Origin of the sequence: Acinetobacter sp. YH12235 (assembly GCF_013417705.1) — a bacterium.
Classification (GTDB): domain Bacteria; phylum Pseudomonadota; class Gammaproteobacteria; order Pseudomonadales; family Moraxellaceae; genus Acinetobacter.
In genome coordinates, this window is the sequence record NZ_VPDL01000027.1 from 1 (window position 1) to 44,888 (window position 44,888).

42 protein-coding genes and 1 pseudogene are annotated in these 44,888 nt (G+C 42.0%); 14 read left to right on the forward strand and 29 right to left on the reverse strand.

The features are described 5' to 3' along the window. Positions 1 to 96 precede the first annotated feature (96 nt). The 7 genes from FTV13_RS12835 to FTV13_RS12865 all read right to left on the reverse strand — a co-directional run bounded on the left by FTV13_RS12835 (position 97) and on the right by FTV13_RS12865 (position 6,692). Complete coding sequence (locus FTV13_RS12835) at positions 97 to 369, reverse strand: autotransporter outer membrane beta-barrel domain-containing protein (protein ID WP_180012229.1); 273 nt, start codon at positions 367 to 369, stop codon at positions 97 to 99. After that, positions 339 to 719 (reverse strand): hypothetical protein, encoded by a 381-nt coding sequence (locus tag FTV13_RS12840; protein WP_125278366.1) that lies wholly within the window; start codon positions 717 to 719, stop codon positions 339 to 341. The genes FTV13_RS12835 and FTV13_RS12840 overlap by 31 nt, the downstream gene beginning before the upstream one ends. Positions 720 to 962: 243 nt before the next feature. After that, the gene (locus tag FTV13_RS12845) at positions 963 to 1,814 is read right to left on the reverse strand and encodes an IclR family transcriptional regulator (RefSeq protein WP_004786244.1); all 852 of its coding nucleotides are present in this window, start codon (positions 1,812 to 1,814) and stop codon (positions 963 to 965) included. Between the two features lie 130 nt (positions 1,815 to 1,944). Continuing rightward, positions 1,945 to 3,162, reverse strand: coding sequence for a CaiB/BaiF CoA-transferase family protein (locus FTV13_RS12850; protein ID WP_179993439.1), 1,218 nt, complete (start codon positions 3,160 to 3,162; stop codon positions 1,945 to 1,947). Positions 3,163 to 3,176: 14 nt separating this feature from the next. Next, positions 3,177 to 4,379: a 3-oxoadipyl-CoA thiolase gene (locus tag FTV13_RS12855; RefSeq protein WP_179993440.1), complete on the reverse strand. Its 1,203-nt coding sequence runs from the start codon at positions 4,377 to 4,379 to the stop codon at positions 3,177 to 3,179. Between the two features lie 12 nt (positions 4,380 to 4,391). Then, a complete protein-coding gene (locus tag FTV13_RS12860; RefSeq protein ID WP_179993441.1) occupies positions 4,392 to 5,909 on the reverse strand; it encodes a 3-hydroxyacyl-CoA dehydrogenase in 1,518 nt (505 codons plus the stop codon). A gap of 3 nt (positions 5,910 to 5,912) precedes the next feature. Continuing rightward, positions 5,913 to 6,692, reverse strand: coding sequence for an enoyl-CoA hydratase (locus tag FTV13_RS12865; protein ID WP_004786253.1), 780 nt, complete (start codon positions 6,690 to 6,692; stop codon positions 5,913 to 5,915). A 307-nt stretch (positions 6,693 to 6,999) separates the two neighbouring features. On the opposite strand from FTV13_RS12865, the gene FTV13_RS12870 reads away from it, so the two are divergent. The 5 genes from FTV13_RS12870 (at position 7,000) to FTV13_RS12890 (ending at position 13,522) form a co-directional block, all read left to right on the forward strand. Continuing rightward, complete coding sequence (locus tag FTV13_RS12870) at positions 7,000 to 8,154, forward strand: acyl-CoA dehydrogenase family protein (protein ID WP_166135179.1); 1,155 nt, start codon at positions 7,000 to 7,002, stop codon at positions 8,152 to 8,154. A 57-nt stretch (positions 8,155 to 8,211) separates the two neighbouring features. Next, positions 8,212 to 9,453, forward strand: coding sequence for an MFS transporter (locus FTV13_RS12875; RefSeq protein WP_004786258.1), 1,242 nt, complete (start codon positions 8,212 to 8,214; stop codon positions 9,451 to 9,453). A gap of 114 nt (positions 9,454 to 9,567) precedes the next feature. After that, a complete protein-coding gene (locus FTV13_RS12880; protein ID WP_180012231.1) occupies positions 9,568 to 11,280 on the forward strand; it encodes an electron transfer flavoprotein-ubiquinone oxidoreductase in 1,713 nt (570 codons plus the stop codon). Positions 11,281 to 11,661: 381 nt separating this feature from the next. Next, positions 11,662 to 12,450 carry a PaaX family transcriptional regulator C-terminal domain-containing protein gene (locus FTV13_RS12885; RefSeq protein WP_005235191.1) on the forward strand — a complete coding sequence of 263 codons (789 nt, stop codon included), beginning with the start codon at positions 11,662 to 11,664 and terminating at the stop codon, positions 12,448 to 12,450. A gap of 94 nt (positions 12,451 to 12,544) precedes the next feature. Continuing rightward, a complete protein-coding gene (locus tag FTV13_RS12890; protein ID WP_180012233.1) occupies positions 12,545 to 13,522 on the forward strand; it encodes a fatty acid desaturase family protein in 978 nt (325 codons plus the stop codon). A gap of 50 nt (positions 13,523 to 13,572) precedes the next feature. On the opposite strand, the gene FTV13_RS12895 is transcribed toward FTV13_RS12890, so the two are convergent. Both FTV13_RS12895 and yfcF read right to left on the reverse strand, forming a co-directional pair. Next, a complete protein-coding gene (locus FTV13_RS12895; protein ID WP_180012235.1) occupies positions 13,573 to 14,529 on the reverse strand; it encodes a cation diffusion facilitator family transporter in 957 nt (318 codons plus the stop codon). A gap of 197 nt (positions 14,530 to 14,726) precedes the next feature. After that, entirely contained in the window at positions 14,727 to 15,374 is a 648-nt protein-coding gene (gene yfcF / locus FTV13_RS12900; protein ID WP_179993381.1) for a glutathione transferase, read from the reverse strand. 225 nt (positions 15,375 to 15,599) lie between these two features. Between yfcF and FTV13_RS12905 the strand changes: the two genes are divergently transcribed. After that, entirely contained in the window at positions 15,600 to 16,319 is a 720-nt protein-coding gene (locus FTV13_RS12905) for a glutamine amidotransferase (protein WP_179993380.1), read from the forward strand. Between the two features lie 179 nt (positions 16,320 to 16,498). Here the strand turns inward: FTV13_RS12905 and FTV13_RS12910 are convergent, their stop codons facing one another. The 5 genes from FTV13_RS12910 to FTV13_RS12930 form a co-directional block, all read right to left on the reverse strand. Beyond that, on the reverse strand, positions 16,499 to 17,092 hold the full coding sequence (locus FTV13_RS12910) for a YceI family protein (protein ID WP_179993379.1): 594 nt from the start codon (positions 17,090 to 17,092) through the stop codon (positions 16,499 to 16,501). 127 nt (positions 17,093 to 17,219) lie between these two features. Further along, complete coding sequence (locus FTV13_RS12915; RefSeq protein WP_179993378.1) at positions 17,220 to 17,675, reverse strand: GNAT family N-acetyltransferase; 456 nt, start codon at positions 17,673 to 17,675, stop codon at positions 17,220 to 17,222. A gap of 182 nt (positions 17,676 to 17,857) precedes the next feature. Beyond that, positions 17,858 to 18,073 (reverse strand): hypothetical protein, encoded by a 216-nt coding sequence (locus FTV13_RS12920; protein WP_004786275.1) that lies wholly within the window; start codon positions 18,071 to 18,073, stop codon positions 17,858 to 17,860. Positions 18,074 to 18,208: 135 nt separating this feature from the next. Then, positions 18,209 to 20,197 carry a transketolase gene (gene tkt / locus FTV13_RS12925; RefSeq protein ID WP_179993377.1) on the reverse strand — a complete coding sequence of 663 codons (1,989 nt, stop codon included), beginning with the start codon at positions 20,195 to 20,197 and terminating at the stop codon, positions 18,209 to 18,211. A 442-nt stretch (positions 20,198 to 20,639) separates the two neighbouring features. Next, positions 20,640 to 21,023, reverse strand: a complete 384-nt coding sequence (locus FTV13_RS12930) for a prepilin-type N-terminal cleavage/methylation domain-containing protein (protein ID WP_179993376.1) — start codon at positions 21,021 to 21,023, stop codon at positions 20,640 to 20,642. 472 nt (positions 21,024 to 21,495) lie between these two features. Between FTV13_RS12930 and metK the strand changes: the two genes are divergently transcribed. The 3 genes from metK to FTV13_RS12945 all read left to right on the forward strand — a co-directional run bounded on the left by metK (position 21,496) and on the right by FTV13_RS12945 (position 24,805). Then, complete coding sequence (metK, locus tag FTV13_RS12935) at positions 21,496 to 22,662, forward strand: methionine adenosyltransferase (protein WP_004786281.1); 1,167 nt, start codon at positions 21,496 to 21,498, stop codon at positions 22,660 to 22,662. 335 nt (positions 22,663 to 22,997) lie between these two features. After that, positions 22,998 to 23,342, forward strand: coding sequence for a hypothetical protein (locus FTV13_RS12940; RefSeq protein ID WP_004786283.1), 345 nt, complete (start codon positions 22,998 to 23,000; stop codon positions 23,340 to 23,342). A gap of 251 nt (positions 23,343 to 23,593) precedes the next feature. Next, positions 23,594 to 24,805, forward strand: a complete 1,212-nt coding sequence (locus tag FTV13_RS12945) for a YeeE/YedE family protein (protein ID WP_034169960.1) — start codon at positions 23,594 to 23,596, stop codon at positions 24,803 to 24,805. Between the two features lie 45 nt (positions 24,806 to 24,850). Here FTV13_RS12945 and FTV13_RS12950 read toward each other — a convergent pair whose 3' ends face one another. The 3 genes from FTV13_RS12950 to FTV13_RS12960 all read right to left on the reverse strand — a co-directional run bounded on the left by FTV13_RS12950 (position 24,851) and on the right by FTV13_RS12960 (position 27,461). Next, entirely contained in the window at positions 24,851 to 25,360 is a 510-nt protein-coding gene (locus FTV13_RS12950; RefSeq protein WP_179993375.1) for a hypothetical protein, read from the reverse strand. A gap of 62 nt (positions 25,361 to 25,422) precedes the next feature. Further along, complete coding sequence (locus FTV13_RS12955) at positions 25,423 to 26,202, reverse strand: TIGR03915 family putative DNA repair protein (RefSeq protein ID WP_179993374.1); 780 nt, start codon at positions 26,200 to 26,202, stop codon at positions 25,423 to 25,425. Then, positions 26,202 to 27,461 carry a putative DNA modification/repair radical SAM protein gene (locus tag FTV13_RS12960; protein ID WP_179993373.1) on the reverse strand — a complete coding sequence of 420 codons (1,260 nt, stop codon included), beginning with the start codon at positions 27,459 to 27,461 and terminating at the stop codon, positions 26,202 to 26,204. The genes FTV13_RS12955 and FTV13_RS12960 overlap by 1 nt, the downstream gene beginning before the upstream one ends. 208 nt (positions 27,462 to 27,669) lie before the next feature. Here FTV13_RS12960 and FTV13_RS12965 point away from each other — a divergent pair, with 208 nt between their 5' ends. After that, on the forward strand, positions 27,670 to 28,713 hold the full coding sequence (locus FTV13_RS12965; RefSeq protein WP_180012237.1) for a nitronate monooxygenase family protein: 1,044 nt from the start codon (positions 27,670 to 27,672) through the stop codon (positions 28,711 to 28,713). Positions 28,714 to 28,778: 65 nt separating this feature from the next. Here the strand turns inward: FTV13_RS12965 and FTV13_RS12970 are convergent, their stop codons facing one another. Together FTV13_RS12970 and dusB are read right to left on the reverse strand one after the other, a co-directional pair. Further along, on the reverse strand, positions 28,779 to 29,456 hold the full coding sequence (locus FTV13_RS12970; RefSeq protein ID WP_125279326.1) for a hypothetical protein: 678 nt from the start codon (positions 29,454 to 29,456) through the stop codon (positions 28,779 to 28,781). Between the two features lie 245 nt (positions 29,457 to 29,701). After that, a complete protein-coding gene (gene dusB, locus FTV13_RS12975; protein WP_179993370.1) occupies positions 29,702 to 30,748 on the reverse strand; it encodes a tRNA dihydrouridine synthase DusB in 1,047 nt (348 codons plus the stop codon). Positions 30,749 to 30,850: 102 nt separating this feature from the next. Between dusB and FTV13_RS15845 the strand changes: the two are divergent. Beyond that, positions 30,851 to 31,195, forward strand: a pseudogene (locus tag FTV13_RS15845) (site-specific integrase); the annotation flags it as partial. 176 nt (positions 31,196 to 31,371) lie between these two features. On the opposite strand, the gene FTV13_RS12980 reads toward FTV13_RS15845, so the two are convergent. From FTV13_RS12980 to FTV13_RS12990, 3 genes are all read right to left on the reverse strand, one after another. Then, a complete protein-coding gene (locus tag FTV13_RS12980) occupies positions 31,372 to 31,842 on the reverse strand; it encodes a transposase family protein (RefSeq protein WP_180012239.1) in 471 nt (156 codons plus the stop codon). Beyond that, positions 31,790 to 32,185, reverse strand: a complete 396-nt coding sequence (locus tag FTV13_RS12985; RefSeq protein ID WP_071851480.1) for a transposase family protein — start codon at positions 32,183 to 32,185, stop codon at positions 31,790 to 31,792. Before FTV13_RS12985 ends, FTV13_RS12980 begins: the two co-directional genes overlap by 53 nt. A 551-nt stretch (positions 32,186 to 32,736) precedes the next feature. Then, a complete protein-coding gene (locus FTV13_RS12990) occupies positions 32,737 to 33,699 on the reverse strand; it encodes an IS30 family transposase (RefSeq protein ID WP_180012242.1) in 963 nt (320 codons plus the stop codon). A 285-nt stretch (positions 33,700 to 33,984) separates the two neighbouring features. Between FTV13_RS12990 and FTV13_RS12995 the strand changes: the two genes are divergently transcribed. Further along, positions 33,985 to 35,190 (forward strand): DUF1615 domain-containing protein, encoded by a 1,206-nt coding sequence (locus tag FTV13_RS12995; protein ID WP_179993428.1) that lies wholly within the window; start codon positions 33,985 to 33,987, stop codon positions 35,188 to 35,190. Further along, positions 35,157 to 35,822, forward strand: a complete 666-nt coding sequence (locus FTV13_RS13000; protein WP_179993427.1) for an HAD-IB family phosphatase — start codon at positions 35,157 to 35,159, stop codon at positions 35,820 to 35,822. Before FTV13_RS12995 ends, FTV13_RS13000 begins: the two co-directional genes overlap by 34 nt. A gap of 53 nt (positions 35,823 to 35,875) precedes the next feature. Here the strand turns inward: FTV13_RS13000 and FTV13_RS13005 are convergent, their stop codons facing one another. Then, on the reverse strand, positions 35,876 to 36,970 hold the full coding sequence (locus FTV13_RS13005; RefSeq protein WP_004786314.1) for an acyl-CoA desaturase: 1,095 nt from the start codon (positions 36,968 to 36,970) through the stop codon (positions 35,876 to 35,878). A gap of 14 nt (positions 36,971 to 36,984) precedes the next feature. After that, positions 36,985 to 38,049: a ferredoxin reductase gene (locus tag FTV13_RS13010; protein ID WP_179993426.1), complete on the reverse strand. Its 1,065-nt coding sequence runs from the start codon at positions 38,047 to 38,049 to the stop codon at positions 36,985 to 36,987. A gap of 153 nt (positions 38,050 to 38,202) precedes the next feature. Between FTV13_RS13010 and fabR the strand changes: the two genes are divergently transcribed. Further along, the gene (fabR, locus tag FTV13_RS13015) at positions 38,203 to 38,880 is read left to right on the forward strand and encodes an HTH-type transcriptional repressor FabR (protein ID WP_004786319.1); all 678 of its coding nucleotides are present in this window, start codon (positions 38,203 to 38,205) and stop codon (positions 38,878 to 38,880) included. A 47-nt stretch (positions 38,881 to 38,927) separates the two neighbouring features. Here fabR and FTV13_RS13020 read toward each other — a convergent pair whose 3' ends face one another. The 5 genes from FTV13_RS13020 to FTV13_RS13040 form a co-directional block, all read right to left on the reverse strand. After that, a complete protein-coding gene (locus tag FTV13_RS13020) occupies positions 38,928 to 39,728 on the reverse strand; it encodes an alpha/beta fold hydrolase (protein ID WP_034702914.1) in 801 nt (266 codons plus the stop codon). A gap of 128 nt (positions 39,729 to 39,856) precedes the next feature. Beyond that, positions 39,857 to 40,123 carry a PAAR domain-containing protein gene (locus FTV13_RS13025; RefSeq protein WP_004786323.1) on the reverse strand — a complete coding sequence of 89 codons (267 nt, stop codon included), beginning with the start codon at positions 40,121 to 40,123 and terminating at the stop codon, positions 39,857 to 39,859. A gap of 146 nt (positions 40,124 to 40,269) precedes the next feature. Further along, positions 40,270 to 43,107, reverse strand: coding sequence for an RNA polymerase-associated protein RapA (rapA, locus tag FTV13_RS13030; protein ID WP_159123766.1), 2,838 nt, complete (start codon positions 43,105 to 43,107; stop codon positions 40,270 to 40,272). A 143-nt stretch (positions 43,108 to 43,250) separates the two neighbouring features. Further along, complete coding sequence (locus FTV13_RS13035) at positions 43,251 to 43,847, reverse strand: RluA family pseudouridine synthase (RefSeq protein ID WP_302700667.1); 597 nt, start codon at positions 43,845 to 43,847, stop codon at positions 43,251 to 43,253. A 178-nt stretch (positions 43,848 to 44,025) separates the two neighbouring features. After that, positions 44,026 to 44,736: a phosphopantetheine-binding protein gene (locus FTV13_RS13040; RefSeq protein ID WP_179993423.1), complete on the reverse strand. Its 711-nt coding sequence runs from the start codon at positions 44,734 to 44,736 to the stop codon at positions 44,026 to 44,028. Between the last annotated feature and the right edge of the window lie 152 nt (positions 44,737 to 44,888).

Genomic DNA, 44,888 nt, shown 5'->3' on the forward strand with positions numbered 1-44,888 from the left:
TCTGCCTGTTTCAAGATGGACATGATCTGACTGTCAGTAAATTTAGATGTTTTCATGCAGAATCTCCTGCTCGTATCTTAAGAGAAAATTCTACTTTTAGATCCTATTATTTTTAGGGGGGATTACCGGTGAAACAGTCAGACGGTCAGCGAAGAAGTCATAACCCAGTTCAGCATAAGCACCGTATTTAAACAGATCAGCTTTATTGGATTCTTTCACCGAATCAAGCCCATCAGTCACAGTACGGTTAAACTCAACATCACCGAAACCAAGCTGCACATTACCTGAAACATATACACCCTTGTCAGATTGCCATTTTGCATAAGCGCCCAGACCAGTTACATCAGTTTCAGTTGAAGCATCAGCCAAAATGTTGGTGACGGATCTTGAATTGCGATCCCCGCATTGGTCAGGTCTTCAGCCGTGATCGTACCATTCTGATAATCCTGAATGTATTTAAATATCTTTTGGACAGAATGTTGCAGATATGCATTCTTTTGAACATCAAGATCAGCAATCTCGATCCTTACCTGTTTAGTAGGCGCAGCGTTATCCACAACATTAAATTTAGCTTTGTCATAGGTATAAGCAAGCGTAGTCGGTGTAGTACCGCCATTAGTCGGGGGTGTATTCACTGTTGTAGAGGATTTTGCACCACCACATGCAGTCACCATTATAACAACTACCGCCAAAGAAAGAGCTGTTGTAATTGTCTTCATCTTAGTTTTCATACCCCTTATCATCTTTAGTTATCAAGCTATTTTTAATTTAAATTAAGGTCTTATGAGTGATAAAAACACTCATGAATTACCATAGAGGAATTAATTAAGTATTTGTAAAATAATGATAAATTATTATCAGGTAAAAGAATTATTATTTTCAATGAATTTTATAGATATTTTATAGCAGGTATTTAATTGAAATACCTACTATTTTCTAAAATTAATCAATTGAGAAATGTATTATCCCAACTCATTTCTAATATTATTCACCATATGTAATAAACGTGGTGCAATATCATTTTTGATTTTCTCTTCATTGAGGAGGAAACTTGGACCGCCGCAGTTAAACACCAGTAGACCATGCTGTTCATGGACAAAAGGAACTGCAACCGAATTGACATCCTTATGCCATTCACCGATTGAAAAGCAGAAACCATATTCCTGATAGTCTTTAAATGACTTCTCCAGATCTTTTTGGATCTGTGGCCATTCTTTAGCATGTTTACGGCGAATCGCATCAAGTAGAAAATCACGCTCATCTTCTGGCATTGCAGCCAGACAGGCACGCCCCATTGAACTTAAATGAATCGGCAAATGGGTTCCTACCTGACGACGCATGGTGACATTGCCTTTGCCCTGCACCACATCCAGATAAATCATATTCAGACGGTCACGGGTTGCCATCGCAACAGCTGCCTCAGCATAGTCCGCCAGATTTTTCATTAATGGATGTGCAACTGAACGTAAGGATAAATTCGACAGCATCGAATAACCAAAAGACAGTACGCCGACTGAGAGCTGAAACTTGCTCGAATTCGGAACCTGCTTTAAATATCCTAAACGGGATAAGGTATGGGTTAAACGGGTAATCGTCGGTTTAGGTAGACCTGTCATCTGTGACAGTTCCTGATTGCCCAGATGCTGATGTTTTGGACTAAAGCAGCGCAGTAACTCCAGACCACGTGCTAAAGCTGTAATAAATTGACGGTCATTTTCATCCTGCATATCTTCGATCGGATGCAATAACTCATGGCGCAAAGGCGCAATTAATTTTTCTTCCGACTGATCGGTTTCAGGTACATCATCAGACATGTCTTCACCGTCCTTCAAATTCATAATAAGTGTTTCGCATTGCGAAATTATAAATAATTATCTTGTATATAGCAAAGAAGCAACTTTGATTAAGTTGCTTCTTTATTGGACTTATGGGTTTTCTTTTTGATTAACCAACAATACCTTGAGCTTTTAGGGCCTCTAGTTTTTCCTCATCCACGACACGTGAAAGAATTTCATTCGTATGCTCACCTAACATTGGTGGTGCTTTACGATATTCCACTGGTGTACGCGATAATTTAATTGGTGAACCAATCACCGTTAATTTTTCTTTTAACGGATGGGGGATCTCAACCAGCATATTACGCGCTTGCACTTGTGGTTCCTGGAAAGCTTGTTCAAGGTTATTAATCAGGCCTACCGGAACTTTCACTGCATGAATTGCTTCTACCCAATGCTTCGCAGTATTGCTTAAGAAATGTTTGGCTAGCAGCTCTGTGATTTCTGCACGATGCTGAATACGCAGTGCATTGGTCACAAAACGTGGATCTTGCGGTAAATCTGGCAAACCAATTGCAGCGCTCAAGGCTATAAACTGTTTGTCATTACCACAGGCGATGATGAAATCCTGATCCGCAGCACGGAATACTTGGTAAGGGACAATATTGGCATGTGCATTACCATAACGACCCGGGATTTTTCCCGAAGCCAGGTAATTCATACCCTGGTTTGCGAGTAACGCCACTTGTACATCCAGCAATGCCATATCAATATGCTGACCGAGACCAGTCACATGGCGGTTTAACAAAGCCGCCTGAATGGCAATGGTCGAGTACAAACCCGTGGTCAAATCCGCAAAAGCCACACCGACTTTTTGTGGTCCGCCCCCCGGTAAGTCATCTTTCTCACCAGTGACAGACATTAAACCGCCCATCCCCTGGATAATGAAGTCATAACCTGGTTCAGGTGCACGAGGGCCAGTTTGACCAAAGCCAGTAATTGAGCAATACACCAGTTTCGGATTAATCGCGCTCAGGCTTTCATAATCCAGACCGTATTTTTTCAAAGAACCCGCTTTGTAATTTTCAATGACCACGTCAGAATCTACAGCCAGTGCTTTGACCAGTTCCTGACCTTCAGGCGTTGAAATATCAATCGCAACTGACATTTTATTACGGTTGGCTGACTGGTAGTACGCCGCTTCACGTGTATTTTCACCATGGTCATTTTTCATCCAAGGTGGTCCCCACATACGGGTATCATCACCCGTTTTAGGACGTTCAACTTTAATCACTTCAGCGCCTAAATCCGCGAGGATTTGACCACACCAAGGACCTGCAAGTACGCGACTTAAATCCAGTACGCGAATACCCTCTAATGCACCCATGTGTTTTTCCTTTGTTATACGCGTTCGATGACCAGTGCCAGGCCTTGACCTACACCGATACACAGACTAATCACAGCATATTTTTTGCCGCTACGCTGCAATTCACGAGCAGTGCTGAGCACTAAACGAGCACCTGATGCACCTAATGGATGACCAACTGCAATTGCACCACCATTTGGATTGACACGTGCATCGTCAAATGCCACATCTAAACCTTTTAGACATGCTAAAACTTGAGATGCAAATGCTTCATTGATTTCAATGATATCCATGTCATCCAAAGTCAGGTTGGCACGTTTTAATGCTAGTTTGATCGCATCAACCGGACCGGCGCCCATAATACGTGGTTCAATACCCGCAGCCGCTGAAGCGATGATTTTCGCCATTGGCTGGATGCCCAGTTTTTCCTGAGCGGCTTCAGAACCAATGATTAGCGCTGCTGCACCATCATTGACACCAGAAGCATTACCCGCAGTCACTACACCGCCTTCAAACAGTGGACGTAGTTTCTGTAGCGCTTCCAAGTTAGAAGATGGACGTGGATGTTCGTCTTGATCGACCAGTTTTGGGGGCAATTTACGGCCTTGTGGCACTTCAACACCCACGATCTCGTCAGCAAAGAAACCTGCCTGTTTAGCTGCTTCATATTTGGCTTGTGATGCTGCAGCAAACTGGTCTGCATCTTCACGGGTTACACCGTATTCTACTGCTACATTATCGCCAGTTTGCGGCATGGTGTCATTGCCGAACTGTTTTTCAATGGCAGGGTTCGGAAAACGTGCGCCGATGGTTGAATCGAATACTTTAAAATCACGGCTAAATGGTGTTTCAGATTTGGCAAAGACAAACGGTGCACGAGACATCGACTCGACACCACCTGCAAGGAAGATATCCCCTTCATTACAAGTAATTGCACGAGCAGCATCAATCACCGCAGCCAAGCCAGAAGCACATAGACGGTTCACAGTTTGTGCTGGCGTTTTCACATCCAGACCCGCTAATAACGTTGCATGACGTGCAATGTTACGACTGTCTTCACCCGCCTGATTGGTATTACCCAGAATTACATCATCAAAAATATCAGCAGCTAAATTATGCTTCTCTACCAGTGCCTTAATCACATGTGCAGCAAGATCATCTGGACGAACCTTTGCCAGGCTACCTGCATGACGACCAAATGGCGTACGTAATCCATCATAAATATATGCATTTAACATGAGTTTGATTCCTTAAACTGCTGCAGTGTGAAGAAGAGAAAGTTTTAAACGGGCACGGCGTTGTACCCATGGACTTGGACGGTAACGCTGGTCACCGGTATTTGTCAGGATACGTTCCAGGATCAACAGGATACGTTCTGCGCCCAAAACATCACCCCATGAAATTGGTCCATGTGGGTAGCCCAGACCAAGTTTTACTGCTTTATCGATATCGGCTGCAGTTGCGATTTGTTGTTGGGCAATATCACAAGCCAGATTCACGACCATTGCCAATACGCGCTGTGCGACAAAGCCAATACTTTCAGCAATTACCGATACGCCATGACCATTTTTAGCAAACAATGCATGTGCCTGGTCGATATAGGCTTTTTGAGTTGCAATCGAAGGCATGATGGTACGGTGCTTGGCAAAATCAGTCAGCATATCGATGCTGATTGCACGAGTCGCATCGACATCAAAACGAAGCGCTGCAGTCGTGGTGTCTTCACCATAAGTGGCCAATAGAATCAGACTGTCAGCTGCCGGAGTTTCTGCACTGTCGATAACCAGACCTTGCTCACGGATATAGTCACGCAAGATACTGGCATCCTGTTCAAGATCTGCTTTGATCCAGACCGGGCTGAATTCAGTTACTTCAGGCGCAATCTGAGCCGGAGCTTCATTGGTCTTTTGACCATCCTGATACTTATAGAAACCTTCACCGACTTTACGACCGACTTTTTTACCAGCCAGCATTTGACGGGTTAAAGCGCTTGGACGATAACGATCTTCCTGATAATACTGGTTGAAAATCGATTCCATCACTGGATGAGAAACATCCAGTGCAGTCAGGTCAAACAATTCCAGTGGTCCCATACGGAAACCGGCACCTTCACGCAGAATACGGTCGATTTCAGAAACAGAAGCTACACCTTCACCCAGGATTTTTAGTGCTTCAGTACCATAAGCACGGCCGGCATGGTTAACAATAAACCCAGGCGTGTCTTTGGTACGCACACCGAAGTGCCCCATACGTTGTGCCAGTTCGAGTAGATCTGCAACGACCTGTTCATCTGTTGCTAGGCCAGCAATCACTTCGACAATTTTCATCAAGGGCACTGGATTAAAGAAATGGAATCCAGCCATGCGACCTTGATGCTCAAGGTTGGATGCAATAGCAGTCACTGAAAGTGATGAGGTATTGGTTGCCAGAATGGTTTCTGGAGATACGATACTTTCCAGCTGTTTAAATAAACCTTGCTTGATGTCCAGATTTTCGATGATGGCTTCAACCACCAGATCAACACCAGCCACTTCTTCAATGCTATTCAGGATTTTGAAACGTGCCAGAGTTGCATTCAGAACTTCTTCAGTAAATTTACCTTTGGCTTGCAGCTTTTCAAGCGTAGCTTTAAGTTTAGCCAAACCTGCTTCTGCCGCACCTGCTTTGGCATCGAATAAGCGCACTTCCAGACCTGCCTGGGCTGCGATTTGCGCGATACCCATGCCCATTACACCAGTACCAATGAGCGCCATAGATTGAATGGTCATGTCTTATTCTCCAGTGTATTGTGCAGGACGTTTTTCAAAGAACGCATTCACGCCTTCTTTCTGATCTTTGGTATCAAATAAAATCTGGAAAGCTTTACGTTCCAATGCCAAAGCACCTTGTAAAGATTGATCTTGGCCAAGATTGGTCACTTCTTTAATTTGCTGCACTGCAATTGGAGAGAAAGATGCAATGGTTTGAGCAATTTCAATGGCATGCGTAATAGTGTTTTCATCTTCCACGACTTCAGAAACCAAGCCCATACGCTCAGCTTCAGCAGCTTTCACCAGTTTACCGGTGAGTACCCAAAGCATGGTTTGATATTTACCAATCGCACGCAGTAAACGTTGTGTTCCACCTGCACCCGGCATCAAGCCCAGTTTTACTTCAGGCTGACCAAATTTGGCATTTTCACCGGCAATGATGATGTCGGCATGCATGGCCAGTTCACAGCCACCACCGAGTGCATAACCATTCACAGCCGCAATAATCGGTTTCGGACAGTCAGTAATACTTTGCCAGTACTGTTCAGTATGGCGTAAATACATTTGTGCTGTGGTTGCAGTAGTGAAATCTTTAATGTCTGCTCCCGCAGCAAAAACCTTTTCACCGCCGGTCAAAACAATGGCTTTTACAGCATCTAATTTTGAAAGGTATTGAAATGCTTCAGAGAGTTGCTGACGTAATTCCAGGTTCAAGGCATTACGTGCTTCCGGGCGATGGATTTGAACAATCGCGACGCCATCTTCCTGTACAGTCAATTTTAAAATTTCAGTGCTTTCCATAATCTTCTCATTTCGCACAGCGGTATTTAATTAACAATATACATAAATTTCGTTCAAAGTAAACTATTCAAATTTGAACAAAAAATATTTTATAACGCCTTAAAAATAGCATTAATCAAACTAAATCAATTATTTAAATCTAATTTTAAAGCAAAACATATATATCGCACAGCGAAATATACTTTCGTATATATTGATCCTTGTTTTAATTTTAATTAGTATCCGCATAAATTTAGCTTAGTGATGAGTTTTTATTCACATTGGACAAGATGTGGACAGAACGAAATCCTAGATACGGAGTTAGGACATGATTCGTGATCAGGAAACCTTAGACCAGTTGGTAGATATGATTCGCCAATTTGTAGAAGGCGTATTAATCCCAAATGAAGAAATTGTTGCAGAAACGGATGAAATTCCTGCAGAAATCGTGCAACAAATGAAAGAGTTGGGCTTATTTGGTTTAACCATTCCTGAAGAATATGACGGTCTTGGCCTGACCATGGAAGAAGAAGTCTATATCGCTTTTGAACTGGGCCGTACTTCCCCTGCTTTCCGCTCATTGATTGGTACGAATAACGGTATCGGCGCATCTGGCCTGATCATCGACGGTACTGAAGAGCAAAAACAGCACTTCCTGCCAAAACTGGCTAGCGGTGAAATCATTGGCTCGTTCTGTTTGACTGAACCGGATTCAGGTTCTGATGCAGCATCTTTGAAAACCACTGCTGTGAAAGATGGCGATGAGTACATCCTGAATGGTACCAAGCGCTTTATTACCAATGCCCCACATGCGGGTGTGTTCACGGTAATGGCTCGTACCAACCCAGAATTGAAAGGCGCTGCTGCCATTTCAGCGTTCATCGTTGATAGCAAATTACCAGGTATTTCACTGGGTAAACGTGACAAGAAAATGGGCCAAAAAGGCGCACATACCTGTGACGTGATCTTTGAAAACTGCCGTATCCCTGCATCAGCTTTGATTGGCGGTGTAGAAGGCGTTGGCTTTAAAACTGCGATGAAGGTTCTGGATAAAGGCCGTATCCACATTGCCGCACTAAGCGTGGGTGCTGCAACCCGTATGCTGGAAGATTCATTGCAATATGCCGTTGAACGTAAGCAGTTCGGTCAGGCGATTGCCAACTTCCAGTTGATCCAAGGCATGCTGGCAGATTCTAAAGCTGAAATTTATGCAGCGAAATGTATGGTGCTTGATGCAGCGCGTCGTCGTGATGCCGGCCAGAACGTAAGTACTGAAGCATCTTGCGCAAAAATGTTTGCAACAGAAATGTGTGGCCGTGTCGCTGACCGTGGTGTGCAAATCCATGGTGGCGCGGGCTACATCAGTGAATATGCAATTGAGCGCTTCTACCGCGATGTGCGTTTATTCCGTCTTTATGAAGGAACCACGCAGATCCAGCAAGTCATTATTGCTCGCAATATGATTCGCGAGGCGACTCAGTAACAAGTTTGGCCTGATCAACTCTCCTTGCGATCAGGCCTTTTTTATAGGTAATGGATGATGGCTATAACGAATACAATTTCAAAAATTGGCCCAAATACCTGGAAAATCGCATTTATCTTTGCATTCCTCGCCCTGCTGGTCGATGGTGCGGATTTAATGCTGCTTTCCTACAGCTTAAACAGTATTAAAGCTGAATTTGGCCTAACCTCTGTGGAAGCTGGGATGCTCGGAAGCTTTACCCTTGCAGGTATGGCAGTTGGAGGTATATTCGGAGGGTGGGCTTGTGATAAATTCGGTCGTGTACGTACCGTCGTTGTCTCAATCCTTTTATTTTCGGCATTGACTTGTGGTCTTGGTTTTACCCAAAGCTTTGCTCAATTTGGTGCATTACGTTTCTTCGCTTCTCTTGGATTGGGTTCTTTGTATATTGCATCGAATACTTTAATGGCTGAGTACGTACCAACTAAATATCGTACAACTGTTTTAGGTACATTACAGGCTGGCTGGACAGTTGGCTATATCGTTGCGACCTTGCTTGCGGGCTGGTTAATTCCAGATCACGGCTGGCGCATGCTGTTCTATGTGGCTGCAATTCCAATCGTAATGGCGATCCTGATGCACATCATGGTTCCAGAACCAGCTGCATGGCAAGAAAACCGCTTCAAAAAAGTTGAAGTGACTGACAAACCTGCTGAGTCGACCTGGAAGCTGATTTTCCAGGATAAGAAAAACCGCAACATGTTTATCTTATGGGCTTTAACTGCTGGTTTCCTTCAGTTTGGTTACTATGGCGTTAATAACTGGATGCCGACATACCTTGAAAGTGAACTCGGTATGAAGTTCAAGGAAATGACTGCCTACATGGTCGGTACTTATACCGCGATGATTCTCGGTAAAATCCTTGCAGGCTTAATGGCAGATAAATTCGGACGTCGTTTTACTTATGCCTTCGGTGCAATTGGTACAGCGATCTTCCTGCCATTGATCGTATTCTATAATTCACCAGACAACATTCTATACTTATTGGTGATCTTCGGTTTCCTATATGGTATTCCATATGGTGTGAATGCAACATATATGACTGAAAGCTTCCCAACCAATGTACGTGGTACAGCAATTGGTGGTGCATATAACGTCGGTCGCTTGGGTGCAGCGATTGCGCCAGCTACGATTGGTTATCTGGCAACTGGCGGTTCGATCGGTTTAGGCTTCCTGGTCATGGGTGCAGCATACTTTATCTGTGGTCTGCTCCCTGCACTGTTCATCAAAGAAAAACTCTACGATCCTCAAAAATCTTAATCCGTTTTAGAAAAAGCCTCCTAGGAGGCTTTTTTCATAATCAATTCCCAACTTTCTATTTAAAAACTTTTTCACTGTGGTAAAATACCGCTAAGCGAAACAGGATTTCTTATTATGGAAGATATTTCTAGAGAATCGATGGAGTTTGACGTTGTGATCGTAGGTGCGGGTCCTGCCGGCCTGTCTGCTGCAATCAAGATCCGTCAACTTGCAATTGAAAACAATTTAAATGATCTGTCCGTTTGTGTCGTAGAAAAAGGCTCCGAAGTCGGTGCACATATTCTTTCGGGTGCTGTGCTTGAACCACGTGCCATGAACGAACTATTCCCGAACTGGAAAGAAGAAGGTGCACCTTTAAATGTACCAGTGACAGAAGACAAAACTTTCTTCCTTCTTTCAGATGAAAAATCACAAGAAGCACCGCACTGGATGGTGCCTAAAACTATGCATAACGATGGTAACTACGTGATCTCACTGGGTAACGTGGTGCGCTGGTTAGGCCAGAAAGCCGAAGAGCTGGAAGTATCGATCTTCCCGGGCTTTGCTGCTTCTGAAATTCTGTATCATGAAGATGGTACGGTGAAAGGTATCCAAACCGGTGACATGGGTATTGGTAAAGATGGCGAACCGACGCATAACTTTGCGCCGGGTTATGAGCTGCATGCCAAATACACCATCTTTGCTGAAGGCTGCCGCGGTCATTTAGGTAAACGCCTGATCCAAAAATTCAATCTGGATAAAGATGCTGATCCACAGCACTACGGGATCGGCATTAAAGAACTTTGGGAAATTGATCCTGCCAAGCATAAACCAGGTCTGGTAATGCATGGTGCAGGCTGGCCTTTATCTGAAACCGGTTCTTCAGGTGGCTGGTGGTTATACCATGCTGAAAATAACCAGGTGACATTAGGCATGATCGTGGATCTTTCTTATGAAAATCCACACATGTATCCATTCATGGAAATGCAGCGCTGGAAAACCCATCCACTGATCAAACAGTATCTGGAAGGCGGTAAACGTATTTCTTATGGTGCGCGTGCCGTAACCAAAGGTGGTTTTAACTCCCTGCCGAAATTCACCTTCCCGGGTGGTTCTTTAATCGGTGATGATGCCGGCTTCCTGAACTTTGCCAAGATCAAAGGCTCACACACTGCCATGAAATCCGGCATGTTGTGTGGTGAAGCGGTATTTGAAGCGATTGCTGCCGGTGTAAAAAAAGGCGGTGACCTTGCCGTTGCACGTGTAACTGAAGGCGAAGACTTCTTCGTAAAAGAGCTAACTGCTTATACAGACAAGTTCAACAACAGCTGGTTAAAAGAAGAGCTGTACAGCGCGCGTAACTTTGGCCCGGCAATGCACAAGTTTGGTCAATGGATGGGTGGTGCATTCAACTTCATCGACCAGAACGTATTCAAAGTGCCATTCACCCTGCATGACCTGGTTCCTGACTTCAGCACGCTAAAAACGGTTGATGCAGTGAACTTCAAGCCGAACTATCCAAAACCGGATGGTAAGCTGACGTTTGACCGTCTGTCTTCTGTGTTTGTATCGAACACGGTGCATGAAGAAAACCAGCCTGCGCATTTAAAACTGACCGATGCTTCGATTCCAGTAGATGTCAACTTACCAAAATGGGATGAGCCTGCACAGCGCTACTGCCCGGCGGGTGTTTACGAAATCATGGAAAATGATGACGGTTCAAAACGCTTCCAGATCAATGCAGCGAACTGTGTACACTGCAAGACCTGTGACATCAAAGATCCATCTCAGAATATCACCTGGGTAACACCGGAAGGTGGCGGTGGTCCGAATTACCCGAATATGTAGGGTAATTTGTGTGAGTAAGAAATCTTTTTCTTGTTCATATACCCAATTTTGAAGCAGTTATAACTAACACTTCACTTTAATTTTTTAGGTAATCCCAGTTCCCTAGGGAGCTGGGATTAAAAATAATCAAGAATAAAAACAGATTCACGTCTTTTTCGCTGACTTGCTGCTTAGACCAGCTTATTGACTGTGAAATACTGTGCCTCAGTAGAAAACCAACACCTTATCTAGTCATTTTTATCCATATACGTTGTCTTTAATTAAAATTAATTGCCTGAATATACAAACACTTTAGTCGTATTCCTCTTTGGTTCTTCCTATTCAAAATGCTATTGTACAAAAAGTTTCCAATTTCTCATTTTCTAATCACGATCTAGTTTCATGACTTATAAACTGAATGCCCGACATCTGGTGCTAGACCTGCTCTATGCCTCACATAACTCTACTGTTAGCATCAAACAGATGTTATGTGCAGCAGATTTATTAGGAATCTCTGACAACAGCTTGCGGGTTGCAGTCGCACGACTCAATCAGGATCAGATCATTCAGTCAGTAGAACGCGGCATTTATCAGTTAATTGAAAAAAAATTTGATACTTCTTTTATCAGCCTGAACAAACATCCCAATATGCAGACCGCTACGGCTTGGGATGGTAAGTACATTCTGGTTTATACCGGTGCTTTGGGGCGAGTAGATCGTACGGCCTTATCTAAACGGGAAAAAGCCCTGCGTTATTATGGATTTCAGGAACTGGAACAGAATGTGTTTATCCGCCCGGATAATTTACAACTTGGTTTGAATGAGCTTAAATCAGCAGCCGTCAAGTTTGGTCTGGATCAAGGCGCACGATTTTTTCAGGTCAGCGAGATCGATCAGCACACTCATGTATCTGCACTTTGGGATATTCATGGCCTGCATCAAACTTATTTGAATATCAGTCAGGAAATTGAACAATGGTTTGAAAACCATCAACAGTTATCCTTGGCTGAATCAGCTAAAACTGCCTTTTATCTGGCAAAATCTGCTGTATTTAGTCTGCGTGCAGATCCGCTATTGCCTGAAGAATGGCTAGACGCTCCAGCCCGACAAAAGTTTGAACTGGCTGTACGGCGTATGGAAGAACAAGGCCAGCAGTTATGGCAGCAATATTTTCAGCAGCAAGGCGTATAATTTATTTCCTATACAATAACAAAAATAAATTGACTGTAATATTTTAATTCAAATATAGTGACAAGAAATACAAGAACTAGATCAAGGCAGAATAATGAACAGTAAAGTGAGTGTCACAGAGCTATTTAGCCGTGAAGAAATCAAAGAGCTGACCACCCCATCCGACTTACAGGGGGCTCTGGCAGTAGGCTCAACTTGGGCTGTGATTGTTTTGACCTTTGGCACAGTCGCTTATAGCTGGGAATATTTACCAGTCTGGGGAAAAATATTGATATGTGCCTTGGCATTAGCCATTCTGGCAGGTCGTCAGCTGGCTATGGCCATTTTAATGCACGATGCCTCACACCACAGTCTGTTTAAAACCAAGTGGCTAAACACACACTTCACTGACTGGTTGTGCGCCCGTCCGATCTGGAATGAGGTCGGTAAATATCGTCCTTATCATTTGAAACATCATGCCCGCACCTCTCAACCTGATGATCCAGATTTAGGTTTGGTGAAAAACTTTCCAATTACTAAACAATCATTATTTAGAAAATTCTTTAGAGATTTAAATGGTCAATCCGGCCTAAAATTTCTGGCTGGCCGAGTCTTGATGGATTTAGAACTTCTGGAATGGAGTGTTTCCAATGATCCGAAACCAATTCCTCGTGGTAATCGCAGTAACTTGGAACTGGCAAAGAATCTGTTAAAAAATAGCTCGGGCATGCTGATTTCTAATGCTGCCCTATTTTCTGCACTTTGGGCCAGCGGTCATCCGAAACTTTATTTATTGTGGCCGTTAGCTTATATCACTCCTTTCCCACTCTTTATTCGTATCCGGGCAATGGCTGAGCATGCTGGTCTGGAAACTAGCCATTCTGCTTTAACTAATACCCGTACCACCCGTGCAGGATGGCTAGCGCGTGCTTTCGTTGCACCGATTCATGTAAATTATCATATTGAACATCATTTAATGGCCTCTGTTCCACATCAAAATCTGCCCAAAATGCATCAGATGCTGCGAGAGCGCGATTACGTGAAAGCGCCACCCAGTTATAAAGATGTAATTGTGTCATTATTAAAAGGCTAAAATTAAAAGATCGAAGTTTAAAAATACATTATAGGTGATAGCAAAATTCCTCAAACTTTATGTTGATGGCTTTCTTTATGCCTAGAATGCTCATGAGAGTGGGCTGATTGCCGATGCTGTTCCGGGGGACAATCTTCTGCTTCAATTTGTAATGTCATCTCGGTAATGTGATGTTCATGGTGCAACATCTCGAATGCCTCCTGATGCAACTTTTTATAGTCAACGTCTGGCGCAACCAAATGCACGGTTAGCATGACTTTCTTGGAAGTAATCGCCCAGACTTTTAGCTGATGAATATCTTTAACACCGTCTAGCGCCAGTAGGTCATGGCGCAGTTTTTCAATATCGATTTCATCGGGAACTCCTTCCAGCAGAATATTGATGCTCTGTTTCAATAAAATCCATGTCCGTGGAATGACCCAGAATCCGATCATGACCGCAATCACGGTGTCAATCCACATCCAACCGCTGAAATAGATGATGATTGCGCCAATAATGACACCCACCGAACCTAGTGCATCACTCAGTACTTCCAGATAAGCCCCTTTAATATTCAAGCTTTCCTGACTGCTAGAAACCAGAATTTTCATGGAGATCAGGTTAATGACCAGTCCAAGTATGGCGACAATCAACATGCCCAGACTTTCAATTTCAGGGGGATGGCTCAGGCGCTGGTAAGCTTCGAACAAGATATACATCGCCACCAGAAATAGCATAATCGCATTAAACAAAGCTGCCAGAATTTCAAATCGCTGGTAGCCAAAGGTACGTTTATCATCTGCGGGTTTTTGCCCGATCTTAATCGCAGCCAGTGCAATCGCCAATGCAGCGGCATCGGTAAACATATGTGCTGCATCAGAAAGCAAGGCCAGACTCTGAGTCATAAAACCGGCAATAACTTCTACAATTAAAAAGGCTGTCGTTAGGGCTAAGGCGATGGACAGTTTTTTGGCATTCTTGGCACTAACTTCTACATGACTATGATCATGATGATGTGATCCACCCACCTTATACTCCTTTTCATTTGAATCTGATTCTAAGTTTTAGCTACTTCTTATTACCTATACTTTCTATACTACGCTTGCTCTGCTGATATTTAAGCAATTTTTTGTATAACTTGGCTCTCTTTTAAAATATCCATGTCTATTCATTAAGCAAACTTAGTACTTAAATTATTAAATTAACCTCTCTACCGGACATAGAATCAAAACTCAGCATGAGTCCTCAATTTTTCATTTTCCAAAATCCAGGACTGCACTGAAGATCGCTGAAAATTACGCTGGATATAGGCCTGAATCTTTTCGGGAAGCTCAACATCATGACTAAGCAGACGATGCAGCATAAAGGCTAGATCAAAGTCTGCAATTGACCATTGTTCGGTGAGCCACAACTCTTCAACTAAAATTTCTGTGATTGCCAGTAAGCGCTGAATATCCTGCATGGTTTCAGCCGATGCGATTAAAGGCCTTTTAGGTGGAACAAAGATCGAAGTTGAAAGCATATCCTGCCGGATAGAGGAAAAATCAGTTTTAATCAAAGCCTGAACGGCGCGACATTTTGCTCTGGCTTTCATCTCTGCAGGATATAAAGCACGATAATCCGGTGCCGGAAAAGCATCTTCCAGGTATTCAGTAATCGCCCACGATTCAAATAAATGAAAATCATCAATGATCAGACAAGGGACTTTGCCACTCGGACAAATTTTACGATAAGCTAAAGATTGCTGTTCCAGCAGATCCAGATCGATCATTTTTTCCTGAAAGTTGAGTCCTTTCTCTTTTAGAGCCACATAAACCGACATGGTATAAGGACTGATACGTTTTTTATCGACATATAAGCAGATATTGTGCATTTTTTATCCTGCCTCTTATGATTATCCACTGCTTTCTACTCTAACGCCTTTTTTATAGAAAAGGAAAATATCGCTGCATATTGATACAAAGCGGAGTTATAGTCTTACATAGGATTGCCGATTCGGATGAATCACCTACCTAAGGCTAAATCACCGGATTAAAAAGACTTCTAATTTTTTGCAGAATAACGTTAAATAAATATTTTCCATTTAGACCTGACTGCTATGCTGAACCTTGATCACTTCCCCGATACCGTATATGCCATTCAACATCTGGCTTTTGAAGACCTAGGTGCCTGGGAAGATGTATTTTATCAGTTGGGATTACGTGTTCGCTATTTTGAAGCCGGTATTGATGACCTGCGTAAAGCGTATGAATATAAAGGTCTGACAATTATTTTAGGGGGTCCAATTGGTGTTTATGAAACGGAGGACTACCCTTTCTTACAACAAGAAATAGACTTACTTAAAGTGCGTTTAGAAAAGAATTTACCCACTTTAGGTATTTGTCTGGGTGCTCAACTCATGGCTCATGCACTCGGTGCTAAAGTCTATGCAGGACATAGCAAAGAAATTGGCTGGTCTAAACTTAGTCTTCCAGCCACTGAGAATAATCCACTACAAGCCTTGGAAAATATTGAAGTGCTACATTGGCATGGCGATACTTTTGATCTGCCTAAACAGGCTGAATTATTAGCCAGTTCCAATCTCTATCCAAATCAGGCTTTCCGGATAGGATCAAATATTCTGGCTCTGCAATTTCATCCTGAAGTCGCTGGCGATAGCCTGGAAAAGTGGCTAGTTGGTCATACCTCTGAATTACGTCAAGCTAAAATTAATATCCCAGTTCTTCGGGCAGCCAATCTTCAATTTGCACCTGTACTGGAAGGCACTTCTAAAGCTGTCCTAGAGCAATATCTGACTCAGTTAAAAATAGTATCTTGAGCAAAGGTACTGGATAAATATTTATAATTAAAAGTTTGCAAAATAGATTAATGGAATCATAGCTAAGATTTTTTAGTTTAGATAGATGCCGATTCTGTTTCATAATTCATCTATTGGCCCAATAAAAAAGCACCTTTATAAAGGTGCTTTTTTATTTTTATGCAGAATGGAAATAAATCTTATTTCTTTGCAGGTTCTGTAGGAATGGTCGCTTCAGTGGTGATCTGAACAGTAATCTTGTCACTCACATGCGGAACATTCGCGCCTAAGCCGAATGCAGAACGGTCAAATGATGTTGTGGCATTGAAACCAATTGCCGGAACTTTTGCCATTGGATGTTCACCCTGTTTATTTAACACGGCATCCAATACCACTGGTTTGGACACGCCTTTAACGGTTAAATTACCGGTAATCTTGAAGTTCTTTTTGTCCTTGGTTTCTACCTTAGTACTTTTGAACGTAATATTTGGATATTTGGCTGCATCAAAGAAATCTTCTTTCTTTAAATGGTCATCCAGTGCAGTTACGTTGGTATTAATACTAGAAACTGGAATGGTCACATCTACAGAAGATTTTGCTGGCTGTTCATTGTCGACCACAATTTTACCCTGAATATCAGAGAAATTGCCTGATGGCGTAGAAAACCCAAAATGGTTCCAGCTAAATACCGTCGCAGTATGACTCGGATCAATTGTATAAGTCACCGGTTTTGCAAAGCTAAAAGTTGCAATAGATGCGGCTACCAAGCCTAAAGTTAATGTTTTCAAATTCATGTTGTTATCTCTCGTCTGAATTAACTTCAGTTTATAGAATCTTGAACCGTTTACATCCCTAAAGATAAAACGTTTTGTTGCAACTATGAAACGATAAAATTGTAAATTCTCGTGTAAATCTAAGCATTTAAGACATACGATACTGGATAAATCCGGTTTTTTTGGCCACTTTATCATAGAGCAATCTGGCTTTATGGTTCGATTCATGGGTCAGCCAGTACACCCGATCACAATTACGCTGCTTTGCTACATCATAGATATGCTGAATCAGTACACGTGCTATGCCCTGCCCGCGATAATCCGGATGAACAAATAAATCCTGCAAATAGGCATAAGGACGCATGGTCCAGCTACTGTCATGCTCAACCACATGAACTAGCCCGACTACTTTTCCATCAATCAGTGCAGCAAAACCATACATATTGTCCTGTCCAGGACTAGTGAGCTTGGCCCAGGTATTTTCACTGATTTTTTCTGAAATTTGCGCCTCATAAAAGGTTTGATAGCCTTTCCATAAAAACAGCCATTCCGGCTGTGATATTTGCTCTAGAGATTTGATCTGGATCTGGGATGATATTTCCATATTGAGTAACTTCTTTGGTTTATGTCTTTAATTATCTTTAAGTCAATTATTTACGATATGAGTCATTAGGTTTTTATGATGGCACGAACTTAGATTTATCTCATCTAATGTTCATAAGCAACTGTCAGAGGAAATCATCCGACATAAAAAAAGCCCCATTCAGGGACTTTTAGTATTTTCTGTTAAAGTTTTTCAACCAGAATACGATCCACCTGTTTCAAACCAGAATGCTTTTCATGGTTCTTACGACGTACTTTAATGATTTTTTCTTCAGCCATTTCCTGAAGTAATAGCTCAACCGCAACCATTGCTTCAAGGGGTAGATCCTGCCCGATCCATTTCTGCTCGCCTGCATCCATTAAAGTAATTTCATCACTAATTTGTTCATACAAGCTCATGTTTATCTCACTCTTTCATTTCAATTATGGGAGAACACTTTTTAGCGGTTGCCACATGAAAACAAGGCTAGAAAGCGGAAAAACAAAAGACGCCCCAAAACTGGGGCGCCCTTAAAAAACGACTTAATCAGTTGATTAAGCAGTAATCTCTTTTACAGCTGCTACAACAGCTTCAGTTGTAATGCCGAAGTGTTTAAACAGGTCTTTAGCAGGTGCAGATTCGCCATAAGTGGTCATGCCGATCACACGACCATCCAGACCTACAAATTTCCACCAGTAATCTACATGTGCAGCTTCAACCGCTACACGTGCACGAATATTTGAAGGAAGAACCGCTTCACGATACGCAGCATCCTGTTTCACGAACTCTTCAGCACATGGCATAGATACCACACGTACACCTTGAAGCTGTGCATAAGCTTCCATTGCAAGAGAAACTTCAGAACCAGTCGCAATGATGATCGCTTTCAATTCGCCTTTTTCTTCAGCCAGAACATAACCACCTTTCGCTACATTCTCAATTTGTGCTTGAGTACGCGTTTGGAATGGCAGGTTTTGACGAGAGAAGATTAACGCTGTTGGGCCTTCTGAACGCATCAAAGCAGATTTCCAGGAAATCGCTGCTTCAACAGTGTCGCATGGACGCCATGTATTCAGGTTTGGTGTACCACGTAAAGATGCGATTTGTTCGATTGGCTGGTGTGTAGGACCATCTTCACCCAGACCGATTGAATCATGAGTGTAGACATGAATCACGCGTTGTTTCATCAGTGCAGACATACGTACTGCATTACGTGCATATTCCATAAACATCAGGAATGTTGCTACGTAAGGAATGAAACCTCCGTGAAGAGCAACACCATTGGCAATCGCAGTCATACCAAATTCACGTACACCGTAGTGAACATAGTTACCTGCTGGATTGTCCTGTACGCCTTGTGCACCTTTCCAAAGTGTCAGGTTAGAACCTGCAAGGTCAGCAGAACCGCCTAGTACTTCTGGTAGTGAAGGCACAAGAGCTTGTAACGTATTTTGGCTCGCTTTACGTGTAGCAATGGTTTCTTCTTTTGCATTTACTTCAGCGATATAAGCATCCGCTTTTGCAACAAAGTCAGCTGGAAGATCACCAGAAAGACGACGTTTTAATTCAGCTGCTTCTGTTGGATATTTTGCTGCATAAGCGGCAAAAGTTTCATTCCATGCTGCTTCAGCTTGTGAACCTTTATCTTTGGCATCCCAAGCTGCGTATACATCCTCAGGAATGACAAATGCTTCGTCTGACCAGCCTAAAGCTTCACGAGTCAATACGATTTCGTCATTACCCAAAGGTGCACCGTGACAGTCTTCTTTACCCTGTTTGTTTGGTGAACCTAAACCGATCACTGTTTTACACATGATGATGGTTGGTTTATTCACTTCAGCTTTTGCTTCAACAGTGGCTTGACGGATTGCATCAGCATCATGACCGTCAACTTTGATCACTTGCCAGCCATAAGACTTGAAGCGTTGTTCTGTATCGTCAGAGAACCAGCCTTCAACTTCACCGTCAATCGAAATACCGTTGTCATCATAGTAAGCAATCAGCTTACCCAGACCTAAAGTACCTGCCAAAGAACATGCTTCGTGAGAAACACCTTCCATCAAGCAGCCATCGCCCAGGAAGCAGTAAGTGTAGTGATCTACAACTTTGATATCTTCCTTGTTGAATTGCGCTGCTAAAGTTTTTTCAGCCAGTGCAAAACCAACAGCATTTGCGATACCTTGGCCTAATGGGCCAGTGGTTGTTTCAATACCCGGTGCATAGCCCAATTCTGGGTGACCTGGAGTTTTAGAATGAAGTTGACGGAATGCTTTAAGATCTTCAATTGAAAGATCATAGCCCGTTAAATGAAGAAGTGCGTATTGAAGCATAGAGCCATGGCCATTCGACAATACGAAACGGTCACGGTTAGCCCAATTCGGATTTGTTGGGTTATGGTTTAAGAATTCGCGCCAAACCACATCAGCGATATCTGCCATCCCCATTGGAGCACCTGGATGTCCTGAGTTTGCTTTTTGCACAGCATCCATTGCCAATACACGAATTGCGTTTGCAATACGACGTTCATTAAGCGGGGTTGTCATAAATCAGCGTCCAAATAAATTCAGAAGAAATAGGAAATGATGAAAAGACTTTCAAAACTGCCGTCTATTGTCTTAAAAAAACAGCGAGGGGTAAAGACTAGCCTACAATATTTATCAATTTATTGATCTTGTATTTACCTATCGGATAAATATTCTGCACTTTTAAGGTGCATTGATTGACTAGAGTCTAAGTTAAATTCTAATAAGATGATAAATCTGGGATTATTCTTAACTATTTTTTATAAATTAAACTTTTACAATATGTTGAATTCCTCTTCAGGATACCTCCAGCTAGGAGTCAAAACAGAAGATCCAGACTTAAATAAGTGATCTTTTTCCAGTCCATAAAAATGCATATGTGAATATCTAATGTCTGCCCAAGATCATCAGACATGAAAAGATAAAGGTTGAAGTTCAATCAGGCTAGTCGATACCACGAAAATCATTGTCCTCGGCAATCTTTAGGTAAATAACGCTGACTGATATCGCTCGAAGAACAACTGCCGCCATAGACATCAAAGGCGATGGATTTGCCACGGATTGCCGTATCTATCCCATCCTGCCGTAGCTTAAATTCAATCCGGCAAGCTGCATTGATCACGACTTTTTCAATATATTGGGTTCCGCTGCCAATTTGACGGCCTGCATCACAGTGACCATCAGAGGCAATAAATTGAGTTCGATAGCTACCTGCCTGCTCAAAAACCTCTGCTAGTTGGCTTCGCACGACATAACTGTGATAACTCATGCCTGCTACTGTCGCCAGAATGGCAATAATTGTGAATACAATCATGACTTCAATCAAGGTAAACGCCTTTTGATACATGCTTTTCCATCTCCGTACAGTCTTTTAAACAAGTCCATACCAAAAGATTTCGCCACTTCCTGACAGGCGGTTTCTGAAGGCTTGAAGCTACTATGCAGAGTCGTACTATTTGCAGCAAGGCTGTCTGTCGTATGATCAATACACCCGCCTTAAGTTATTAATAGAATGATCACTTTCCTTAATATTTTAAACACTCTAATTTTTATATTTTTCTTAGTATTTAGTTCTGCAAATTTGTTTGGAAATATCACTGCTTAATTAGCGTCTCTTATCAATTCACAGACTATTTATTAAGTTTATTAAATGAATCTAGCCTGCTGTTTAATTAGGCATATCAGTTTTTTTAATTCCAATAATCAAATAAAAGCACAATAATTTGAAACAATTTCGTGCAATTTTGTCGAGTTGCGCTAGTCCTAGAGCACAAGTCGATGTAACATATCGGGTCTTTAAATTTAACTGTGATAGGACTATGCGCGAGTACGCTGTATTTACTTCGGAATCTGTAAGCGAAGGCCATCCAGATAAAATGGCTGACCAAATCAGTGATGCTATCTTGGATGCAATCTTAAAAGAAGACCCATACGCACGGGTTGCTTGTGAAACGCTTGTAAAAACAGGTGCGGTTGTACTTGCCGGTGAAATCACAACAACTGCGAACATCGATTTTGAAGCGGTTGTCCGCCATACCGTTAACAGTATTGGTTATCATCATTCTGACCTAGGTTTTGATGGTTCGACCTGTGCGATCATCAACATGATCGGTAAGCAGTCTCCTGAAATTGCTCAGGGTGTAGACCGTCAGAAACCTGAAGATCAAGGTGCTGGCGACCAGGGCTTGATGTTTGGTTATGCCAGCCGTGAAACTGATGTACTCATGCCTGCGCCAATTTCTTATGCGCACCGCTTAATGGAAAAACAGGCTGAATTACGCCGTAACGGTACATTGCCTTGGTTACGTCCAGACGCAAAAAGCCAGGTGACTTTCGCTTATGAAAATGGCGTGCCTGTTCGTCTAGATGCTGTTGTGCTTTCAACTCAACACGATCCTGAAATTTCACAAGCTCATTTAAAAGAAGCTGTGATTGAAGAAATCGTGAAAAAAATCATTCCTGCCGACATGTTCCATGCAGACACCAAATTCCACATCAATCCGACCGGGATGTTTGTGATCGGTGGTCCTGTAGGTGACTGTGGTCTGACTGGCCGTAAAATCATTGTAGATACTTACGGCGGTATGGCACGTCACGGCGGTGGTGCATTCTCTGGTAAAGATCCATCAAAAGTTGACCGTTCTGCTGCTTATGCAGGCCGTTATGTTGCGAAAAACATTGTCGCTGCGGGTCTTGCTGATAAATGTGAAATTCAGGTGTCTTATGCAATTGGTGTTGCCGAGCCAACTTCAATTTCAATCAATACTTTCAATACAGGCAAAGTGTCTGATGAATTGATCGTTCAATTGGTTCGTGAGCACTTTGACCTGCGTCCATATGGTATTACCCGTATGTTGAACCTGATCCAGCCAATGTATAAACAGACTGCGGCTTATGGTCACTTTGGTCGTGAAGGTTCAGATACTGCATTTACTTGGGAAAAAACTGACAAAGTCGAAGCACTTAAAGCATCTGCTGGTCTATAAGTTTTCAAGTTTTAAAAGCTCGCTTTATGCGGGCTTTTTTATGGCTTCTACTTTTAGCCTGACAAAAATTGAGCTGGAAATAGTTGTGTTTTGTTACATCTAAAACTCATATTAAAACGGATAAACTTATTCTTTATAAGCAGTGAGAAGCAATCCATATAAGGGTTGTAAGAAAATACATTCAAATAATCAGACGATTTATATTTGGCAAAAATTGTATAAGCCTTTATAAAAATTACATTTAGCGAACAAATTCTGATCTAATTATTAGCATAAATTCAAATAAATACTCGCTAGACTGTTTTCGACCTTACAACTACAAAGGATATGACACGATGAATAAATTACTTGTTGCTTTGGGTTTAGCTGCAACCGTTGCTTTAGTGGGTTGTAATAAGAAAGAAAATCCTGAAACAGGTGCGACAACTGGCGAACATTTAGAAAATGCTGCTACTCAAGCAGGCCATGATATGGAAGATGCCACTCATGAGGCTTCTCAGGAAACTGACCAAGCCATGGATAATGCGGCTGCAAATGCTTCCCGTGCCGCTGATGAAGCCGCCGCTGCGACTTCTCGAGCAGCAGATGCAACTGCTGAAGCCGCTAAAAACGCGACTGCTGCAACTGCCGGTGCTATTGAAGAAGGTGCAGGCAAAGTACGCGAGAAAGCTGAAAATTAATTTTTAAAGCTTTAGATCTTTAAAAGCCTGCTTTGCAGGCTTTTAAACTTTTTATACATTTCACTATTAGGCAGGTGATTGTTCTAATTAAGCTGATATCTTTTGAAATAATCACGACCTTATATCATTTAAATTCATAATTATTATCAGTTATCAGGATGTTTAATTGGCTCTTAGAAATTCTAGATCAGCCCATTTTAGTGAGAAATTGCGTAATATACGCGACTTTATTTTTTAAAGCTTGATCTCCCATGTTTGTTATTGCTGCGTCTTCCCAGCGATCGAATCTCTCGGTCTGGGTGGCTTTTATTTTACTTGTATTAGGAACTGTCGGTGCCTATCACATCGTGGGCCTGAACCAGGCTCTATTATTTCTGGTGGGTGGTGCACTGGGTATGACCTTGTATCATGCCTCGTTTGGTTTCACCTCCAGCTGGCGCGTCTTTATTAAAGAACGTCGTGGTCGTGGCTTACGTGCCCAAATGATCATGCTGGGTCTTGCTGTCTTGCTATTTTTTCCTGCTTTAGGCGCAGGTGAACTGTTCGGTAATCCAGTTCAAGGCTTTGTCAGTCCAGTTTCGCTTTCTGTGGTAATCGGGGCATTTATTTTCGGGATTGGCATGCAGCTCGGTGGCGGTTGTGCATCAGGCACACTTTATACCGTTGGTGGTGGTAGTGCCCGTATGCTGGTAACCCTGTTCTTCTTCTGTGCTGGCTCACTGATTGCGACTTCGCATATTGACTGGTGGTTTAACCTACCCCATTTCGCACCCATCTCCATTGTAGAAAGTTTTGGTGTCATTCCTGCACTTGTTTTGAGCTTTGTCATTTTTGCTGTTATTGCTACTGCAACTATCTTTTTTGAAAAGAAACGTCATGGCAATTTAGAAGTTGAACCTCAAAGCCAGCATCAGGGCTGGAAACGCTTTTTGCGTGGTCCATGGCCATTAATCTGGGGTGGAATCATTTTAACCCTGCTTAACTTTGCTACTTTGGCGCTGGCTGGTCGTCCATGGGGAGTTACTTCTGCCCTTGCTGTCTGGGCCGCGAAATCTGCAAGTTTTGTTGGAATTGATGTAGCCTCTTGGGCGTATTGGCAGCAACCAGCCAATGCCAAAGCCTTATCTGAATCGCTCTGGTTCGATATTACGTCTATGATGAACTTTGGCATCATGCTTGGTGCATTATTGGCTGCCAGTCTGGCAGGTAAATTTGCTCCGAACTTCAATATTCCAAAACGTTCATTGGTTGCTGCGGTTATTGGCGGTTTGATGCTTGGCTACGGCGCTCGTCTGGCTTATGGCTGTAATATTGGTGCCTATTTTAGTGGTATTGCTTCGGGCAGCGTACATGGCTGGTTATGGCTGGTCTTCGCATTCCTTGGAAATGGTCTGGGTGTAAAACTTCGTCCAATTTTCTTCCCCGGTGAGAAACCTCAACCAGAAAAACTGACTGGTTGCTAAATAAAAAAGCCCATCTTTGCGATGGGCTTTTTTATAGCTTAATACTTACAACGCAGCTTTTAGATTACAACCATAATTCATGGTTTGTTGAACCTGACGATAAGCCGTATAACGGTCCAGAATAAAAGTATAGAACTGATCGCTAGATGCAAAATTGGATTTCAGGTCTTCATTCTCGGCTTTAGGCAATTGAATTTCGTCGACCAGATTCAGATTATAATGCCCCAAGCGATACATCTCAGCAAAATAACCATTCATCATGTCACAATAGGCCACTTTACTGGATTTTAGCGCAGTCCGGCTGACAGGATGCTGATTCAAGGTTTGCAGGTTATTCACATCCAAAGGCAACTGATGAGAAAAGGCAATGCTTTCTACTTTTTTAAATTGCTGAAAGTCCTGTGCCAACTTACTGTTTAGATCATCAAAACGTTGCTGTAATTCCTGTGCACTTTTAACCTGATATTTACCCGGATCTACTGCTATTTTCTGTTGCTCTGCTGAACATGCAGCCAATCCAGTTACCATAGCTAATGATGCCAGCCATACCTTCATATCTATACACTCGATCTAAATATTAGCTGTCATTATGCCTTAAACTTGGGCGAAGATTTTATTTAAAGTACTTTCTCATTCATATAACGCCAGTAGCGTTTAGGTACATACTGGATATGCAGCTTCATATTTTGTCGTGCCTGAATATTCACGCTTTTAAAATAATCTTTCCAAAGCTGATCATAGAGTACTTCTTCATCATCCAGTTCAATGCTAAAAGACTGACTATGTCCAATCCGGATTTGTGGATCAACTATTTCTGCATTCATCTCTATCTGGTGCACATCATTTAAATCGTAATAGATGCCGTACTGGCGCTGCTCATCATAAATTAGCCAACGCTGGTCTTGGTAACGTTCCTTAAAATGTCGGGAAATAATCGGCAGTACATTAAAATCCGGTTTGACCAGACTGAGAAACAATCCATCTTTGGCCTTTTTGAAGCGGACAAAAGCTTCCATACGATGCTTTTCACGCCCGACCTGTTTCATCCATTGTGACATTCCGATGACTGCATGATGGCCATAATCTTTATCAACCGGCCGCTGATTTTGAAATACATAAACTGCAAAATCGAACAGGTTCTGAAATGCCTGTTCTTTTTCAGAAAGAAAAGCATAATAAAAGGCTTTTAAACTACTGGATGATACTTTCTGTTTTAAGCCTTGCCAGACCCGCTGTCCCTGACTTTCATTCGGAGCTACATGAATAAAATCATCGAATAAGCCATTTTGTGCCTGCGGATTGGCCGTCACTTTGACATCAAACTCTTTAAACTCAAAAGCCCGAAATACACAGCTTAATAAACCGGTCATGGTGCCATCAAAACAGTACTGTGCCATCAGAAACCGAATCCTAGTTGAGGTGACAGTTGCTGCTGATATTTGGATTGACCGGCTTGTAAAATCTGCTGGCGAATCTGCTGGGATTGCTGCTCCTTTTTAAATTTCGGTGTATCTGCACAGCGAATAAAATGCTGCGCCCGGTTATACGCCACGCCCATCCGTTTTAGTTGATCGATATGAATCTGACCAAAACGGCGTGCCTGTACAATCTTTTTGGCAGAACGTACTCCAATGCCAGGCACGCGTAATATTATCTTGTAGTCGGCTCGGTTAATATCAACCGGGAAGGCCTCCGGATGGCGTAAAGCCCAGCTCAGTTTTGGATCAATATCCAGATCCAGATTTGGATGCTGGTCATTCACAATTTCATCTGCTTCAAAACCATAAAAGCGCATCAGCCAGTCAGACTGATATAGACGATTTTCTCTTAATAAGGGTGGCGCTGAGCCGATTGCAGGTAAGGCTTTTTCTTCGGGATTAATCGGAATATAGCCAGAAAAATACACGCGTTTCAGCTTAAATTCCTTGTAGTGCCGATCAGCCATCAAAATAATATCTTTGTCCGTTTCACTATGCGCACCGACCACCATTTGCGTGGTCTGTCCTGCGGGAACAAATTTGGGAACGGATTTGATGATCTTACGTTCATCTTTCAACTGGATTAAGCGATCCCGTACAATTCCCAGATCTTTTTGCACTTCTGTATGGGTTTTCTCTGGAGCAAACTTTTGCAAGCCTGCTTCGGTTGGCATTTCCAGGTTGATACTCATCCGGTCGACATATAAACCCGCTTCAGTAATGATCTCCTGCGATGCTCCGGGAATGGTTTTGAGATGAATATAACCATTAAAATTTTCTTCAAGACGCAGCTTTTTCACCACCTGCAACATCCGCTCCATGGTGTAATCTGCTGATTTAAAAATTCCCGAACTTAAAAACAGCCCTTCAATATAATTACGGCGATAAAAATTCATGGTCAGATCGACCACTTCCTGCACGGTAAATGCAGCACGTTTTACGTCATTGGAACGACGAGAGACACAATAGGCACAGTCAAAAATGCAGACATTTGAAAACAGTATTTTCAGTAATGAGACACAGCGACCATCTTCGGTATAGCTATGACAGATTCCATTTCCGGTATTGCCCAAGCCTTTGTCTTTATTTTTACGGTTACTGCCACTCGATGAACAGGACACATCATATTTGGCAGCATCAGCTAAAATTTGTAGTTTTTCTCGGATACGTTCAGACATGATTTCAGCAAGTTGTTGGCTAAAAACCTATTATAAATTTTCCCCGCTATACACTATAGCTTTCCAGTCTTTGTGGCGACATCTCATGTCGTAAGAAATGTAATTGAACCGTTATCCATACAGCATTATTTCAAAATAAAATAACCAATATGATTTGCTTAATTTTGCGGCTATAGGCAAAGTAGATAGAGTAACAGGGAGCAAATCTATGTCTTTATTAGAAAAACTCGGAATAAAACATCCTATTTTCTTGGCCCCTATGGCAGGCGTTTCGACACCTGAACTGGCAGCGGAAGTTTCAAATCAGGGTGGTCTGGGTTCGCTGGGCTTGGGAGCCAGCAGCGTAGAGTCTGCGCGCCAGCAGATTTTAAAAACTCAGGAACTTACAGATTGTCCGTTTCAGGTTAACTTTTTCTGTCATGACAGTCAGCCTCTTGATGAAAACGTAGCCCAAGCCTGGATTGACCAGTTTAAAGATAAATTTGCTGAATACGGAATTAATCCACCCACTCAATTGAACTGTATTTACCCAAGTTTTAAAGACAATGATGATTTCTTGAATCTGGTTCTAGAAACCAGACCATGTGCGGTCAGCTTTCATTTTGGCATTCCTCTCCCGCATCAGGTTCAGGCCTTAAAAGATGCCGGTATTCTGACGATGGTATCTGCCACCAATTTTGCTGAGGCCAAAGCCATTCAAGCGGCAGGGATTGATATCATCATTGCTCAAGGCATTGAGGCTGGAGGTCACCGGGGTATCTTTAGTACCAAGTTTGATGCCTCAGTCAAAACCTCTAATCTAGTGAAGTTAATAAAACAGCATTTTTCACTGCCAGTGGTTGCTGCAGGCGGAATTATGAATGGTGAACAAGCCCGTCAGATGATGGACTTTGGCGCTGAAGCAGTACAATTAGGCACGGCATTTGTTCAATGCAAATCTTCCAATGCCAATGACGCCTATCGTAAAGCGCTACTGTCCAAGCCGCTGACTCAAGTTAGTGCCAGCATTTCCGGCCGCCCAGCGCGTGGCATCATTAATCACTGGCACATAGACGTAGACACGCCTAATCGTCTGGATGTTCCTGCCTATCCATATACTTATGATCTGGCCAAGCAGTTACATGCAGCAGCGTCCAAACATGGTGATCAGGGTTATGGCGCGTTTTGGGCAGGTTCAAATGTGGCGCAAATTCGTGAGATGGAAGCTTCTGATTTAATTAATCAGTTAGTGCTGGAAATGAAACAAAAATAAAGCAAAATTTAATTTTAGAATATAAAAAAACCTCTCCAAAGAGAGGTTTTTTTTATATCGTTCTTTTAACGAGTCATACGATGCCAAGCATCTTTGATCGCAAATTTTGCTTCTTCCCAATTCAAACGAGATTCACCTTTTACCTGTTCCCATTTGGTTCGTAATTCAGGTTCGGCATGTTCGAAGTCAGTTTGACGGTCATATAGCGGACGGTTTTCATAACCAACCCGATAAGCACCACGATAGTCACGATCATAGTCGAGATCGCTGTAAGTAGTGCGTGATTCCGTATAATACGGACGGTTGGTATGCTCAGTTCTCCAGTAATCATCTTCCTGCTTAATCGTGTCCGGATGCTGATAATTATCTGCCTCTGGATGATTTTCTGGATGCTCGTAGTTATCCGTCTGTTTCGGATGATCAGGTGAAGCAATATCATTCCCTGCAATACCGCCTACAACACCGCCAATGATACCGCCTACTACTGCCCCTGGAGGACCACCTACCAGACCGGCAGTCGCTCCAACTGCTGCCCCGCCTAAAGTACCTGCACTGGTAGCAAGTACATTATCCTCACCTTCATTCATATCTGGCACACGAGGATTATCTTTTTGAGGTGAATTCAAATCTGGTCGAGCACTGGCATCTGTTGCATCTTGATTTAATGCGTCACTACGTTCCTCTGGTAATTCAGTCGAGGTTTTATTGCCAAAGTCTGTAACTGGACGATTGGTATTTGTCATTATAGATCTCCCTTGATCATGAGAATGAACAAGATTGAATAAACATCTTGCCATGCTAGAAATTCAGCTTAGAGCAATTTCACGTAAACAATGTCCATATCCTGTCCAGTTTCAGTGAACTTAATATGCGGCTATGTTCACTACAGTCTTTAATGTAACGGAAGCATATAAAATTTTAGCTATAAGATAAAAAAGGTACTGTATTTACTACAGTACCTTTTAGAAGAACTAGGAAATCTCTCTTTTTATTTGGTTTCTAGCAGATTCACCTGATTCACCTGTACATCGCTCATGATATGTCCATGTTCCAGTAATCCATTAAAATAGTTTTCCACCACTTTATATTGATCGGCAGTGTTTTCTACCTGATACATATTTTGACGGAATTCATTACTGGAACGTAGACCTTTGGTATACCAGGCAATATGCTTACGCGAAATACGGCAACCTGAATATTCACCATAAAACTCATAAAGCTCGGATAAATGCCCTAGTAGCACATCTTTCACTTCAGCAATACTTGGCGCAGCCAGATGCTCTCCGGTTTTTAAATAGTGTGCAATTTCACGAAAAATCCAGGGGCGACCTTGTGCTGCACGGCCGATCATAATGGCATCCGCACCTGTATAGTCCAGTACATATTTAGCTTTCTCAGGGCTATCAATATCTCCGTTCGCAATCACGGGAATATTCAGCATTCCTTTCACTTCCTTAATTAAAGAATAGCGTGCCGTATTGAGGTACATGTCTTCACGAGTACGGCCATGTAATGCCAGCGCTGCAATCCCCGCGTCTTCAGCACGTTTTGCAACTCGCAGAATATTTTCATGACCGTTGAGATAGCCCAAACGGGTTTTTAAAGTCACAGGAACATCAACTGCAGCAATGACTGCATCTAAAATACGTGCAACCAGATCTTCATCCTTTAACAAGGCAGAACCGGCCAGCTTATTACAGACTTTCTTTGCTGGACAACCCATATTAATATCAACAATTTGTGCCCCATTTGCAACCTGATAACGCGCTGCCTCAGCTAAGTCATGCGGATCAGAACCGGCAATCTGCGCTGAAATTGGTGCCAGCTCACCATCAAAATTCGCCCGATATAAGCTTTTTTTACTCATGCGCAAGGTCTTGTCAGAAGTCATCATTTCACTGACTGCATGACCCGCACCGAAGTACTTGCATAAGGTTCTAAATGGACGATCGGTGACACCTGCCATGGGAGCGACCCAAAGTTTCTTATCTATTGACCTATCAAACAATTCTGAAATTACATTATTTTTACTCAAAATCTTTAACCTCATTTAACTTCGTTTAGTCGCTCCGTATTGACTTTTAACGCTCTTTATTTGCAACCTATTTGCACCACTACATTTTTATGGTGCAAATTCATGGGCATGGTCACTAAGCGACAAACAAAAGACGGTACAACTCGGTATAGAGCTCAGATCCGTATATAACGTCAAGGCTACCCTGAATTTAAGCAATCCAAAACGTTCAGCAAAAAATCATTGGCTGAGGAATGAATCAAACGCACGGAAGCCGAGATTGAATTGCACCCTGAAAAAATATTGAACCCTGAGATGCAACTTAAGCACAAAACCCTTAGAGAACTCATATTTCAGTATTTGGATGAAGCGGACAGTTTTGCTAGGACAAAAACAGGAGCACTACAGCATATCGCTAGTTTAGATATTTCTAACAAGGATATCTATTCCTTAACCTATGAGTACTTCTAAATGATGGGATTTTGAAAGAAAAATGATGGGATTAAAGGATTATTCTTAGGGAGTTACTAATACTCATTCACCACCAGTAATTATAAGTATGTCAAAAGTACAAATTATATTTTTATTAATTTAAAAAACCTAACATGATGGAAAACTTGTTTACATTAGATTTCTTTCATAAGTCATTTTTCACTCAGCTCCAAGTTATAAATTCCAGCAATTAGATTGAATCTTAATGCTAGTCTTTTGCCTCGATTGCGATATCGCTCAGCAAGAATTTTGAAGGTTTTCAAACTGCCAAATACATGCTCAATTCCAATTCTTCTTTTATTGATTTCCTGATTATAGATTTTTAGTTCGGAATCCAGTTTACAGCGCTTCTTTGCTTTTAATGGCAACAAGCTATTTGGATACACTGTATAAATTCCCTGATAACCCTTATCCGCAAGGATAAATGCACCTGCAGGAATCTGATTCAAGTTACGTTTGAAGAGTTCGAAATCATGTACGGCACCACGACTCGTACATAAACTCAGGATTTTTTGAGTTTGATAATGAATGATGGCCTGTACTTTGAAAGTGTGGGTCTTTTTCTTGCCGCTATAGCTTTTCTTCTGTTTTTTTAGGCCTTTGGATTGGAATTTCCGTGGCATCCACGATTACAACATTCCAGTCGATGCCTTCGCCCTCGGGTAAATCTTTGGGTAAATTAAACAGATTGGACCGAATCAGGCAGTCTTCAACATGACGGACAATTCTTGAGGCTGTGGGCTCTGAAACCCCGTAACTCGTCGCAACGTGAAATAAGGTTCGGTATTCCCGCCAATAGCTCAGACAGAGCAGAACCTGATCCTCCAGGCTTAACTTGGGCGGTCTGCCTTTGGCAGGGACATGTTTCTTCAATTGCTCAACCATCAAATAGAAAGTTGACCATGAGATGCCTGTGTATCGCTTGAACTGAGGATCAGAAAGCTTGTTTGAATCGATGTATTTCATCCGCAGATTATGCACGAATGCTAAGAAATCCGGAGTGCAAATATTAACCAAAAAGAAGATCGTTTTTTGATTTATGAAAGAGATCTAATGAAATTAAATACATAAATTCAAAAGCATAAATATATACTTTTACTGAAATAAAAGATCACAAATATAAATTATTTAGATTAAAAAATTATTACTTAAACTTATAGTTCACATAAAATAATTAAATGAATTTTATTATTATCTATCACAGCATTTATAACATATAATATTTATGTGATTTATCATCCATTTTAACAGGTTATTGTTAAATGAAACGTATTTTTATGTTTTTTTTGCTATTTATATCTTCTATTACTAGTTTAATCACGTTTAGTCTAGCTGGTTTAGCTAAAGATGTTTTTTTTCTGGGAATTGGTGTCTTATTTACCATCATTACCCTTCTAGTTTTTGCTGAGATTAGGTCATGGAAAAGTGACCCTTTCAGGGAGTAACATTAAAATTAGAGATAGGCCCATATTTAGTGGGCTTTTTTTTACAATAAATTTATTTATTAAATGGCGGATTCAAGCGGCAAGTGCAACAGTATAAAAACCAGCCATAACTTCACTCGGTGTATACCAACCTAGTGTTTTTCTAGGACGATGGTTGAGTGCAAATTCTATCTGCTCTATTTGTTCGTTTGACACGCCATCAAACGATGATGATTTTGGTAGATATTGACGGATTAAACCATTCGTATTTTCATTTCTAGCTCGCTGAATAGACTTGTAAGGATCAGCAAAATACGTCTCTATGCCAGCATCAGTAATTCTTTTGTGTTCGGAAAATTCTTTGCCATTATCAAATGTCACACTATAAGCATGGCTCATTTGTAAACGATCTAATGCACAAGTAATCGTTTGAGAGGATGCTCTTATTGGCCCTAAATGAACAATATGTACATACAGGCTCTTTCGATCAACGAGAGTCAATAAAGCACCTTTATGATGTTTACCAATCACCGTGTCACCTTCGAAATCTCCTAAACGTTGTCGTTGATCAATGACCTGGTGTCGGCAGTGAATACTTTTTTTATCAATGATTTGACCCCTACGATCCGTGTTTTTGTAACCGCGTTTTCGATATTTCTTCTGATGCCTTAAATGTAGATGAAGTTTACCGCCTTTTGATTTATCTTGATAAATGTACTGGTAAATCCACTCATGTGAAGGTACATCCAGCCAACCGCTTTGTGTTAAAGCACCTGAAATTTGTTCGGGTGACCAGTCCAAACCAATCAAATAATCAATATAAGCGAAGGCAAATGCTGTCATTGATGATGAAGGACGGTACCGTCTTTGACTTGCAAATTTAGCTGCCTGTTGAGCTCTATATCCACGTTGCCCAGTATTTCTTTTTAATTCACGGTAGATGGTTGATCGTGAACGTCCTAATTCCCGAGCAAGGGTAGCGATTGAACTTTTACTTTTCAAAGTAGCATAAATTTCGTATCTTTCATCTTGAGAAAGTTGGGTGTATTTCTTCATTGTGTGCTTTCCAATTGCGAGTTGAAAAAGTCTAATGATTCTATGAATACACCTAACTTTTTCAACTAATTACAAATGTGTTGCACTTGGGATTTGAATCTGCGAATTCTATATCTTAGAAAAAATTTTATTTTGTAAATATGCTTCCATGGACTTTAGACATCTACGCTTGAGAAACCGACTATTAACCCCAATCAATATAGATATAAATTCATCACTTTTCTGATGGACATAGTATACTGCATCTGCCTTGTTCACTCATCTTTTCAATTTATTTACGACACCATGAACAAATATTTTGCTCAAGTTTTTTCTCTTAAGTCCATATCCATACTTGCTTTATCTATTAGCCTTGTAGGGTGTGGCAATGGTTCTTGGTGGTCAAATGATGAACCCACTCTTGAAGTTGAACATATTCGCAAAGCCATTCCAGGTCGTGTCAGCCAGCGTGAATCTTGGGCACAAGATATTTATGACATCACTGACCAGCTCGGTATTCCACAAACCAAAGAGAATATCTGTTCAATCGTGGCAGTTGTCGATCAGGAATCTAACTTTAATGCAGACCCGGTAGTTCCTGGTCTTGGTGAGAAAGCCGTTAAAGAAGTTCAGGAACGTCTGGAAGAAAAATTTAAAGATAAACTTGGTGAAAGTATCGGTGGAACAGTTGCAGGATATTTCCAGGATGTACTGAAAAACCAGCCAAGTCCAGAAGACAATTATCTCAGTCAGATGCGCCGGGTCAAAACCGAACGTCAATTAGATGAACTTTATCGTGAAATCTTTGATTACATGGCCAAGCATTATCATGTAAGTGCACTGACAGGTGCAGCCAAACTATTTGGACAAAATATTGGCGAAAAAATGAATCCAATTACAACTTTGGGTTCCATGCAGGTTCATATCAGCTATGCCAAGGAATATAAACGTCAAGGGGGCAGTATTGCTGATTTGCGTAGTGACCTGTATAGCCAGTATGGTGGACTGTATTATGGGATTCATCGATTGATGATGTACCCTGCGGATTATGAAAAACCGATTTATCGTTTTGCTGATTATAACTCTGGGATGTATTCCAGCCGTAATGCAGCATTCCAGAGCATGTTAAATAGCTTAACCGATGCCGAATTGAGCCTGGATGGCGATTTACTACTATATACTAAAGATGGCGCGATTCGCTCACAAAAGAGTCAATCTGAACGAGAGCTCATCAGCGTTTTTGCAAAAAATAATTTTATTATTACTGAACGTCAGATTCGGGCGGATCTAAAAAAAGAAAAAGTTAAAGATTTTGAAGATACTATGACTTATCGTGGTATCAGTAAACTTTATCAAGAAAAAACCGGTAAAGAACCAATGTATGCAATGATGCCAGAAGTCGTGATCTCAGGCCCGAAATTGAGTCGTGAGTATAATACTAACTGGTTTGCCAGCCGTGTCGATGGTCGTTATCAAACATGCATGCGCCGCATCAAAAACATAAAACTCTAGCCTTATTTGATTTTGATGGAACCCTGTATCCTTATGACAGTTTTACAGGGTTCATTTTCTATGCTTTAAAGAAAAGGCAGATTTTAAAACGTGGCATTCGTATTCTGCCTTGGATTCAGGCTTACTATCTTAAGCTCTATCCTGCTCATGCAATGCGCCCAAAGCTGTATTACACCATGTTCAAAAATAGTCATGCGCATGAAATTCAGCAGCTTGCCGAAGAATATGCACAGCAGCTTGTTTTAAGATTAAATCCCAAGCTATTAAAGCAACTCAAACAACACCAGCAACTCGGGCATCAAGTCGTTCTCGTTTCTGCTTCACTGGATTTATATTTAAAACCGGTTTGTACTTATTTAGGCATTGACCTGATTTGTAGTGAAGTAGAAATTCTGACAGGCAAAATGACAGGTTTATACAACACACCTGATTGTAGTAAGGATCAGAAGAAAAGTAGAATCTTGGAAAAATATAATTTAGAAGATTATGCTGAAATTTATGCTTATGGAAATAGCGAAGAAGATGAGGCAATGTTAAGCCTTGCACATTATGCTTATCTGGAAGGCCGAGATAAAGTACTTCCACTACTTGAAATGACTTTACCTGAGTCAGAGCTTAAAATAATTAATTAAACTGAGACTAATAAAAAACCGCTATGAATAGCGGTTTTTTATTGAAATCTATCTTACTTCTTAAACGGAAACGCATATTTCACGATACGTTTAATCACGCTGCCATACTGTTTTACCAGACTGGCATTATTATAGTTTAAGCCGTATTTTTTACATACTGCTTCTACTTTTGGCGCCATTTGACGATAACGGCGTGCAGGCACATCTGGATATAAGTGATGTTCAATCTGATGGCTTAAATGTCCAGTCAAAATATGAAACGCTTCAGAACCAGTCAAGTTTGAAGAACCACGAATCTGGCGCATATACCAGTGACCACGGCTTTCATTTTCCATGACAGCTTTCGGAAACACTTCTACATCTTTAGTAAAGTGACCACAGAAAATAATACTGAAAGTCCAGATATTACGAAGGCCATTTGCCACCAGGTTACCTGTCAATACCGGTAATGCTGCAGGACCTGCAATCAATGGAAAGAATACATAATCTTTGAATAATTGCTTGCCAATTTTACGCTGCATTGGCTTCCATTCTTCAAGGGTTTGCTCTTTGGTTTTACGGCCTTTGAAGTATTTACCCAATTCAAGGTTTTGAATAGCTACGCCCCATTGGAACAGTAAGCAAAATGGAATACTGTAGATTGGCTGTAATAAATAACCTGGTTTCCAGCGTTGCTCAGGGAACAAACGCAATAAGCCATAACCGATATCATCATCCATGCCTTTAATATTGGTATAGGTATGATGCTTGAAGTTATGAGTTTGACGCCAGTTGTCTGAAGTTCCTACAATATCCCACTCGTAGGTTTGGCCATTGAGCTTCGGATCATTCATCCAGTCATATTGACCGTGCATGACATTATGACCCAATTCCATATTTTCCATGATTTTGGCAAAGCCTAATAAGCCTGTACCTAATAACCATGCTGGCGGGAACCAGCCTGCGAATAATAAGGCACGACCTGCAATCGATGAATAACGGATGCTCGAATATACGCGACGGATATATTTGGCATCTTTTTCACCTAAATCATCCAGCACTTCCTGTTTGATGGCATCCAGCTCACGTGCAAGTTCATCTAGCTCAGACTGGGTCAGTTCACGGTTTTTAGGATTTTTAAAATACTGTAATTTTACTGGCATATTCATAGGATAAAACTCGCTTATAAGTCGATGACAAGGTCAGTCTGCGCTGAGTTAACACAAATTTTTAAAAGATTACCTGGCTCGGTATTTTGTGCGCCATTTACCAGATTCTTGGTTGAGCCTTCCGCTTTATTACAGGCACATTTATTACAGATGCCCATACGACAGCCATGGGTCGGTCGGATATTCTGCTGTTCCAGACTCACCAGAATCGACTGGCCTTTAGGAATCGTGACGATTTTTTTCGATTGAGTCAGGGTTACATTGACAAAGCCGGTATCAGCTTCATCACTCAGACTCATGCTGAACGCTTCACTTTTGAACAGTTTTGCTGAAGCAAATAGTCGTTCTGCAGTCGCAACAAAACCTGATGGTCCACATGCATAGACTGTGCTTTGTTCCAATGCCTGCAATTGATCTAGATAAGATTCATCAAGACGCGGCGCAGCCGGTTGTTCCTGAGTTGCGAATACCCGATAAGAAAAGTTTGAATATTTTTGTGCCAACTCTTCAAAACGCGCAATGAAAGCAGCATCCTGGTTTTTCTTAACCCAGTACCATAAAGTTACTGGTGCAGCCAGTTCAGCTTTATCTTTTAAAGCTTCCAGCATACTCAGCATTGGGGTGATACCACTACCCGCAGCAAGCAAAAGCAATGGGCTGCTCTGTTCTGGCAAAGTCATGTCACCGAAAGGCTGACCGAATTCAATGATATCACCGACTTCAGCCTGTTCAGCAAACCAGGTAGTAACTTTACCCGCATTCACTTTTTTAACCGTCAATAAAATATGCTGCTGATCAATACGGGTCAGACTATAGCTACGTTCATAACGAATGCCGTTCACCACCACAAATACAGGATGATGCTGGCCCGCCTGACCGAACTGGAATAAATGATTGACACGAATCGTCAGGCTCAGCATATCCTGCGCAGCATGTTCTTTGCGCACAATCTTGCCTAAGGGCTGATTCATTGACCATAAAGGATTTAATTTCTGCATCCAGAAATTAATCGCATATGGATCAATCACACTCTCTTTCAGCGTATTTAATGGCGTTTTAAGCTTTTCGAGTACAGGCATCGTTATAGACATCACCTTGGATTTTTAATTATTATACACTTGTATATATATTTGTATATACATTTGTATTGTTTCTAATCATTTCACAAGCTGGACTGCCTTCGTTATAATGTGTTAATGCCTTTTACTAATCACCTCATGAATGAGCCTTCAATGAAAATAAGCAGTGACGCGTCTTTACCATCGAAAAGCATTGATGAGCCCATTATTGTCCGTAGTGTGGGCCGTAAAGCGACCATTACCAAGGAAGAACTGTTCCAGGCTGCTTTAAACCTGATCGGACCACAAAAAAGTATTTCATCTTTAAGCTTGCGTGAAGTTGCTCGTGAGGCTGGAATTGCTCCGAACAGTTTTTATCGTCATTTTAAAGATATCGATGAACTGGCGATTGAACTGATTGATCGTGCCGGGATTGTGCTGCGTCAGATTCTCAATGAATCTCGTCTAAAAGCATCGAAACAGAACAGTATTATTCGTAGCTCTGTTGAGGTCTTTATTGCCCAGCTGGATGCTGATGAAGGTAATTTAAGCCTGTTATTACGTGAAGGTTATACCGGTTCAAAATCTTATAAACAGGCAGTCGAACGCCAATTGAATTATTTCCAGCAGGAGCTTCAGGAAGACCTGATCCGTCTGGAACGACTAAATAATAAAAAATTATTTCATCCCGAGATTGCGGCCAGAGCGATTACCCAACTGGTATTTAATATGGGTGCCAATGTGATCGATATGGCACCTGAAGACCGTAAGGAAATTGCGGAACAGACCATGATCATGATTCGCATGATTCTGGAAGGTGCCCGTCATCTGGATCAATCTCAGATCCGTTAAGCCAGCTGAAAAAAAAGACTCTTAGTGAGTCTTTTTTATTACCAAGATTAAAGCTTATTCAATCTGGCTTTAACATGGTTTGCCGTCATTTCCGGATGCTCTAGTGGAAACATATGTCCGCCCTGCACCACCGAATAATGAATTTGGTAAACCTTATGCATGCCTTGTGGTAAACCTTGCTGATAAAACTGGCTGCGCTCTGCTGTGATTAAATGTATCGGAACCTGGGGTGGTTTTCTTGGTGTACGCCACCACCAAGCCGGTACAGTCCGGAAAATTTCTGCCTCAATCTGTTTGGGAATGGCTAAAGTTACCCCTCCACGCTCTTGATCAGGCACAATCCCGCTTTCGATATAATCCTGAAAACATTGCTCATCAAAATGCTTAAACAGACGATTCGATCTCAGCGCTTCAACGGCGTCCTGTTTAGATGGCCAGTAATCTTTACGTTTTAGGGTAATACCTGCCGGAGTGAAACGGTCAATACTTTTTAAGTTGAGCTTTTTCACGACTTCAAACAGTGCACTGTTTTTACCAATCACGAAAGGTGGATCCATGATCACCAGTTTGGAAAATAAATCCGGACGTTGATAGGCTGCCATTAAAGTTATCAAACCACCAAATGAATGTCCCAGCCCAATCACCTTTTGATCCGGAGATTGCTGCTGGATATCCTGTATCACTTCATTTACTAGATAACGCCAGTCTTTGGTAATTGGATAGGCTGGATTCATCCCGATCAGCGGAATTGCCTTGACCTGATATTCATCCTGAAAATAATTTAAAAACTTGCGATAGCTTGCCGATGGAATGCCATTGGCATGAGTAAAATGCAAAACCTGTTTCATTATTTTCTTTGATCATTTCTTTATAAAGTCTGAAAGAAGCTTAATATTGAAATGCAAAATTCTACAGAACCAAATTCATCAATCTATGACCTTTAAGTCACTATGAACTCATGTCTGGATATAGATGATTATTTTTTGGAAATAGTCAGGTTTTGCATCGGCAAAAAAGTGGCTCCACAACTGGCTTTATCTCCAGCAATGATTACAGCCCTGCCTTTGACTATTGTAGATAAATCACTAGCAATAGCTGTCACGGTAGTTTGGCACTTGGGACAGTAATGCTTCATGCCATTCAGATGCACCGCCATGCCATTAATTAAAAAAGAGTTTTCACATTCAGTGACCATACCGCCATGGCTGGTTTTCGCGCCAATAGTGATCAATGCTTTGGACATGATATTTTATTTCTTATTCTTAGAGGTGCTGATTTTAAACAATACAGAAAATATCAGCTAGCACAGCCCGACCAAAAGCTCAATCATGACTTTAATTCCAGCCATAAAAAAGCAGCCCGAAAGCTGCTTTCATAATTCATTAGATCTTATGGCTTAACCACGACCATTACTTGAATCGCTTCAGGTGTTACAGATAAACCTTCTAACAAACTCAAGCCTTCTTTTTGCAGCTTCTGTAAACGTGCGATTTCATCTTCACGGATACTTGGGTTGAACTGTTTCAGGTAAGTCAGACGGTCAATTTCATACTGCCATTTATTGCCATACGCTTCTTTAGCCTGCTGCCTGAAGTTTGGCAATGCTGAACGAGCTAATTCCAATGCCTGTTGATAACGCGCTTCAATCACTTCACGGCGTGCTTTCACCACCTGACGGCAGCTATTGCCATCTAAATGATGTAGATATGGTTTCAGGATTTCAGGCGCAATCTTCTGAGACAGATCCTGACCTTTTTCACTCAGCAATACACGGATCAGCTGCTGTGGCAAGCTTGACGGTAAGTTCAGTGCTTTTGGTGCAACCACATCAACCTTGAACCACACTTCCATCAATACAGAACCTTGTGGCAATGCTGCAGACTTTAAGACCGCAACGTTGGTACTACCAAAGCCCTGAGTATTGATCATTTCCATCACGCTTTCAGTGAATGGATGCTCTAAAGTTAGATATTGAGCATCTTCACGGATCTGAGCCTGGTCACGATAGAAGGTGGCTGTCATGCCCTCTTCATCCAGGGTCAAACCTTGTACCTGCATCTGATCCGTTGGCTTGATGATCACCGTACCATTGCTTTGCTCATCAAAGTCGATATTGGTCGATGCCATAAAACGCTTCATGAACATTGGCAAGGTGGTATTGTCATCATAGTCTTCAAGCGCATTAACAATTTCCTGTGCCACGACGGGACGGCAAGAATTGTACTCAAGCAGACGGTCACGACCTTCCTGCAACTCGGCTTCAAGCGCTTCACGTTGTACGCTAACTTCTTCCAGCAGATCTTCAAATTCCTGACCTTTATCTGCCAGCAAGCAATCTTTCAGGGCAACAATAAAGTTTTCTTGCAGCGTTTGCGCCGTTGGAGAAATGTTGCTGAAAATATTCAGCGCTTCGTTATACCAACGGAACATACGCTCCTGCGCAGTACCCACCAGATAAGGCACATGAATCTGGATACGGTTTTCCTGACCGATACGATCCAGACGACCAATACGCTGTTCCAAAACATCCGGATTGGCCGGTAAGTCAAATAGGATCAAGTCTGATGCAAACTGAAAGTTACGGCCTTCTGAACCGATTTCAGAACATAACAGAATCTGTGCACCATAAGATTCTTCAGCAAAATAAGCTGCTGCCTGGTCACGTTCCAAAAGACTCATGCCTTCATGGAACATGGCAGTACGGATACCTGCATGCAGACGTAATACATTTTCCAGTGCTTCAACCACTGGACCACTACGGGCAATCAGTAATACTTTTTTGTGTTTCAGATCAGTACGCAGCTTTTCCATCAACCACATTACACGCGGATCGGTTTCCATCCACGAGCCATCAAGTTGAGATTCTTCCGGCCACATCTGTTCACGTAGTTTGCCATCTTTAGACCAGTTTTCTGGCGCTGGCAATGGTGCTGGCTGACAGTCACGACCCGGGAAGCCCTGAATCGCTTCACGTGTGTTACGAAACAGGATACGACCCGTACCATGACGGTCTAGCAATTCATGAATGGCACGGAAACGTTGCTCTGGGGTATCTTCAATCGCATGACCAAGCAGGCTTTCAATCGCAGTGAAATGCTCAGCTTCCAGTGGAAGGTCTGACATCAGTACTTCAGCGATTTTAGCGGTATGCTGATATTGCTCTTCTTCATCTAGGAAACGATCCAATGAACTGAAACGTTGCGGATCAAGTAAACGTAGACGTGCAAAGTGAGATTCTACACCGAGCTGTTCTGGTGTTGCAGTCAATAACAATACGCCCGGTGTTTTCTCTGCCAGCTCTTCGATCAGATCATAACGGTCATTGCCGCCTTCTTCCTCAGACCACATCAGGTGATGCGCTTCATCGACAACCAACAGGTCAAAGCCCGCTTCAATCGCCTGTTCGCGTAGATCTTCGTGATCCACCATCAAGTCCACAGAAGCAATAATGCGCTGTTCGGTCAGGAATGGATTTAGTTCAGGATCATGCTCTTTGATCGATGCAGTACGAGCCAAATCAAATAGGGAGAATTCAAGATTGAAACGACGGCGCATCTCAATCATCCACTGATATTGCAGTGAATCCGGGACCAAGATCAGAATACGTTCAGAACGGCCAGTTTTAAGTTGCTGATGAATGATCAGACCTGCTTCGATGGTTTTACCCAAGCCTACTTCATCGGCCAGTAAAACACGCGGCGCGAAACGCTGACCGACTTCATGTGCGATATACAACTGGTGTGGAATCAGACCCACACGCGAACCGACCAAGCCACGCAATGGACTGGTTTGCATATTGGCTTGCATCAGCAAGGCTTCAATACGCAGGTCATACCACTCTTTATAGTCAATCTGGCTAGCCAGTAAACGATCTAAAGGTTTAGACAACTGGATCGTTGCACCTACACGGGTTTCATTTAAAGCTTTACGTTCTTCTGTACCATCTTCAAGAGTACGAACCACGTGATAACGCACTACACCATTGCGGTCTTCAACTGACTCAACGGTCCAGATCGTACCTTCCTGATCTTGCAGTTCGTCATTCGCATTAAATACGATACGAGATAAGGGTGCGTTACTGCGAGCATAGACGCGAGTTTCATCGCTTTTTGGGAATAAAATGCTGACCGATCGCTCATCAACATCAATGAGAACCCCTAAACCGAGTTCTGTTTCAGTATCTGATAACCAACGTTGACCAATAGCAAATTGCTGCAATTTTTCCACCTTTATCTTAAGTACAAGATTATGAATATCAGGCTCAATCACGAAACGTCATTTGAGCAAAATTTCACACCTTCAAGCAATGTATTTTGACATAAAGCCCACTAAAAAGTGAGCATAATTCACGTCGATTAAACAAGTATTTCCTAGAATTCAGCCGGACAATTAAATTCAACTAACTGTTGTGTTTTAGGATGATAAAAACTTAAACGCTCGGCATGTAAGCATAGACGCGGACTAAGCTGTTGCTGCTCTGGCGTTGCATACAAGGTATCGCCAATAATCGGATGCCCGAGATATTGCATATGTACACGGAGCTGATGTGAACGACCGGTAATCGGAGTCAGTTTCACCCGAGTCACAGCTTGCCTCTGAATTTCAAAATGTTCGATGGCCTGCCATTCTGTAATTGCCGGCTTATTATGATTCGGTTCAGCAATATGCAGTGGTGGACAGCTTGGATCATAAATGACAGGCACATCAACTGTACCCTTGCCTTCTAATGTTCCAGCCACGATGGCCTGATAGGTTTTATCGGTTTGGCGTTCCTGGAACTGGCGAGAAATGGATTTTTGCCCTTCTCGGCTTAAAGCAAATACTAAGATACCGGAAGTGTCTCGATCCAGGCGATGGATCAGCAAAGTTTTAGGTTCTAATTTGATGAGGCGATTGATCAGGCAATCTTGTAAATCTTCTGTTTTACCGGGCACTGTGAGTAAGCCAGCAGGCTTATGGATGACCATAAAATCTTCATCACGATGTATCAGATGTTCGGTTAGAAAATTACTCAAAGTTCAATCCCACGCTGATCGCGAAAAACAAGGCGGCCATAATAGAAAGCTTGAGTGATAATTACAATGCGCATTTATGTAAATGGCGATGAAATTTCCGATTATTTTAAGAAAATTACCCAATTAGCGATTATCGACGTGCAGATTGCATTACAAAGCTCACTAAATCATGTAATGACGGGTGTTCCAGCACATCTTCATAACGCAGATCAGCACCATGCGCACGCCATGTGCCAACCAGACTGACTACTGCTACAGAGTCCAGTCCATACTGCTTTAAATCAGCATAAGGATCAATTTCCAGCGCATCTATATTCAGCTGTTCAGCTACTGCTAACATGATGCCTTTGGTTGACAATACATATTCTGACGGCGCACTTAAGTTCCACAATCGGGTCAGACTATAGCTGTTCATATGATGCAAACCTTGTGCCACTATATTCTCAATCCACTGGATATGCTGTTCCTGACTAGGCATCAAAATTGCATCATTAATTATGCAAATTTGGTCTGTCACACTTTGCAGATGTGGCAGGATCTGTTTCAGCATCGGTGTGATTTGTCCGGCAAAAATCAGTTGAGGATGAGTTGAAGCATATTCTCCAAGTTGCTGCATGCCTTGAATCAGGTCATCGCCATATAGGTCGACAATGGGAATATCAAGTGCTTTAGCTTTATTGCTGATCTGAATCAGATTATTCATCAGCTCAGACTCTTGAATCCCGGCCTGCATTCTTAAATTATGCAGCCCAACCAAGACCAAAACTGAATCTGCAGCAGCAAGCTGCCATTTGGCTTGAGATGGAGCAATTTGAATTTTTCTGGGCATTGTATAGAGCATGGGAGTTTTATCTATTTAGCTTATTACCCGAATCGCGGATAAAAAATTGACTTGAAAAATAAGAGGACTAGAGCCATCAGTTGAGTTACCACACAAAACTTAAAACTCTAGTCCCGATGTTTAATAGTACCGAATTATTTTGCGTAATTGAT

Bases quoted from the DNA above. Each gene is read 5' to 3' on its own strand.
- FTV13_RS12885 (WP_005235191.1), top strand. From the start codon at position 11,662: ATGACTTATAAACTGAATGCCCGACATCTGGTGCTAGACCTGCTCTAT.
- FTV13_RS12970 (WP_125279326.1), bottom strand. From the start codon at position 29,456: ATGACAAATACCAATCGTCCAGTTACAGACTTTGGCAATAAAACCTCG.
- FTV13_RS12945 (WP_034169960.1), top strand. From the start codon at position 23,594: ATGTTTGTTATTGCTGCGTCTTCCCAGCGATCGAATCTCTCGGTCTGG.
- FTV13_RS12940 (WP_004786283.1), top strand. From the start codon at position 22,998: ATGAATAAATTACTTGTTGCTTTGGGTTTAGCTGCAACCGTTGCTTTA.
- FTV13_RS12955 (WP_179993374.1), bottom strand. From the start codon at position 26,202: ATGGCACAGTACTGTTTTGATGGCACCATGACCGGTTTATTAAGCTGT.
- FTV13_RS12950 (WP_179993375.1), bottom strand. From the start codon at position 25,360: ATGAAGGTATGGCTGGCATCATTAGCTATGGTAACTGGATTGGCTGCA.
- FTV13_RS12960 (WP_179993373.1), bottom strand. From the start codon at position 27,461: ATGTCTGAACGTATCCGAGAAAAACTACAAATTTTAGCTGATGCTGCC.
- FTV13_RS12965 (WP_180012237.1), top strand. From the start codon at position 27,670: ATGTCTTTATTAGAAAAACTCGGAATAAAACATCCTATTTTCTTGGCC.
- FTV13_RS12995 (WP_179993428.1), top strand. From the start codon at position 33,985: ATGAACAAATATTTTGCTCAAGTTTTTTCTCTTAAGTCCATATCCATA.
- FTV13_RS13020 (WP_034702914.1), bottom strand. From the start codon at position 39,728: ATGAAACAGGTTTTGCATTTTACTCATGCCAATGGCATTCCATCGGCA.
- fabR (WP_004786319.1), top strand. From the start codon at position 38,203: ATGAAAATAAGCAGTGACGCGTCTTTACCATCGAAAAGCATTGATGAG.
- FTV13_RS12980 (WP_180012239.1), bottom strand. From the start codon at position 31,842: ATGCCACGGAAATTCCAATCCAAAGGCCTAAAAAAACAGAAGAAAAGC.
- FTV13_RS12860 (WP_179993441.1), bottom strand. From the start codon at position 5,909: ATGACCATTCAATCTATGGCGCTCATTGGTACTGGTGTAATGGGCATG.
- FTV13_RS12990 (WP_180012242.1), bottom strand. From the start codon at position 33,699: ATGAAGAAATACACCCAACTTTCTCAAGATGAAAGATACGAAATTTAT.
- FTV13_RS12910 (WP_179993379.1), bottom strand. From the start codon at position 17,092: ATGAATTTGAAAACATTAACTTTAGGCTTGGTAGCCGCATCTATTGCA.
- FTV13_RS12905 (WP_179993380.1), top strand. From the start codon at position 15,600: ATGCTGAACCTTGATCACTTCCCCGATACCGTATATGCCATTCAACAT.
- FTV13_RS12845 (WP_004786244.1), bottom strand. From the start codon at position 1,814: ATGTCTGATGATGTACCTGAAACCGATCAGTCGGAAGAAAAATTAATT.
- metK (WP_004786281.1), top strand. From the start codon at position 21,496: ATGCGCGAGTACGCTGTATTTACTTCGGAATCTGTAAGCGAAGGCCAT.
- tkt (WP_179993377.1), bottom strand. From the start codon at position 20,197: ATGACAACCCCGCTTAATGAACGTCGTATTGCAAACGCAATTCGTGTA.
- FTV13_RS13005 (WP_004786314.1), bottom strand. From the start codon at position 36,970: ATGAATATGCCAGTAAAATTACAGTATTTTAAAAATCCTAAAAACCGT.
- FTV13_RS12880 (WP_180012231.1), top strand. From the start codon at position 9,568: ATGGAAGATATTTCTAGAGAATCGATGGAGTTTGACGTTGTGATCGTA.
- FTV13_RS12870 (WP_166135179.1), top strand. From the start codon at position 7,000: ATGATTCGTGATCAGGAAACCTTAGACCAGTTGGTAGATATGATTCGC.
- FTV13_RS12930 (WP_179993376.1), bottom strand. From the start codon at position 21,023: ATGTATCAAAAGGCGTTTACCTTGATTGAAGTCATGATTGTATTCACA.
- yfcF (WP_179993381.1), bottom strand. From the start codon at position 15,374: ATGCACAATATCTGCTTATATGTCGATAAAAAACGTATCAGTCCTTAT.
- FTV13_RS13000 (WP_179993427.1), top strand. From the start codon at position 35,157: ATGCATGCGCCGCATCAAAAACATAAAACTCTAGCCTTATTTGATTTT.
- FTV13_RS12920 (WP_004786275.1), bottom strand. From the start codon at position 18,073: ATGAGCTTGTATGAACAAATTAGTGATGAAATTACTTTAATGGATGCA.
- FTV13_RS12855 (WP_179993440.1), bottom strand. From the start codon at position 4,379: ATGTTAAATGCATATATTTATGATGGATTACGTACGCCATTTGGTCGT.
- FTV13_RS12890 (WP_180012233.1), top strand. From the start codon at position 12,545: ATGAACAGTAAAGTGAGTGTCACAGAGCTATTTAGCCGTGAAGAAATC.
- FTV13_RS12850 (WP_179993439.1), bottom strand. From the start codon at position 3,162: ATGGGTGCATTAGAGGGTATTCGCGTACTGGATTTAAGTCGCGTACTT.
- FTV13_RS12865 (WP_004786253.1), bottom strand. From the start codon at position 6,692: ATGGAAAGCACTGAAATTTTAAAATTGACTGTACAGGAAGATGGCGTC.
- FTV13_RS13010 (WP_179993426.1), bottom strand. From the start codon at position 38,049: ATGCCTGTACTCGAAAAGCTTAAAACGCCATTAAATACGCTGAAAGAG.
- FTV13_RS13040 (WP_179993423.1), bottom strand. From the start codon at position 44,736: ATGCTCTATACAATGCCCAGAAAAATTCAAATTGCTCCATCTCAAGCC.
- FTV13_RS12840 (WP_125278366.1), bottom strand. From the start codon at position 719: ATGAAGACAATTACAACAGCTCTTTCTTTGGCGGTAGTTGTTATAATG.
- FTV13_RS12915 (WP_179993378.1), bottom strand. From the start codon at position 17,675: ATGGAAATATCATCCCAGATCCAGATCAAATCTCTAGAGCAAATATCA.
- FTV13_RS12875 (WP_004786258.1), top strand. From the start codon at position 8,212: ATGGCTATAACGAATACAATTTCAAAAATTGGCCCAAATACCTGGAAA.
- FTV13_RS13035 (WP_302700667.1), bottom strand. From the start codon at position 43,847: ATGGTCATCCATAAGCCTGCTGGCTTACTCACAGTGCCCGGTAAAACA.
- FTV13_RS13025 (WP_004786323.1), bottom strand. From the start codon at position 40,123: ATGTCCAAAGCATTGATCACTATTGGCGCGAAAACCAGCCATGGCGGT.
- FTV13_RS12985 (WP_071851480.1), bottom strand. From the start codon at position 32,185: ATGAAATACATCGATTCAAACAAGCTTTCTGATCCTCAGTTCAAGCGA.